Source organism: Microcoleus sp. Z1_A1 (genome assembly GCF_036700305.1).
Taxonomy (GTDB): domain Bacteria; phylum Cyanobacteriota; class Cyanobacteriia; order Cyanobacteriales; family Microcoleaceae; genus Microcoleus.
Genome location: NZ_JAUBOR010000034.1, coordinates 1 through 55,016 on the forward strand (window position 1 = coordinate 1; position 55,016 = coordinate 55,016).

The following is a 55,016-nucleotide window of genomic DNA, read 5'->3' on the forward strand; positions in this document are numbered from 1 at the left end:
GCGCGTGCTCGTCAGCAAATAGCCTAACCCCACTGGTTTACTCTTTTGACAATTAATCCACCCTGCTAAATCCCCCTTAAGAAGGGGGACTTTGAGAAGAGTCTTGTCCCCCCATTGTAGGGGCGGTGCCCCCGTGCCCGCCCGCCCTCTTTAGGGGGGATCGGATTCTATGCAGCATCATAAAAAAATGGTATTATTTTCAAAACTTCACCAGATATATACTTTAAGGACTCTTAACCCATGACCGTTGATGAAGCAATCGCGATCGCAGAAACTCTCCTCGATGGCGAAGGCTTAAACGACGTGCAAGAGCTCATCTTCAGACAATGCTGGGAAGGCAGACATTCCTATGAGGAAATTTCTCAACTCTCTCAATATAATGATGAATACATAAAAGCGCTGGCGGCTAAACTCTGGAAACAACTCTCAGAGGCTTTTGATGAAAAAGTAAAAAAAAGTAATTTACGCTCTGTTTTTAAGCGATACTTGCGGCGACATCACGTGACATTACATCGAACTCAAGTGATTGGGGTTAATCTCAGCGGTGCTAACTTAAGCGGAGCAAGATTATTGCTCACAAACTTAAGTGAAGCCGATTTTTATCAGACTGATTTAAACAAATCAATTGTAACTGAGGATAATGCAAAGTCGGATGAAAAAATTATCAAGGCTGAAGACGCACATAACCAGGGAATTTTATCTAACCTAGAAGAACAAATTTATCACTGGAACGATCTGCGCTTTCACTGTGAAGAACAAGTAAAAATAGCCGAAGCACTCGATCGCACAAACGCCCTCTTCTTCCCCAACTCCAAAGCCCGCCTCACAACACCCGCAGGCCGACAAAACCAAGAACCAGATTTCCTCATATTTCACCAAGGCAAATGGGGAATTCTGGAAATATGGCATCCCGACACAGAAAAAGATGAAACGCGCGATCGCCTGTTTGCATCTCACGGTATCAGCATCATCCACTATTGCGACGCTAACAGATGCACAGAAGAACCCGATCGCATTGTCCAAGAGTTTTTAGACATATTGAGTCAGGGATAGGGCGATCGCATTTAGTTAAGGCGTATTTCTGTATCGATCGGCGATCGAACACGTCTTATAGGAGCCTTAAACTTCTTCATCAAGATTAGACAAAATATCTTCCAAATCCCTAGCACCATGCAAAACGCGGAGAACCTCCACCTGATCGTCTTGAAGCCGGTAAAAAATTAGATAATCTTGAAAATCCTTAATTCGCCACTGACGAATCTCCCCCATCCCAGAAGAGACCAATCGCACGACTTTTCCCATTCCCGGTATCGTCGCTAATTGGGCAAAAGTGGCTTCGGCTAACTCCAGAAATCGCTCCGCAGCACGAGCATTTCCATTGAGCAGAATATAGTTTGCCTGTTGTCTGAGATCCTGCGTGGCACGATTTTTGACAATTAATCGATCGCTCATACTGGTTGTGAATCGCCACCCAAAACCGATGCCCGCAAATTCTGCCAGTACGCAGCCGTAACGGGTTCTCCATCCGAGTCTAAACCCTCTTGCAGTAAACCTTCTAGTTTGGCTTGTGCCCGTTTCCGCTGGCGATCTTGCTGCACCAAATCTAGAAAATACTCTACCGCACTGGCATAAGCCCCTGCCTGAATTTGAGCCTCAATATAGGTTTGCAGCTCTTCTGGTATGGCAAGAATAACGTTCATCGTCAACACAGATTTAGGATATCTATCATTGTATCGATCGGCGATCGGGCAGCACCATAAAAATTAAAATTAGCAGCTTGAACATCGGTATAAAGTTACACACCCGATCGCGTTGTCCAACAGTTTTTAGACATCTTGATTCAGGGATAGGGCGAGTGTTTTTTTCATAATGGCGATCGCATAGGGCCCAGAAACCGGGTTTTTTACAAAAATACCTCGTTGTCACCAACAGATTAGGTGAAAAACCCGGTTTCTTTGTCGGAGTGCGTCAGTCCATAAGGGCGATCGAACTTTGTAACAAAGTAGATTTGCTCTTGACAAATTACTCGATTTGTGATATGCAGGAGTGGTGGAAATTTTTAAGGGCGATGGGGATCTACTTCTGCAAAACCGGCGATCGCGATCGATCCTAACTCATTCCCCAGCAGCCTCAGCCGACGCAGCGAATCTATCCGCTACAGCTTTGCCAATTAGCGCCACCTGACTCAGAGGCAAAAACTGAATTTTTTTGACAATATCGTTAATTTCTGGGGCTTGCGAGACTGGATTGCCATCCAAAAAGCTGAGAAACTCTTCCAGAGTATAGCCGGCTCTCGCTGCGAGCTTACCCAAGTTTTCAGTATCAGGAACAGTATCGCCCCTTTCCCAAAGCTGAACAGCGGTAGCAGAAACGCCCAAAAGCTTACCAAATGCTCGCTGACTCATTGCTCCGCGCGCCGTTTTGATAATTTCACTAAGTTTTTGTCTATTTTGGATGCTCACGACTTAAAAGCTATGCGATCGTATCTACCAGTCTACTTACGAAGTGATGCATCAACTATATTTCCCAGACGACTCAGCCGCCGCCGCGAGCCTATCCATCACGGCTCTACCAATGACTGCTAACTCACTAATGGGTATACATTGAATTTTCTTAAGCAGATCGTTAGTATCTACGGGTTCCTGTACCGGCTTGCCTTCGAGGTGAGCCATGAGCTCTTCCATCGTAAACCCTGCTCTTGTCGCAATCTGAGTCAAATTTTTCGTATCTGGAAGTACCTGCCCCTTTTCCCAATACAAGACAGAAGCCACAGAAACTCCCAACAGCTTGCCAAAAGCAGTCAGACTCATCGAGCCCCGCGCTAATTTAACAACCTCACTCAGTTTTTTCTTAGCTTCTGCGTCCACGGTATCAGCCACCAGATAACCACAATTCCCAGTTTACAGAACATCAACCATACTTCCCAGAAGCTACAGCAGCAGCAGCCAGTCGCTCCATACCAGCTCGAACAATCACTGCTAAGTCACTCAGTGGCATACATTGAATTTTTTTAAGGAGCTCGTTGGTATTGACAGGTTCCGGCATTGGTTTGCCTTCGAGATGAGCCATGAGCTCTTCCATCGTAAAGCCCGCTCTTGCCGCAATCTGAGTCAAATTTTTCGTATCCGGGAGTACCTGGCCCTTTTCCCAATACTGAACAGCAGACCCAGAGACTCCCAATAGCCTACCAAAAGCGCTAAAACTCAGGTCGCCACGGGCTAGCTTCACAACTTCGCTCAGTTTCTTCCTAGCTTCTGTGTCCACAGTATTAGTCACCAGATCAACACAACTCCTAGTTTACTTATCTACCAAAAAATCTGTCTTTCTTGCTTGACAGCAAAAAGTTTACCAGTTAGAGTGTAAATACTTTTGAAATCATAATTGTATTTGTAGCCAATCAGGGGCAGTAAAAATGACTCGCAAGACACGCAATACACGTCAAAGCCTTACAGCCTCCGGTTGGCTAAAACCCCAGCGCTGGCAAATCTCCAAAATGGAAGCAGCCGAAGCCCTGAGAATTCCTGTCAACCGCATAGTCAAAGTTTACCCCAAACAACATCAAGTAATAGTCGTTTACCTCAACAAGAAAGGACAAAAATGCAGTTCTTTTTTCAGCTACAGACTATTTGCCAGATGGCAGCAGGAGGCGATCGCAGCAATTGCCAGTTGTCGAAACCAGCAAATCCTAGCACCCCTAGAAGTCATTGTACAATACGACCTCGAACATTTCAAATATCCAGTGGCGATCGCCGATGCAATTTGGGAAGCCCTCCTCAACCACATCCGTCAAGTCATCAGGGAACAAAGGCTCAGCCTAGCTTGCGCCTAGTCCCCCATTAACCCCCACCTATGTCGATCTTGGTTAATGCTTGGGAAAATCGATTCCTGAGATGGATATTCCTTGCATCTTCTGTACATATCGTCCTTGAGCCGCTACACACTCTGCCATTTTTTGAGCCTGTATAGGTTGACTCCTGGGATCTGGTGAGGTGCCTCTATACTCCCATACACCACCACGACCACTATTTATTACTTTTCCATTTTTTTCTAAGATTAACTCTTCTCCGGTAGCATCAATATAGAATTTCCCCTTTTGAAAAGACACGCTGCTAATTGTGATATCTTCCACTCCCTTGTAAGGATTTGCAGGGCCCTTGACAATCTTAATACAGATTCTATTGTTTTTATGTGCAATTTCTCTCCGGGAATTATTGAACATGGTTCCTTGAGAGTAGTAAGTTCCTGTGGGTAGAATTGTATAATCTTGTTGATTACTTTGAGCAGATGACAAGGATGAAATTGAGAGAATAATAGAACTAGCAATTAGTGTTTCGAGTACCCTAAATTTCACTTCCTATTAAACTCCATTAAAAAATTTTCCGATTCAACACGATCATAAATTATTTCTAAACTCCTCTAGGGTGACATTTGCTTGGCGAAGATTTCCAGCTAGTGTCCCAGAATCTAATTCATCATGGATTGGCACAGTACAACTATCTATTTGCTCTACAACCCGAACCCGTTTGAGAAAAACGTGACTGCCATTTTGCGACCTATCTCTCCTGAATCCCAAACGCTCTAAAGACCCGATAGCTTGTCTACCTGAAATTCTTGGCAATTGAGACCAAGGTATATCTGAATGGGAATTTTGCGACAGATTTTGAAGCTGAACGTTTAGATATTCAATAGTATTTTCTAATGTTTGAGTGTTCTCTTGGGCTGCACTGAGATCCCTTTCTAACTGCCTCTTTCGATCTTCTAAGAACTGAGTTTTGCTTTTAGATGAATATAATTCGCTGTTTAACTGGACTTTTTCTTTTTCTAACCGATCAATTTCTTCCACATAAAATTTTTCCCAATCTCTTGACTGTTCCTTAGTCCGATCTAATTCTGTCCTAGCTCCTTCTAGTGCGGCGGTCAGTTCATTAATATTAGGTATTTTTTCTAACTGTTGCTTTAGCTGACGAGATTGCTGTTGTATTAAATCTCGATCACGCTTCAAATCAGCTATTGTCTGATTGAGCGCTTCACTCCGCTGCTTTGCTTCAGATTCTCGCTGAGACGTTTCTTGCCACTCTTGCCATAGTAATTGCAAGTCCTCTTCTAAAGTTTGAGCAGTTTCTTGCTGTTGCTGTTCTTTAAGAGCCAGTTCGCTTTCATAAGATGCAATTTGATTTTCCAGTTCTCTCTTATTTTGCTCCTGTTCTTGCCGATAAGATTCCAGTTCAGCAACAACTCTCTCTCGCTGGTCAGCTAATTCGATAGTTTGCTGGTTTTTCTCTTCTAATTGCAGCTTAATCAGCTGCTTTGCTTCAGATTCTCGTTGAGACGTTTCTTGCAACTTTTGCCGTAGTAATTGCAATTCTTCTAAAGTTTGAGCAGTTTCTTGCTGTTGCTGTTCTTTAAGAGCCAGTTCGCTTTCATAAGATGCAATTTGATTTTCCAGTTCTCTCTTATTTTGCTCCTGTTCTTGCCGATAAGATTGCAGTTCAGCAAGACCTCTCTCTCGCTGGTCAATTAATTCGATAGTTTGCTGGTTTTTCTCTTCTAATTGCAGCTTAATCTGTTGAATTTCCCGCTGTAATTGTTCCCGTTGTTGCTGTGCATGGTGCTGCTCATTCCGTTTGGCATATAAAATCACCTCAATAATTATCCACGCGATCAAACCGCTCACCAAAAATAAAGCGACTGTCGATGTGTAAAGAGTCCGGGAACCTGTTACTTTAAATGGCTCTTTAATCCAATTATTATAATCTTCAATAAATGTCGGCGGTACTCCCCGGACATAGTACACACGACCGATTATTTCTCCTGAGTTAACTTTACCAGTAGGGATGGGTTTACTATCACCAGGTTTAGCATATTGCCGCTCTACTTGCAGCGGAGGTGGACTTTGTAGTAAGTCGTATGGATGATTTGACAAAGTTGCTAATGAAATTTCCTTTGTCCACTGCTGAGAAGATTTTGATTGATAAAGAATTTGCTCGGATAGGCAATCTTTGGTAGATATTTTGCAATCAGTAACAATCAGCCCAAATAATCCATAGTTGCTGTCTAAAGTTCGCTGCAATTCTCCTATGCTTCCTTGTAATAAGGTATAGGATAGTTTTACTGGCAGAGTATGAGATAACATATTGAAATCAACTGTTTGCACACGAAAGATTGTGCCATGCCAATAGTTGTTATAATGTTCCCAGTTTCTCAAAGTCCCCAGACCAAAAGAAAAGGTCGCGAGCAGGGTAAATCGCCCCAAACTCTTAATCAGCGTAGTCGCGTTGATCCGGGGAAGTTTTTGCTTCATAATGTGCTTCATAAGGTCAACAGCCAAATGAATCTGAGTGAGAATATATCTAATATAACTTCAGCTACAGACTATTTGCGCGTTGGCAACAAGAGGCGATCGCAGCCATAAAAACCCGCCGAAACCAGCAAACCTTACAACCACTAGAAGAAGTTGTACAATACGACCTCGAACATTTCAACTATCCGATCGCGTTGGCGTAGCCAGCCGTAGGCATCGCCAACCAAATTTGGGACACCCTACTCAACCACATCTACCACCTCATCAGAGAACAAAGGCACACCCCAAGATGTGCCCCCATCACTCCATCAATTAGTAGAAGCAGCCAACTCAGCCAAACGTTCCTGCTGATCCTGAGAAATGCAAGTTTGAATAATCCCCTCAATATCCCCTTCCAAAACACTATTGAGCGAGAAATTTTCCCCCAAACGGTGGTCAGTAGCCCGATTGTCCTTATAGTTGTAGGTGCGAATCTTCTCCGATCGCGAACCAGTACCAACCTGAGCCAAACGCCGCGACTTCACCTCATCCTGCTGCTCCCGCAACTTCATCTCATAGAGCTTAGCCCGCAAAATCTGCATCGCCCGCTCCTTATTCTGCAACTGACTGCGCTCCTCAGTACAGAAAATCCGAATTCCCGTCGGCTTGTGAAACAAATCCGCCGCAGTTTCCACCTTGTTCACGTTTTGACCGCCAGCGCCGCCCGATCGAGCCGTGCTCATCTCAATATCCTTCGGATCGATGTGAATCTCCACATCATCAACCTCCGGCATCACAGCCACCGTCGCCGTCGAAGTATGCACCCGGCCGCCAGCCTCAGTCACAGGCACTCGCTGCACCCGGTGTACTCCAGCCTCAAACTTCAGCTTGCTGTAAACGCTGTCGCCTGTAACTTCCAGAATCACCTCTTTAAAGCCGCCCATTTCCGCCAGCGACTCGCTCACCAACTTCACCTGCCAGCCTTGAGTTTGAGCGTAGCGCGAATACAGCCGCAGCAAATCTCCCGCCCAAATACTAGCCTCATCTCCGCCAGTACCCGCCCGAATTTCCAGCATAATATTCTTGTCATCGTTCGGGTCGCGGGGGAGCAGCAAAACCTTCAAACGACTTTCCAAATTCTCCAGCTTCGCCTCAAGTTCCTGAACTTCCAGCCCAGCCATTTCTTGCATATCTCGATCGCCCGCGGCTTCCTTGAGAACCTGTCGCGCGCCCACCAAATCTTCCTGAGTGGTTTTCCACAGAGCAAAAGTATCGACCACTTCCTCCAAGGACGATCGAGCTTTCGCTACCCGTTGAAACTCTTGATTGTCCCTAGCCACATCCGGGTCAGCCATGCGGCGAGTCAACTCATTAAAAGTTTGCTCTACCGACTTCAATTTATCCAGCAAATAAGATTCAGCCATTGTCAGTTGTCCTTTGTCAATCGATTTTAGATTTTAGATTTTAGATTTTAGATTTTAGATTTGAAGAACAGTCGGGATAGAATCTCGATAGAACTCAACTGCCTGCATAGCGAAGTCTTCAATCTAAACTCTCCTATCCGAGGGCGGATCGATTTTAGATTTTAGATTTTAGATTTTAGATTTTAGAAATCAAGAGCAGTTCGGATAGAATGTCGATCGAACTCTACGCGATAGAACTCAACTGCCTGCATAGCGAAGTCTTCAATCTAAAATCTAAAATCCGAGGGCGGTAAGTTGCCAGTAAAAAGAACTACTCTCAACAAACTGCGGACAAATGACAATCCGGCTACTTCTTCTTTTTGCCTTTACCAGCAGCCTTAGAAGCATCTGCTTTCGGATCTTCCATTTTCAGCGGTCCAGAGGAAGCATCTGCCTTCGGCATTTCTACCTCGGTCATGCCGTATTTCCGCATAAAGCGCTCCACACGACCTTCAGTATCAATAATCTTCTGAGTGCCAGTATAGAAAGGATGATTTCCCGACCAGACATCAACTTGAAGCTTTGGTCTAGTTGAACCCACAGTCATCACAAGTTCCCCGTTGCAATAAACCTGAGATTCGGGATACCACTCAGGGTGAATGCCTTCTTTTGCCATTGTTTTTTACTCTCTAATTTTTGACTTTACAACCATTTTAGCTGCCGCAGGACTTGTACACCAACAACAGCAAGAATTTTGCCTTATATCTGTTGGAACCAGGAATCAGGAATCGGAAATAAACTTCAAAAAAAGGCAGATAAAATCTGGATAGATAATTTTTGCCTTTTCTTTCTTCCTTCTTCCTTCTTCCTTCTTCCGTCAATCCGAACTTCCGTTACATCCGTTACATCCGTTAAAAAATCCGTTGCCGAACTTCCATTACATCCGTTACATCCGTTACACAATCCGCTGCCGAACCTCGATTACCGCTTCGAGTATTGAGGAGCTTTGCGAGCTTTCCGCAAACCGTACTTTTTCCGTTCTTTGGCCCGCGGGTCGCGAGTCAAATAGCCCTCAGTCTTCAGAGGCTTGCGGTTGTCCGGGTCTAATTGACAAAGTGCTCTAGCGACACCCAAGCGAATCGAGTCAGCCTGACCTGTCAAGCCACCGCCTTCGACTTTTACCAAAATGTCGTACTCATTTTCCAGACCCAAAGTTTCCAGAGGAGCCTTAGCCAGAGCCAAATAAGTAGGATTGAATTGCAGGTACAAATCCCCCTCTTTACCATTGACAGTCAGTATGCCAGTGCCGGGAACCAAGCGCACCCGCGCTACGGAACACTTGCGGCGGCCGGTACCCCAGTACACAGCGCGACCCGATGTATCTGTTGCTTGCATTACTCATTTCCTCCCGGAATCGTGTGAACAATTAATTCTTCTGGTTTTTGAGCTTGGTGCGGGTGGTTGGGGCCAGCGTACACCTTGAGTTTAGTAAACAGTTGTCTGCCCAGAGAAGTGTGAGGCAGCATTCCTCGTATAGCTTCTTCGACAATTCTTTCGGGTAAACGTGCTTGCAATTTGGCAAAAGTTTCTGTTTTCATCCCGCCCGGTCTTCCAGAATGGCGGCGGTAGATTTTCTGGGTGCGTTTTTTGCCAGTAACAGCGATTTTGTCGGCATTGATGACAATTACGAAGTCGCCGGTATCCATAGAAGGAGTGTAAGTCGGTTTGTGTTTCCCCCGGAGGTACATGGCAACTTCAGTTGCCAGACGGCCCAGTCGCTGGTCGGCGGCATCGACCACGTACCACTTGTGCTCTAGGGAGTCTTGAGTAGGGACGTAAGTTTTGTTCATTGTTTGTTGTTAGTTGTCTATTAACTGTTAACTGTTGTTAGTTGTCAGTTGTCAGTTGTCAGTTGTCAGTTTTTAATTGTTAGTTGTCCTTAGTTTTTTATTAGTAGTTACCTAATGACTAATGACTAATGACTAATGACTAATGACTAATGACTAATTTTGGCTGAGTGTCGTACCAGACCTCTGGGGGAAAGGGAAATTCTGAATAGCCAACCCGCAGCAGGCACAAACCTTGAGCGGGAGCGGCATATTTTACCATTTCTCGGCGTTCGTTGACCCAGATATCGGTGAAATTGTCGATCGGCCTTTCCCCGCGACCCACCTGCACCAGCAACCCCACCAGCAGCCGCATCATCCCGTACAGAAACCCGCTCGCCTGAACCTCTATATAGATAAGAGGCCCAGAACGCTGACACTCGGCCGCTTGCACGTCCACCCAGGAATGGGGGCGGGCAGAACCCGCGCGGTGGAAAGCAGCCAGGTGATGCCGCCCGATGAGCGGTGTCAAAGCTGTTTGAATCAAAGATTCATCCACAGGGGCGTGATAGCAGTGCCAAGCAAAAGGACGCACAAACAAATTAGGGGTCGGGTCTGTATAAAGGGTGTAGCGATAGCGCCGCCAACTGGCTGAGAACCGAGCGTGCCAGGTAGGTTCCACCTTTGCCGAAGCTCGAATTAAAATATCTTTTGCCAGTCGAGAGTTGAGAACGCTTGCCCAGCGGTGAGCCGGAATTGGGCCGTGGGCATCAAAATGCGCTACTTGAGCAGCGGCGTGAACTCCCGCATCGGTTCTCCCAGCAGCGTGCAGCGTTACCGGGCGTTCCAGAACAGTCGATATTGCTGTTTCAATTTCTTCTTGTACTGTACGCTGGTTCGGCTGTCGCTGCCAACCGTGAAAGTTAGTGCCGAGGTATTGGATTACTAGAGCAACGCGCTGTATCGATTGGGGATTTTCGATTGGGGATTTTGGATTGTCAGTCATAAATCACAAATCTCCAACCCAAAATTGAATTAAACCAGTTCAACGATCGCCATTTCGGAATTGTCTCCTTGACGGGGGACAGTTCGCACTACGCGGGTGTAGCCGCCGTTGCGCGAGCCGTACCGTTCTTGGGCAGCCTCAAACAGGGCGTGTACTAACTGTTTATCGTAGATATAGCCCATAGCTTGGCGGCGAGAGGCTAAGGAGCCATCTTTGGCCAGGGTAATCATCCTGTCCGCCTCTGAGCGCAGCGCTTTGGCGCGGGCGAGAGTGGTAGTGATTTTACCGTGGCGGATTAATTCGGTGGTCAGCGAGCGCAGTAGGGCGCGGCGCTGGTCAGCCGGTTTGCTGAGTTGGGGAACGCGACAGCGGTGACGCATGGCAGTTGGTAATTGGTAATTGGTAATTGGGTGCCGGGATAGTCCGCGATCTAGGGGGGTGATTTCTTTAACTTAAAAACTCACCTACTTAAAATTCAGAACTTTTTTACCCGTTACCCGTTGATTAACTTTTAGCTGATTTTTCCTGTGGCAAGGTAATGCCCAAGCGTTTTTGTAAAGCTTCAATCACTTCTTCAGCAGACTTCTGCCCGAAGTTCTTGATCTCGAGCAAGTCTTCTTGGGTATAATCCAATAAGTCTGCGACTGAGTTGATCTGAGCCCGCTTGAGACAGTTGTAAGCCCGGACGGACAACTGCAATTCTTCGATCGGAATTTGGCTAGTAGGATCGGCTTCACCTGGATACTCTGGTTTGAGAGAATCTTGGGTGATGTCTTTGAGAGGTGAAAATAAATCTACCAGGATGTTGGCAGATTGACTCAAAGCTTCTTGAGGAGTCACGCTGCCATCAGTCCAGATTTCCATAATCAGCCGGTCTTTCTCGACAGTACCGCCTACCCTAGCATCTTCAACGCTGTAGTTGACTCTGCGAATCGGCATAAAGATGGCGTCAATTTGGAGAAAATCCAAAGCCGACCCATCATCGCGACTGCGGTCTACTGCTCGGTATCCGATGCCTTTTTCAATTCTGAATTCCATTTCCAGAACTGAGCCTGGGGAGAGAGTTGCAATGTACTGGGAACGATCGATCAATTCCACCTCAGAGGGCAAATCGAATCTATCGGCCGTTACTGTGACAGGCCCCTCAATCCGCAACCTGCCGATTTGGGGCTGCTGAGAATGAGTTTTGAGGACGACCTCTTTCATGTTCAGGAGAATTTCTAGAACATCCTCACGTACCCCTTCGATCGTGGCAAACTCGTGATTGACGCCCGCGATTCGGACTGAAGTTACTGCTGTTCCTTCCAAGTTTGACAGCAGAACTCGCCGAAGCGCATTCCCAACAGTTGTTCCTTGACCGCGATCGAGCGGTTCCAGGACAAATTTTCCGTACTGACTGCGGTCTTTGTCAGTGTTAGACTCTATACATTCAATTTGAAACTGCGCCACGGAGTGACCTCCCTTTTCCACTTTGGATTTTTGATTTTGGATTTTAGATTGCAGAGCATACCCCTGAACGGATTTCGGATTTTGGATGGACGGGGCAACAGTTAGAACCATTAGTTTTTGACTTTAAGCAGTTAGCCATTATCCAAAATCTAAAATCTAAAATCTCAAATCGTTTTAGACTCTACGCCGCTTGGGAGGGCGACAGCCGTTGTGAGGAATTGGGGTAACATCTCTAATCAGGGTGATTTCCAGTCCCGCCCCTTGCAGCGCCCGGATTGCAGTTTCTCTACCTGCTCCAGGCCCGCTCACCATTACTTCTATTTGGCGCATTCCTTGGTCGTTGGCTCTGCGGGCAGCACTTTCTGCTGCTGTTTGAGCGGCAAAGGGAGTTCCCTTTTTAGCTCCTTTAAAACCGCTGGAACCTGCAGATGCCCAGGATATCACTTCGCCGTTGAGGTCGGTAATAGTTACAATCGTGTTGTTAAAGGTAGACTGGATGTAGCCTACCCCATTGGGTACATTCCGTTTCTGCTTTTTTGCACCAGATTTCTTGCCTGTTTGTGGTCGCGCCATATTAGTCTCTTTAACGTTTCTCTCAACTAATGTCCCGAAGCGCTAGGAGCCAGCAGCCCCCAGCGTATTTTTCCCAAAAAGATGTTACTTCTTGGAAGGTGCCTTTTTCTTGCCCGCAACTGTTCGGCGGACGCCACGACGGGTTCTGGCGTTGGTACGGGTTCGTTGTCCCCGCACCGGCAGACCCAAACGGTGACGCCGACCGCGATAAGTTCCGATGTCCATCAGGCGCTTGATGTTCATTGACTCCCAGCGCCGGAGGTCTCCTTCGATTTGGTATGTTGTTTCTACATGAGCCCGCAGAGCTGTCACGTCGGCCTCTGTTAAATCCTTGACGCGAGTGTCAGGATTTACGCCTGTTGCAGCGATAATTTTTTGGGCTCGCGACAAGCCTATTCCGTAAATGTATGTCAGACCTATTTCGACGCGCTTATCGCGTGGAAGGTCTACCCCGGCAATCCGTGCCACACTTTTTCTCTCCCTAGTTTTCCTGTTTGGCTACAATGTTCAATTAGGATGCACCTGCGTGCAGTGCCCAATCTTCTTTTTTTCTAACCTTGGCGTTGTTTGTGTTTCGGGTTAGTGCATATCACCATCACTCGACCGCGACGGCGGATGACGCGACATTTCTCACAAATTTTTTTGACAGATGCTCGAACTTTCATCTTTCTTCCTGCCTGGAGAACCCCGCTCTAGCGGAGAACAGGCACGCTGGGACTGCCCGTAGAGCGGTGGGAGGAGAGGCTGGGCAAGGTGTAGACCTCTCCTCGATTAAATTGTATAAAGTGCGGGTTGTTTCATGAAGGAGCCCGCTTGCACCCACTCCCATTGCTGGGTAAAGTTCGCCTGCGCCAGAGTGGTGGCGAGCGATGTTTTTACGGTGTAACAATGACTTAACCCGATACACCGGTAGGTTGTTGACGCCCTTCTCGGCAACACTACAAACGTAGCATTATAGCATAAATTTGAAGCTTTTTACCAAATTCTCTCTAAATTAAACTTAGAATTAGTTTTTAGAAAGTTTTATCTAAGCCTATTTTTTCCGAAGGCGATATGTAATCCTGCCTTTGGTCAAGTCATAGGGAGTCAATTCGACTTTGACGCGATCGCCAGGCAGAATTTTGATGTAGTTGCGGCGGATCTTGCCGGAAATGTGAGCCAGCACGTTAAACCCATTATCTAGGTCAACGCGAAACATCGCATTGGGCAGGGATTCCGTCACTGTCCCTTCCATTTCAATTAAATCTTGCTTAGACAATTTGGTATTTACCTCAACTCTACATTTGATTAACTAGGAGTGTCCCGGCGTGAGCCTCAAAACCTATTTACTGGTAGGAGTCCAACGGGAACGGGGGGCAATAATTAGGGCGCCTCGATCGACTTTAATACTCAACCAACCGCTTGTTTTAGCTTTACTTGAGTAAAGTTGTGGCAATTAGTATCGAGTTCAATCCGGTCTCTAGCAACCCTCACAAAACCTGATAGCACAAAAAGCTCCTAGTTAACATATCTTAGCAAAAGCTTGTGAGTAACAAGCTGTATTGAGAGGGTTCAAGAGTCGATCGAGAGAGATTGTTGCAGTTCTGCGGTGACTAATTCCATTGCTCGATCGCCATCAACCGCAACTAACTGTTGACGGCCGCTGTAAAAATCAATCAAAGGCTCAGTTTGCTCGCGATAAACTTGCAACCGACGGCGGATCGTCTCCTCATTGTCATCCTGCCGGCCCCGCGACAGCAGGCGAGACACCAAAATGTCGTCAGGAACGTCGAGATTAACAGCTTTGAGACCACATTTTGGGTTCGATGTACTCCCCTCGGCACCGCTAAGCTCGTGCAGCAGTTTGTCTAAAAAAGTTGCCTGGGTAACAGTGCGGGGAAAGCCGTCGAGAATCCAGCCCGCATTAGCGTCCGGTTCATTCAAGCGTTCCTGCACGATATCCATCAGCAATTGGTCGGGAACCAACTCACCCCTGTCCATGTAGGCTTGCGCCTTTAGACCCAAGGCAGTTTTCGCCACCACGCAGGCGCGCAGGATTTCGCCGGTAGAAATGTGGGGTATTTTCCAGAGAGCGCCTAATATCTGAGCCTGAGTTCCCTTTCCCGCCCCTGGAGGCCCCATGAAAATAAATTGCATTACGATTACTTCACCATTCCTTCATATCTCTGGGAGATGACGTAAGTTTGAATTTGCTTAGCAGTTTCGATCGCGACACCTACTAGAATCAGTAGGGAAGTTGCGCCAAAACCTCTAAAAGTTTGCACTCCGATCGCGCTTTCTACAGCAGTTGGTACAATGGCCACCAGACCGAGAAAAATCGCTCCCAAGAAAGTCAAACGGTTCAAAACCTTCTCCACATAATCACTCGTTTTCTGACCCGGACGAATTCCCGGAATGCTAGCGCCCATTTTTTTCAAGTTCTGAGACATATCTACGGGGTTGACAATCAACGAAGCGTAGAAATAGCTGAAGAATAGAATCAAAGTCAGATAAAACAGCGCGTAAGCCCAAGGGGCTGGGCCGTTCGGACTCAAAACATTAGCAACTTGAACCAAAAACGGGTTATTGAGAGACTGAGCGAGGAAAGAAGGCACAATCAACACCGAAGATGCAAAAATAATCGGCATCACTCCGCCTTGATTCAAGCGCAGGGGCAGATAACTCCGGCTCTCCCGATAAACTTTGCGGCCGACTTGGCGCCGGGCAGAGATAATCGGAATGCGGCGAGTACCTTCCTGAACAAAAACAATCCCGACAATCGTCACCAAAAAGACCAGCAGTAGAACGACTACGCGGCCGACAACTTGCGTGTCCCCACTTTGAGCCAATTCAAAAGTTTGTCCCAAAGAGCGTGGCAATACCGACACAATATTGATAAAAATCAACAACGAAGCTCCGTTCCCGATACCTCGTTCCGTCACCACTTCCGATATCCACATCACAAACATTGAGCCGGCTGTCAGAGCCAAAGCAGTTTCTGCTATGAATAAAGGCGCTGGAGATTGAGCAAAAGGGCTGACCCAAATCGCAATGCCAATACTTTGCAGAATTGCCCAGCCCAATGAAACGTAGCGAGTAATTTGAGAAATCTTGCGCCGCCCCGCTTCCCCTTCATTTTTTTGCAAGTCTTCTAAGCTTGGCAGAGCCGCAGTTAGAAGTTGCACAATAATTGAAGCATTAATGTAGGGCAAAATCCCCAACGCGAAAATCCCCAAAGCAGACAAGCCGCCTCCTGAGAACAAATCCAGAAAGCCAATTAAAGGGCTATTTTGGACGTTTTGGGCAAAGGCGACTCGATCGATGCCGGGGACTGGCAAGTGGACACCCAGGCGTACTAAAATCAGTAAGCCAACGGTTACGAGGATGCGGCCTCGCAAACCAGCAGCTTGAGCCATCTGCATGAACGTCTCTTGTGCAGTTGGCGCTTTCTCTCTACTAACGTCCATAGTTACGATTTTGGATTTTAGATTTGGGATTTTCGACTAAATCATTTTCTGATAGCAAGCTTGAGGATTTGAGATTTGGACAGACTCTCAAACCTCAAATCTTCACGCAACTAATTCGCAACTTCCGCCTGCAGCTTCAATTTTGGTGCGAGCACCTGCGGTAAAAGCCGAGGCGCGCACTTGCAAAGGTACATTCAGTTCGCCATCTCCTAAGATTTTCAGCGGCCCGTCGTCTGTGGTGACAATTTTTGCTTGGATCAGAGAGGTGAGAGTAACTTCGGTGTTTGCTGGCAGCGATGCTAATTTACTTACATTAATGGTAGTGTACTCTTTCCGGTTCACTAGAGGGAAGCTTTTCAACTTGGGGAGACGGCGGTAGAGAGGATTTTGACCTCCTTCAAAACCGGGTCTAGTGCCGCTACCGGCTCTAGATTTTTGACCGCGCATCCCTTTGCCGGAGCTCGCGCCTTGACCGGCAGAAATACCTCTGCCCAAGCGTCGGGGGCGCTTTTGGGAGCCTGCTTTGGGTCGGGCGTCTTGCAATCTCATAGTTTTAGTAATTGGTAATTGGTAATTGGTATTTAGAGAGGGGGTACGCAGTAGTTTTGAGTGCGTGAGTTTTGAGTTGCGGATTTTTTTATTTTCACCGCAAGCACTTAACACTCAAAACTTACAGTTTCCCATTCTCGCGTGCCCTAACCGTAGAGATTTTCTACTGGAATTCCGCGCTCTTGAGCAACTTCGGACAAGGTGCGGAGGGTGGAGAGGGCATTGACTGCGGCTCGGGCGTTGTTTAAGGGATTTCCAGAACCTAGCTGTTTGGCTAAGATGTTGCGGACTCCTGCTAGTTCGAGAACAGTTCGCACTGCTCCCCCTGCAATTACCCCGGTTCCTGGAGCGGCCGGCCGCATCATCACTTTAGCTCCGCCACCGTCACCGTTGATGGGGTGAGGGATGGAGTTAGATTTGGTGAGGGGGACTTCAATTAGGTGCTTTTTGCCGTCAGCGACGCCTTTTTTAACGGCACCGATTACGTCGCTAGCTTTGCCGACTCCTACTCCTACTTGACCGCGTTCGTTGCCGATAATGACTATGGCGCGGAAGCTGAGTTTTTTACCACCTTTGACTACTTTGGTAACGCGCCGAATCTGAACAACCCGTTCTTGCCATTCGGATTCTTTTTCGCGCCCTTTGTTGTTGCTGCTGCTTTTTTTCTTGTTGCGCTGTTCTTTTTGTTCTGCCATAGTTTTGTTCTTTGGGAATTGGGGATTAGTAACTGGTAGTTGGAAATGAGAAATTAACAATTAGGAATTAAGAATTTTGTTGTATATTCTTTTTTCCTTCTTCCTTCTTCCTTCTTCCTTCTTCCTTCTTCCTAAAAGTCTAACCCCGCTTCGCGAGCTGCTTCTGCGAGGGCTTTGACACGACCGTGATAGAGGTTGCCCCCGCGATCGAATACGACTTTGACTATGCCAGCGCTGGAACAGCGTTTGGCAATCAACTGACCGACTTGCACGCTCGCGGAACAGTTGCCGCCAGAACTGAGAGTTGACTTCAATTCGGGATCGAGGGTTGACGCGGAGGCCAAAGTGTGCTGGGCGGTGTCGTCGATGACTTGAGCGTAGATGTGCTGATCTGAGCGAAATACCGCTAGTCTGGGACGTTCGGCGGTGCCGAACACCTTGCGCCGAACACGGCGGTGTCTGCGCTGGACTGATTCTTTGCGAGTAAGCTTCATTGTTACTTCTTACCTGTTTTGCCTGTTTTACCAGCTTTGCGCCGGACAACTTCGCCGCTGTAGCGAATGCCTTTGCCCTTGTAGACTTCGGGCGGACGCACCGCGCGGATGCGGGCTGCTGTATTGCCTACGAGTTCTTTGTCAATGCCGGAGACAATGACGTTGGTGTTGCCTTCAACTGCCATTGTGATGCCTTCTGGAGGGGGCATTTCAACGGGTTTGCTGTAACCGACGTTTAAAATCAGGTTCCGTCCTTGAACCTGTGCCCGATAACCTGTGCCGATAATTTCGAGACGCCGCTGAAAACCTTCTGATACACCTTCGACCATGTTGGCGACGAGGGTGCGGCACAAGCCGTGCAGTTGTCTGGCGACGCGAGATTCGTCTCGGCGGGTAACGAGTAAAGTCTCGCCTTCAATTCCCATGAGGATTTCGGCTGGGATAACTCGGGAAAGTTCACCTTTAGGGCCTTTGACGGCTACTTTTTGACCGTCTAGGGTGACGGTGACTTTCGTGGGGATGCTAATCGGACGCTTGCCAATTCGCGACATAGTTTTTTGGTCCTTTGTTTTTAGTTATTAGTCCTTGATTATTAGTGCTTAGTTATTAGTCCTTAGTGATTGATTTTTGAGTCTGTTGCCAACGACCAGTGACTAATGACTAATGACTAATGACTACCAAACATAACAAAGCACTTCACCGCCCAAACCTTGGCGTCGAGCTTCTCTATCCGTCATAATGCCGCTGGAGGTGGAAATAATGGCAATGCCAATTCCGCCTAATACTCTGGGCAATTCTTTACGGTTCGAGTAAACGCGCAGTCCTGGTTTGCTGACTCGCTTAAGTGCCGTGATAATGGGCTTGCGAGTTTTACCTTTGTACTTTAGAGAAAGCACTAAATGTCGCTTGACCCCTTCTGCTTCTGCTTCTTCAAATTCGCCGATGAAGCCTTCACTTTTGAGGACTTGGGCGATGCTGCGGGTCATTTTTGTAGCTGGAATTTGCGTTGTTTGGTGGCGCGCCATGCAAGAATTGCGAATGCGCGTCAACATATCTGCTATGGTATCGTTAGCTGCCATCTTTTGCTTCTTACTCTAGTGCTTAGTTGTCCCGGAACGGCATTCCCATTTCTTTAAGCAAGGCGCGTCCTTCTTCGTCGGTGTTTGCTGTGGTGATAATTGAAATGTCCATGCCTCGAATTTGATCGATGCGGTCATATTCTATTTCTGGAAAAATTAGCTGTTCTCTCAGACCCAAGCTGTAGTTGCCGCGCCCGTCGAAGCTTTTGGGGCTGATGCCGCGGAAGTCGCGGATGCGGGGAAGTGCGAGGTTGATCAGCCGATCGAGAAAATCGTACATCCGATCGCCGCGCAGCGTCACCATAACGCCGACGGGTACTCCTTTGCGGATTTTGAAGCCTGCGATCGCTTTTTTCGCCCGCGTCACCACTGGTTTTTGACCGGTGATGATGCCAATTTCGTTGATCGACGAATCCAGTGCCTTAGCGTTTTGAGATGCTTCTCCCAAACCGCGGTTCACTGTGACTTTGACGAGTTTAGGAACCTGATGGATATTAGTATATTTAAACTGATCCATCAGTGTGGGAACGATTTTTCCTTGATAAAGAACTTTGAGTTTGTCCGGCATAGTTTTTGTGTTTCGTTAACTGTCCCTGGGCTTGGTCAGGGAATTATTAGTTGTCAGTTGACTGTTGTCAGTTGTCCGTTGACTGTTGTCCGTTGACTGTTGTCAGGAAAGCATTTGTCTAATGACTAATGACTAAAGACTAATGACTAATTATCGATGATTTCTCCAGTTTTTTTGAGCTGTCGCAGTTTCCGACCGTCTTCGCTAAATGTATAGCAAACGCGGCTAGCTATTTTTTCTTTTTCGGAATAGTGCATGACATTGGAGCTGTGAATGGGAGCCTCAAACGTGAGTATTTTCCCGGACTCTCCCTCTTGCTGGGGCTTGACGTGCTTTGTTCTGATGTTTACACCTTTAACAATTACTTTGCTGACTTTAGGATATGTCTTTAAGATTTCTCCGACTTTTCCTTTCTCTTTGCCAGTAATTATTTGCACGGTGTCGCCTGCTTTGACGTGCATTCTGTAGCGCTGCGGCTCGCTAGTTGGTTTACCCTTTTTTCCGTACATTTTAAAGTACCTCCGGGGCTAAGGAAACGATTTTAGTAAAGTTTTTGTCGCGCAGTTCGCGGGCGACGGGGCCGAAGACGCGAGTGCCTTTGGGGTTGCCGTCTACGTTGATAATAACGGCGGCGTTATCGTCAAAACGAATGCTCATGCCACTGTCGCGGCGCAAACCTTTGCGGGTTCTGACAATGACAGCCCGAACGACATCTGATTTTTTGACGGCCATATTGGGGATGGCGTCTTTGACGACGGCAATGATGACATCGCCGACTCCGCCGTAGCGACGGTTGCCGCCTCCCAATACGCGGATGCACATCAGTTTGCGGGCTCCGCTATTGTCGGCGACATTGAGGTATGTCTGGGGTTGAATCATGGTGATTGTTGACTGTTAACTGTTGACTGTTAACTGTTGACTGTTAACTGTTGACTGTTGACGGCTAATTGATTAATCAAGTACCGATCGGGCGAGCGCGAGATCGCAATTAACTCTTAGCCGTTTTTTGTCCCAAAAATCTCAGCAACCGTCCAACGTTTGGTTTTGCTCAGTGGGCGAGTTTCAGTGATGCGGACGCGATCGCCGGATTTGCACTGATTTTCTTCGTCGTGAGCTTTGTACCGCTTGGTGCGGACTACGATTTTGCCGTATTTGGTGTGGGAGGAGCGGTTTTCGATTGCTACCACGACGGTTTTATCCATCTTGTCGCTGACTACTACGCCAACTCGTTCTTTAATTGCCATAGCTACCTATTTTTGTTGTGCAATTGACTTGTTTTTAGCTACTGTGCGAGCCGAGGCTAGGCTGCTGCTCACTCTGGGCTGACTTCTGGGCTGGGAGCAGAATCTGCTGTTTCTTTAGCTGGGGCTGATTTTGCTGCAGCTTCTTTCTCAGCAAGGATTTGGCGCTCGCGTTCAACTGTCATCAATTGAGCTAGCCGGTGTTTGGCGTGCTTGAACAGGTGAGGCTTTTCCATGCGGCCGGTAGCTTGCTGGAGCCGCAATTCCATTAGTTGGCGCTTGACGGCTAAAATTTGCTCTGCTACTGCAGCATCGCTTAATTCTCTAGCTTCTTTAATCTTGGTCAAAGACATAATTGTGTGCTTTATCGTTAGCGAGCGGTATGACAGAAGACAGAATTGTCTCGCTTGGCTGAAGGTCGAAGGAAAGAAAAGTTATGAAAGCCAGATTTTAAAATGCTGTAGCCGTTTAAAATGCTGATTAATACAGACCTAATTCTACCTTCGCTCTTCGCTATGACTGGTCTTCTTCGCGAGTGATGAACTTGGTTTTAATTGGTAATTTGAAAGATGCCAAACGCATTGCTTCGCGGGCAGTTTCTTCACTTACGCCGCCAATTTCAAACATTACCCGGCCCGGTTTGACCACGGCAACCCAAAACTCTGGTGAGCCTTTACCAGAACCCATCCGGGTTTCTGCTGCGCGCTGGGTGACTGGTTTGTCGGGAAAAATGCGAATCCAGATTTTGCCACCCCGACGGATATAGCGGGTCATGGCGCGCCGTCCGGCTTCTATTTGGCGGGAAGTGATCCAGGCGGGTTCGACGGCTTGGAGCGCGAAGTCGCCAAAGCTAACTGTGTTGCCGCGGGTGGCAACACCGCTCATTCGCCCGCGCTGTTGTTTGCGAAATTTGGTTCTTTTAGGGCTTAACATGGCGAAAGGGAGTTGGGTAATTGGTAATTGGTAATTGGTAATTGGTGATTGCTAATTGCTAATTGGTTTGGAACAACTGACAATTAACAAGTGACAACTAACAGTTAACAATTAGCTAGCCTTCGTTCGATCGATCTTCAAAGTTCTGGCGGCGGCGCTTTTGTTTGGTACGGGGCACTGCGGCATTTGGTGCTGCCTCTTGTTCCTGTCCGGGAATAATTTCACCTTTGAAAACCCAAACTTTAATGCCCAGAATACCGTAGATGGTTTGAGCAGTGCAGTAAGAGTAGTCGATGTCGGCCCGCAGCGTGTGCAAGGGGACTCTTCCTTCGCGCGTCCATTCGGTACGGGCAATTTCTGCACCGTTGAGGCGTCCGCTGACTTGAATTTTGATGCCTTGGATGCCGACTTTTTGGGCGCGGGTGATTGCTTGGCGGACTACTCGGCGGAAGGATACGCGCCGTTCTAGTTGCTGAGCGATGTATTCTGCGATCAATGTGGCATCGGCATCTACTCGCTGAACTTCGACGACGTTGATGCGGATTTGGCGGTTGCTACCGAGTTGCTGCTGCAAACCGACGCGCAAGGTTTCGATGCCTGCTCCGCCGCGGCCTACGACAACGCCTGGTCTGGCTGTGAACACTTCTAGGTCGATTTGATCGGCTTTCCGCTCAATTTTGACCGATGAAATACCGGCATTGCTGAGGGTTTTACGAACGTACTTGCGAATTTTATAGTCTTCTTGCAAGAGTTCTGGATAGTTTTTGGGATCGGCAAACCAGCGAGAGCGGTGCTCTTGGGTAATGCCGAGGCGAAAACCAATTGGATGTATTTTTTGGCCCATAATAGTTGATGAGTTAATTGGTAATTGGTAATTGGTAATTGGTAATTGGTAATTGGTGATTACCCATTTTTTTCAACTTTAAGCTGTTTATTACCTCTTACGTTTTTCCCTGGTTTAGTTTTCTACGAGCGGAGCTACTACTACGGTAATGTGACAGGTTGGCTTGCGGATTTGGTAGGCGCGACCTTGAGCGCGGGGTCTAAAGCGTTTGAGGACTGGGCCTTGGTCTGCGTAAGCTTGAGACACTACTAGCTTGGATTTATCCAATCCTGCGTTGTGTTCGGCGTTTGCTACTGCCGATCGCAAAACTTTGACGATTGGTTCGCAGGCGCGGTAGGGCATGAATTCGAGTAAAATCAGCGCTTCTTGGTAGCTTTTGCCGCGAATTTGGTCGAGGACTCGGCGCACTTTGAAGGGGGATGTCCGGATGTAACGGGCGATCGCCTTAATTTCGGATGTGGTATCTATAACCATTTCGATTTGGGTAATTGGTAATTGGTAATTGGGAAAAAGGTAATTGGTAATTGGGAAAAAGTTTGTCCGATTACCTATTACCTGTCACCTAATTCGGCTATCTTTTTGCCTTTTTATCACCACTTTTCGCGTGACCTCTAAAGGTGCGAGTGGGGGAAAATTCTCCGAGTTTGTGACCTACCATTTGGTCGGTGAGGTAGACGGGTACGTGCTGTCTGCCGTTGTGAACGGCGATCGTGTGACCTACCATTTGGGGCAGGATTGTGGAAGAGCGCGACCAAGTTTTAATTACTTGTTTTTGGCCGGCGGCGTTGAGTTTTTCGATTTTTGTCATCAGATGATCTGCGACAAAGGGGCCTTTTTTTAGCGATCGAGACATGATTTTTTTAGTAATTCAGGAGTCATTAGTCAGCTTTCAGCAGTCATTGGTCATCAGTCCTCAGTCATTAGTTAGCAGTTAATAACTAAGCACTGAAGACTGCTGACTGATGACTAGCTTTGTCTGCCGCCCTTGCCGCGTTTGGAAGCTTTGCGGCGGCGCCGGACTATTAAAGCGTCGCTGCGCTTGTTTTTGCGTCGAGTTTTTGCACCCAATGCTGGTTTACCCCAAGGAGTGACAGGCCCCGGACGTCCGATGGGAGCTCTGCCTTCGCCACCGCCGTGCGGGTGGTCTACCGGGTTCATGACGCTACCGCGAACGGTGGGTCTGCGACCTTTCCAGCGGGTGCGGCCTGCTTTGCCGAGGCTGATGTTTCTGGCGTCGGTGTTGCCGACTTGACCGATGGTGGCGTAGCAGTCGGCGCGGACTTTGCGCTGTTCGCCGGATGGCAGTTTGAGGGTGACGTAGCTACCTTCTTTTGCCATTAGCTGAGCGCTGGAGCCGGCGGAGCGAACGATTTGTCCGCCTTTTCCGGGTACTAGCTCGACGTTGTGGATGCTTGTACCGAGGGGAATGTTCTTCAGGGGGAGGGCGTTACCGATTTCGATCGGCGCGTCTGGGCCTGAGACAATTACTGTACCGACGTTTAAGTTGAGCGGGTGCAGGATGTACCGTTTTTCGCCGTCTTTGTAGAACAGGAGGGCGATGCGGGCGTTGCGATTGGGGTCATATTCGATCGCCTTGACGGTAGCGGGAATGCTGTGTTTGTCGCGGCGGAAGTCGATGTCTCTATACAGCCGTTTGTGACCGCCTCCCCGGTGGCGACAGGTGATGACGCCTCGGTTGTTGCGGCCTTGTTTGGTGTGCTTGTTGCTGGTTAGAGACTTTTCTGGCTCTGATCTGGTAATTTCAGCAAAGTCCGAGACGGTTTGTTCTCGGGTGCTGGAGGTATAAGGTCGGTAAGAACGGATGCCCATAATCGATCTATTTTAGATTTTGGATTTTGGATTTTGGATTTGACGTTTATCGATTTTAGATTTTAGGTTGAAGATTGGCGATATTTGGTTAACTTACGAGTTTTCTGGTTCGAGAATTTCCACCAGTTAACCGCAATTTAAAATCTAAAATCTAAAATCTAAAATCCAAAATCGTCTAGACTTCTGGGAATAGGAGTTTGCGGATCGAGTCTCCGTCGGTCAGAGTTACGGTTGCTCGCTTGTAACAAGGTTTAAAGCCGACGAATTTGCCAACTCGACGCTTTTTGCGCGGCGGGTTTTGGGTGTTGACGCCGATGACTTTGACCTTAAATAGTTCTTCGATTGCAGCTTTGATTTGAGGCTTCGTCGCTTTGGGAGCTACGTCGAATGTGAATTGATTTAATTCCATCATTCGGGTAGCTTTCTCGGTGAGAATCGGACGCTGGATCAAATCTGCGTAGTCGCGGGGGTCGATTTTACTCACCGTAAATCTCCTGAATTTTAGCTATGGCTGTAGATGTGACGATAATTTTGTCAGCCGCGAGAACGTCGTAAACATTCAGGGAGGTTGCCAAGATGACGTTTACTAATTCGATGTTGCGTCCGGATAAGTAGACGTTTGGTTGCGGTTCTGGCAAGATTAACAGAACTTTTGTATCGGGTTCGATGCCCCAGCGGGCGATCGCACTCAGCAATTCTTTGCTTTTCGGTCTCGGAAATTGCTCTGCAAATTCTTCAACCACAATGATGTCTTCGGTGCGACTTTGGAATGCTGTCCGCAAAGCGAGACGGCGTTCCTTTTTGTTCATTTTGACTTCAAAGTCTCTCGGTTTTGGCCCGAAGATGACACCGCCGCCCCGCCACAGCGGAGAACGGATTGAACCTGCTCTGGCTCGGCCGGTGCCTTTTTGACGCCAGGGTTTGCGGCCACCGCCTCTGACTTCCGATCGAGTTTTGGTGCAAGCATTTCCTTGACGGGCATTATTCAGTTGCCGCGTCAATGCTCTGTGAACGATGTGAGACGCATTTTCTTCTTTGGCTACGCGCAGTTCTAAAGTTGTTTCCCCAACTTCTTCGCCTTGCCAATTTCGCACTACACAATTAACCATATCTTTTGTCCTTTGTCTGTTGTTAGTTGTCTGTTGTTAGTTGTCTGTTGTCTGTTGTCTGTCGTCTGTTGTCTGTTTTCAGGTCTTAGTTTTGGGTTCTTAGTTTTCAGCTTTTAGTTCTTAGTTATTGCTTGCTACTAACGACCAACCACTATCTACTGACTGCTGACTACTGACTAATGACTACTGACTAACGTCCTACTTTTTTCTCAGGCACAACATTGACTAAGGCGCCAGCTTTGCCGGGAACTGCTCCCTTAATTAGCAGCAAATTCTGCTCTGTATCCACCCGGACAATTGTTAGTTTGCGGACGGTGACTTGAACGTTGCCCATACGTCCTGCCATTCTTTTCCCAGGATAAACGCGACCGGGAGTAGTTCCAGGTCCGATCGATCCAGGCTCGCGGTGGTTCTTGGAACCGTGAGACATGGGGCCTCGTTTAAAGTTGTGGCGCTTTTGAAAACCTGCAAAACCTTTACCGATGCTGGTACCGATGACATCTACTATTTGTCCCGGTGTAAAGGTATCTGCTTTTAGTTGTTGACCTAATTCAAAGGAACTGGTGTCTTCCAAGCGGTATTCCTGCAAGTGGCGCAATGGATTCGCCCCCGACTTGGCAAGGTGTCCTAGTTCTGGCTTGTTGAGAGCCTTTGGTTTGACTTCGTTGTATCCAACTTGAACGGCACCGTAGCCGTCAGTTTGTTTGGTTTTGATTTGAGTTACTGTACAAGGCCCTGCTTGTATGACGGTGACGGGGATGGCTCTCCCTTGGTCGTCAAACACTTGAGTCATGCCTAGTTTAGTGCCAAGAATGCCTACAGACACGGATTTTCTTCCTTTTATTTACGCAAGAGGTTTCGGATTGCGAAATTTACGTCAATCCGCTTGCTCTTGTGCAGAAACATTTATTTCAGTGTTCCTGCAATTAACTGTTATCAACCAACAGCCTTCCTCGGTGTTTAAAATTTGAGTTTTAAATTTGGGAGCGAGCTTGTGGAAGTCTTGCAAGGGTTGAGATTCGCGGCTTTTTACCTGCTATATCTCCGAGTTTTGTCTCGGTCTTGCTTGTTTGCGCCAGGACTTGAGCAGCAAACCACTCAGTATCCTTTACGGCGACAATTCACAATAGTACATGAAGTGTTTGCCGTTTGTCAAGGCCGCGATGAGAATTTTTCGCCTCAACTTTAGGATTTATAATATTTCCAGCTCGCAAGCAGCGATCGACCAAATTTTGATACAGCAGGAAACACAATTTATGGGACTGATTACGACAGGATCTGATCTGATTCGGGATTTGGAAAAGTCGGGGTCGCTGGCCCTGTACGTTCCTTTAGAAGGAGGATTTGAGGGGCGCTACCTCCGCAGGCTGAGGGCTGCGGGCTACGGTGCGTACACGATTTCGGCGCGGGGTTTGGGTGATTTGGCGATGTATTTAACGGGGGTTCACGGCGTGCGGCCACCGCATTTGGGCAAGAAAACTACTGGCAATGAAGGGGCTGTGGGTTATACGTACTACGTGCCGCCGATGTTGAAAACTCAATTAGACAATTTGCCACCTAAAGCAAAAGGACTGGTGCTGTGGATTATTGAAGGGCAGATTTTGTCGAGTCAGGAGATTGAGTATTTGACTGTTTTGCCGACGTTAGAACCGCGAGTTAAAATAGCAGTTGAGATGGGGGGCGATCGAGCTTTTAGCTGGAAGCCACTTAAAGATGCTTTAGTTGCAGCTTAAATTCCGGTATTTGCGATCGCAAATCAACTAAAAAACGCAGCGAGCAACTAAAGCTCAACAGCTTCTGCTCGCTGGTTTTGATATTTTTGGAACTTAATTAACAGGAAAAATCTTATGCTTCAGAACCGCGATTATACCATCATTATTGACAAAAGCGGCAGTATGTACACAAAAGACCAGATGGGCGGTAAAAGTCGGTGGGCGCTCATGCAAGAATCGACGATCGCATTGGCGAATAAATGCGAAGAACTCGATCCTGATGGCATAACAGTTTATGTGTTTTCCGGTCGCTTCAAGCGCTACGACAACGTAACATCAGCTAAAGTCGTGCAAATTTTCCAAGAAAACGAACCTTCGGGAACTACGAATTTAGCGGCTGTTCTGCAAGACGCCTTGAACAGTTATTTTCAGCGCAAAGCATCCGGTAAGACTAAGCAAAATGGGGAAACAATATTAGTAGTGACGGACGGCGAACCGGACGATCGCAAAGAAGTGATGAAAACGATTATAGAGGCTTCCCGGAAGCTCGATCGAGATGAAGAGTTGGCGATTTCTTTCATTCAAGTAGGAAATGCGCCGGAAGCTACTAAGTTTCTCAAAATATTGGATGACGAACTGCAAAGCGCCGGGGCTAAATTTGATATCGTTGATACTGTCACGATGGATGATATTGAAGGAATGACCCTGACAGAGGTATTGCTGAATGCAATAACTGATTGAGGAGGCGGGCGAAGTTCACGCGATTATATTTGGGCTAGTTAGCCCAGCAGCATTTTTTAGGGGGGTTTAAGTTATGGAATCTATCGAACGCCTGTTAGGTGAACTTAAGGCAGAGTATCAAGCATCTCAAAAAAATGCTGAGTTGAAAACTCAGGCGCCGGTGCAAGCACAAGCGCCGGCAAATCCAACATTTAAAACATCAGATATAAATTTGTATGCTAGTCCTTTGGACAAGGATTTAGCTCAAATTAAGGCTGAGTACGAAGCGCAAAATAAAGCTCAAGAAGTGGCTTCACAGCAACCCCTTAAGGCTGAGCACGAAGCACAAAATCAAGCTCAGGAAGTAGCTTCACTGGAACCGCAGCCAGCAGAAAAAGTCGCGGTGCCGGAGTTGGACGTACAAACGCACAGACAGAAAGTTAGGCAAGCTCAGGTTTGGCTGAAAAAGTTGGATAAGAATTCCGATGAGGGATATTGGTTCGATCAGTTTGCTTTTAAGTATTCTTCGAGGATAGATGCGGCGATCGACTATTTGCAAGTGGTGAATGAGTTTGATTGATTGAACTACACCGTATTCATAATTTGTCAGGCCGTTTTTTGGTTAATTGCCATCTCTATTTGTTGTAAAGACACGGCAGTGCTGTGTCTTTGCAAAGGGTAAAATAAATATCATATCCTGTCTGATCGAGCGATTAAAAGGGCGGGTTTTTGAGATTGTCAATTATTGGCAGATATTTTTGGTGAACCCGCCCCTACCGTATTAGGGACCGGAAATAATATCCTGTGTATCACACGGGATTTAGGATACGGCACTGCCGTATCCCTACAAATTGCCAGCAAATAAATATCATTTATAGGGACACAGCACAGTTATTTCCTGTGGCTGCGACAACCACGGGAAGGATTGATCCTATACTAATTTTTTGGCAACAGATGTAGGATGCAACAAAAACAAAGCCGCCTTTTTTGCTGTATCTTCAGATAGCTGAATTTGTTTTAACTCAACAATACCTTCACTGATAAAAGTATCTCTCAAAGCAGCTTTTTCTCCGCTGTTAAAACTCGTTTCGTAAAACACTTCTCTAATGCCCGCCGCAATGACTAATTTCAAACAATAGATGCAGGGTTCTAAAGTGACGTAAATACTTGCCCCAGCAGTAGATATACCGTGTTTAGCAGCTTTGGCGATCGCATTTGCTTCCGCGTGAACCGCCCTTGATGGCAAAGTTTTGCTGGCGTCGCAACTACTCAAACCAGGATAGCAGAAGCCTTGAGTAGTACAGTGTGCCGAACCAGACGGCGAACCGTTGTAACCCGTTGCTAAAACTTGCCTGTTTTTAGTTATCACTGCGCCTACAGGAAAAGCCAAACAAGTCGATCGAGTAGCAGCCAATTTTGCTAACATTAAGAAGTATTCGTCCCAACTCGGTCTTTCTTCTTCTAGATTCATTTTCTATCCTGAATGTATTGGTTGCTGGTTTTCAGACACTCGGCCGCCTTTTGCAATTCTATTCCCAAATAACCAATATGATCGGGTTGGATGGCAGGGGAAGCCGCACAAATTTCTCGCACTAACTTGAGAGGGTTTTTTCCAGAATAACAGGTGACAACTTCGCCACTGCCGGGGGTGGTTTGCGTGACAACTATTTGATTGTCGGCTACTTCAACTAAAAAATTGCCTGCTGCATCGAAAAAGTCTCGATCTTCGCAGATTTTAGCATATTGGGTTTGAATTAGTCGATCGGCATTTTCAAAGGTATCGTCATACAAGTGAGCCGATTGACTCAGCGTTACCAACGGGCCCATCGTCAAATTATAATCGGAACGCCTCGCAATTTCATCTCGAATGTGCTGCTGCAAAGCCCGCAAACCCATGGCATTAGCCGGCCAAGCCGCAAACATATCGTTACTGCGGAGAGTTGCGGTTAGCGATATTTCACCGTCTACAACTCGCACCCAAATGTGATTTAAACAAGGGCTGCCGCTGTGCTGGTGGTCTGAGGAACCGTCAGCCCTTCTGTTAACATTTCCGCCTGCATCCCACAGACTAATTACAGCACTTGCCGCGTCAATTTCCTTAATTAGTTTGGTAATAACTTCTTCAATTTGATCTCGTCCAAACCACGACCGCATCCGCTGTGCGTAGGTATATTTAATGCCTTCGTTATACGGGGCATCTTCCAGCATTTGCGGTTTGTACTGTTCGAGGAAATCGCGGTCGATTGGTAAGTAATTCGGTTCGGGAAAATAGAACTCCGCAGGTTCATCTGTAATCACTGCCATTAAGTCGATTAATTCTTGCCACTGTCCGTCGTAACCAGTCGGCCGCAAGGTGCCGGTGGTCTTAATTCGGTGAATGATTTTTACCCATGTTTCGGCGATAGTTTTGCCTTCGATTCTGTGTCCGTATTTCTGGCCGGGGAGTACGGTGGGGACGATTTCGACTAGCGGAAAAGTTACGGGTTCTCCCCAGGGTTCAACAGATTCTTTTTCAGAAAAACACTTGACAAAAGTCACTGTTTCTGCTATGTTTTTTGCTTCTTTCCATTCTATTGAATGACGCAATAGTTCTAAGGCTTCTGCTGCTATTTCAATATCAATGTAGCCAAATATTGAAGATTTAATTAGCCAGCAATCTCTACCTGTATCGCTTTTGCCTGCTTCAAAGCCGTTACGAAAAAAGTCGATTAGGCACGCTGCGGCACCGGAGTTGCGGTCTTCTTTGGTAGCGTTGAGAATTACTAAAAAGCGGACGTGGGGATTGCACAGCAAGTTTCTAATTAAGAAGTTGATGCCGCGAGTAGGAGAGTATAGTTGTCCGATGACAGCAAATTCATTGGGTTGTAATTTTTTGCCGTTAGCGCTGCCCTTGGAAAGGATCGCACTTTTTACTGTCCAGCCGCTGACAATGGCTGTTTGCCCCGTTCCGCAAATTAATTGATTTGGTTTGTATAGGGGTTTGTACTCAAATTTATTGACGAGATTTGTGGCTGTCATGGCTTACCGTTTTTTGCACCGCGTACTACTATATCAATACTGCAGAATCTTTGATAATTTTGTTTGAACAAATTCCTCAAGCCAACAATTCACTCACAGCTACGCTAAAACCTGCAAGCACACTTTGAGTGTTAACAACTTCATCGGCATTAAACAACCGCCAGCGTTGCCCTGCATTGACAAATATTAATCTAGCTTCAGGAAACAGCAACCAAACTTCTAAACATCCCGATTCCAAATATTCCTGAGCTTTGGCAAATAACTCTTCGCCACTATCTTCGGGAGAAGCAACTTCCGCTATCAAAGGAAAACTTTGGGAAAAGGCTGTAAAATTGCCTGATTGTGGCAGCAGTTCAGGAGTAATGTAAGCAACATCGGGACGGCGACCCTGTTTGCTAGTGCGGCAAAGGACTTCTGTAACAACTTCTCCTCCCTGTCCGCTGGAATGTTTGTAATTTCTCCAGGATGTAGATAATTTAGCTTGAGCGAGACCGTGCTTGAATGTCATTCCTGTTTTCTCAACTAAGTTGCCGTCAACCCATTCCATTCTATCAGGAGGCTTGACTAAAAACTTTTCGAGAGATATGACTTTTTTAGTCTCAGATTGTGGCGGAATTTCTGCTACATTTTCTAATTTTTGCGGTAGTTCTTGGTCTGAGTTTTGGTCGCCACTGTTTGGTATAATTATAGTAGCTGTCATGCTATAAACATCTCTTTAACGATTATAATTTTACAAGCGATCGCTCTCGATCGCATTCGATGACATGATTGAACTTGGTAGATTTTGTCTTTTCAACTTAGCCCGACAATTTATATATCATAGCAATTCAGAAAGGTGACTTTCATGATTCTCTCAAACCGTTTTTCTGAAGCCCTCACCTATGGGGCCGAATTGCACGCTACCCAAGTTCGCAAAGGTTCCGGCGTTCCCTACATTGCCCATTTGTTGGGCACTGCTAGTATAGCTTTAGAATATGGGGCAAATGAAGATGAGGCGATCGCAGCTTTGCTTCACTCCGGCGATCGAAGATCAAGGCGGCGCCACCACCCGCGAAGCCATCCGCCACCGCTTTGGCGATACCGTCAATCGATTTTAGATTTTAGATTTTAGATTTTAGATTGAAGAATTGACTTGCGCGAGATAAATACGTTCGGCAAGTTTCATCAGATACAGGTTTTTTATTTCTGGACGGATGAATCACGTGGCGGGTATCCTGGATGCTTTCGGTAACAGCGATTGTAGACGGCTGTACCGACAGTGACGAGACGCCGAAACCCCCTTGGGGACAGCGAAAACAAGCTTATATCGATCGCATTTCTACAGCTTCTGCCTCAGTCAGATTAGTCTCGGCTGCTGATAAACTTTATAATGCTCGATCGATCCTGAAAGATTCCCGTCAATTAGGAGATACTGTTTGGGAACGCTTCAAAGGTGGCAAAGATGGTTCTCTCTGGTATTATCGTTCTTTAGTAGAAGCATTCCGCAAAGCTGAGTTAACGCCTATAGTGGAAGAATTAGACCGCACAGTTTTAGAATTAGAACAGTTTTCTGAAGGCTGAACACTGAAGGTAAAAATCACTAATTATCAATTACCAATTACAGTCACAAAATGGCAAATGTTCGCTTAGAAAATATTACCCGACGCTACCAAAACGTCACCGCGATCGAAAACATCAGCTTCAAAATCCCGGACGGGGAATTTTGGGTATTAGTCGGGCCCTCCGGCTGCGGAAAATCCACAATTATGCGGACAATTGCAGGTTTAGAAACCGCCACTTCCGGTAATCTTTACATCGGAGATAATTTAGTTAACAACATTCCGGCCAGACAGCGGGACGTTGCAATGGTGTTTCAAAATTACGCGCTTTATCCGCACATGACTGTCGCAGAAAACCTGGCATTTGGATTGCGGATGCGGAATGTTGACCCGACTAAAATTCAAGAACGAGTCGAAACAGTAGCCCGATCGCTCTCGATCGACCACCTCCTCAAGCGTAAGCCCAAACAGCTATCAGGCGGACAGCAGCAGCGGGTAGCACTGGGAAGGGCGATCGCCCGCGAACCGAAAGTATTTCTTTTAGATGAACCGCTTTCTAACCTCGACGCTCAACTGCGAGATGACACTAGAGCAGAACTCAAACAACTGCATCAACGGCTGGGAATTACCACAATTTACGTCACCCACGACCAAGTGGAAGCGATGACTTTAGCTGATAAGATTGTAGTCTTAAATGGGGGAAAAATTCAACAAATTGGAGACCCGCAAAGCATTTACGCCAAACCAGCTAACCGCATGGTTGCGACATTTTTAGGCAATCCCGCCATGAACATTTTGCCGGCAATTTATACTAACGACTCCTTTCAAGTAGGAGATCAATCTTTAGCCTGTCCGCCCTCGATTCAGAAAAAATTGCAGGCGAGAGAAGGACAAGGATTTGATTTGGGCATCCGTCCAGAAAATATAGAAATCTTTAGGCCACAAACAGTAGAAGAAGATGATTTGAAAAGCGATGTTTGGGCCTTAGAAAAAGTCCCCCTCGATCTAGAGGTAAAAGTAGTTGAACCTCTGGGGCGAGAAACTTTAATTCGGGCGAGTTTGCCGTTGTTGAGTGCTGAAACTACTGTACAGTTACAAATACCTGCAAGTGTTCGCTTGCGATCGGGCGATCGGCTAAAGGTACAGCTTGACTTCGATCGACTATTTATATTTGACCCTTCCACCGGTGAAGCGCTGTATCCTTAACGGGCTTGAACATGACTTACGCACGGGTAATCAGCCACCGGGGTTTTTTTAGTCGCCGTGCCTAAGTCCTCTTCAATCTAAAATCTAAAATCTAAAATCTAAAATAGACTGAGCCTTCCAGTGGGAAAGTCTCGATTCGTAGTTACAAAAATTTACACTTGACATTTATTAATTTACGCAGTAATGATACGATTAGTATTGGCACAACGGTAAAACCTCCCCCCAAAAGTTGATATTTCCTGAATCGGGGCGATCGCGACCCACAACGCCAGCATCTTCGCGCTAAAAAGCGGCTTTGCGCCCCGACTTGGGAGCAACTAGCGAACCAAAAACTCAGAAAAACGTTCTAGCGGCATTTTTAGATGAATCCCGACAACCTGCCTCAAATGCTGCAAACAGGATTTCACCTAACTTTAGGTGCAACTTCCTTTTTAATTGAGACATTGCAAGATCCCTTGAAGCGAGAAGAAAATCTGGACAAACTGAAGTCAGATTTTGGTCAGCTAGCCGATGATCTGCTGGAAAAAGGAGAAATGACTGAGCGAGAAGCCCGGAATTTTGTAGATACTATTTTCTCTCAACCGGGCGATCGGGAGAATGCAGACAGTGAATCTGTCTCGCCCAAGCAATCAGATGCAGCGAATGATGCTCCTCCCGAGTCGGTTGTACAGTCTAACGTAAAGCTAGAGATTCAAGAATTAACTGCACACATGGCAGCGCTAAGGGCCGAGTTGGAAAATTTGCGCGCCGAAAATTCCCAGTATTAAAGAATCAAGAGTCTTTAACACAGCCGGAGTTTACTTGCCAACTTAATTTAACAGAACCAAACTTTAGTCATTGTCCCATTTTTCAGAACCGATCAGGTCGGCGATGCGATCGCGCAGCAAGAAGTCGCATTTTTCTAATTCGCACTCTACACAAGCCCATTCCCGAGGCGGAATGAATTGGCAAAGCGTGTAGATCGGCTGTTGGCGGCTCAGCACGCCCTCGTGGACAAGGTGACGCGCTTCATCTTGGATCACATCTAAAGAGTATTGGATTTGGGGAATAGTGGAGTGAATCATAATGCGCCCTCAATGTTTTACTAAAAAATTTTATGGCCCTGGTAATAATATAGTCCAAACTTAGGAATATGGAAGTTAAATTTTGTCCGTATACAGCTATACAATTCACTGCCGTCCATTTAAAAAAATTATAGGAACGATCGGTAAGTGATGGGATCAGTCTTGGGATTTTCAGACGCAGCACATTTTCCTCAGTAGCAAGCGGATCTGCTGGAAAGCTCTATTGAGAACTTAGGAACCCGCCTCCAATTCCCGGTTTCTGGATACTTCGCCACCAAAGGCAGAATTTCTCGCGAGAAACCGGGTTGATAAATTTAACTCCTCACGCAGCAAGCAGCAAAGGAAAGATTCAGAATTCCCGCAAGCAACTCAATCATTACCAGTGGCGTCAATGCCGAATAGCACTTCTAGAACGAGAGATTGCGCTGTGGGCATCTGGCCAAAACAAAATACATAAGGAAGACTCGGAGGCAAGTGTGGCAAAAATTGCTCTAAAACGTAGGGACTGCCGTAAATTAACACAGCTTGCAGTTCTCCCGTTTTTAATAATTTCTTAAACCAATCTTGAGCTGCTTGGGTCAAACCAGCACTGCCTCGGAAGCAATTGCCGCGAATGAAAATTTGCAGCAGTGTCGGAGAAAAATGCTCTGCACCTGTATTTTCAGCGATCGCCCCTGTGCGATCGTCAATCAGTTGCAATTCGTAACCAAACTGTTCGGGAAGGGCGATCGCCGGAGTGTGGTTGCCCAAAAACTCGCACCCCAAAACATCATCTACAACAATCAAATTCCGCAAAAGCTGGTTTTCTGCGGGTTTTGCAACCTGCAAAGGTAGATTGCCGCCAAATTTCAAAGAATCTCGCAAAATATCGGCAGCAGTTGCCCTGGCATCAGGAGTTGCCAGCCAACTTAAGTCGATCGACTCGATCGAGTCGATCGATTGTAGATTCTTGCTCCCCCCCTTAGCAAGGGGGGGTTGGGGGGGGTCAGAAATCGGCAAACCCACCTTTATTTTCGCTTTCCAAATTCGCTTGACAGATTCATGGATTTGTGATATGGGAATCCGCCCTTGAGTGACAGCTTCGCAGACAGCCAGAATCGCCCCTTCCGGGTCAAGCGGCATCAGCAAAACATCAGCACCAGCCTCAGCAGCCAAAACAGCAGCTTCATTAGCGCCGTACTTATTGGCGATCGCACCCATCACCAAAGCATCCGTCACAATCAAACCTTCAAATCCCAACTCTTCTCGCAGCTTCCCGATCAAAATTTTGCGAGAAAGAGTAGCAGGAAACTCGGCATCCCAAGCCGGAATCAGCAAGTGAGCACTCATCACAGCATCGACCCCAGCAGCCATCGCCTCAACAAAAGAAGGCAACTCAACCTCAGTCAATCTCGCTGGCGAATGCGGCAAAACCGGCAATTCCAAGTGAGAATCAACCGCGGTGTCCCCGTGGCCGGGAAAATGCTTAGCTGTAGTCAAAACCGGGTGCGGGCCTGCGCCGCGAATAAAAGCAGCGGCTAATTTCCCGACAATTTCCGGTGTCTCGCCAAAAGCGCGGACGTTAATCACAGGATTGTCGGGATTGTTGTTAACATCAACCACTGGTGCGAGAATCCAATTGAGACCGATCGCCCTAGCTTCGATCGCAGTGACAGCGCCCATTTGTTCAGCATATCGATCGGCTTTACCTGCATCCTGCCGGGCCACTTCAGCAATCGCCATCGGCGGCCCGAACCAAGTCGCCCCCGCGAACCGCTGGCCGACACCTTCTTCAATATCAGCCGCCAGCAACAGCGGAAACTTAGCCCAAGACTGCAATTGGTGCGATCGAACTGCCAACTCCGCAGCACTTCCCCCGACCAAAATCACCCCACCGACGCCCAAATTTTCCAGATAATAGCGGAGTTTGCTGGCAGTTGGTTCCCATTCCCGATAGCGAATTTGGTGGTCGAACAAGCAGCCAGAAGCGCGCACCACGAACATCTGGGCGACCAGTTCGGGCAAGGAAAGATTGTCAATCATTCGATTTTAGATTTTAGATTTTAGATTTTAGATTTTAGATTTGGGAATCGGGAATTGGGAATCGGGAATCGGCAAAACAGGGAATTGAGAATTTTCCCTATCTCCTTCTCTTCCCCTCTTCCTTCTTCCTTCTCGCTTCAATCGGGACTTTCATCCTCAGCGAATTCTTCATCGGGATCTAAAGTATCCGGTTTGCGATCGGCAGAAAGCTGATTCAGCAGTATCAACATTTTATCGCCCCGTTCCAAAGAACGGTCTTCCAGAAAAATCACTTCCGGCGTCCGGCGCAGTTGCAATCGTTGGCCCAACTGGTTGCGGACGTAGCTAGTAGCAGATTTCAAACCTTCCATAGTTTCAGCCTTCGCCTCATCAGTACCGTAGATGCTGACAAAAATTTTTGTATGCTGAAGGTCTCCCGAAACAATTACATCGGTAACGCTAACCATACCGGCACCTACCCGATCGTCCTTGATTCCATTCAGCAACATCAGGCTGACTTCCCGTTTAACCATTGAAGCTACACGCTCAATGCGACGACTTGTAGCCATAGCACCTACTCCTCTACTTTCCTAATCAGCCGTTTTTATCCCGATTGACAATTGTAGCGCGATCGGTCAGGGGTTTTACGGGCGATCGTCCAAGTTAGGGGTGAGATACAGCTTAGAGGAAAAAAAATGTTTGATTGCCTATAGGTGAATATATAGCAGCTAATATAGAGAGGTAGAGTGAGAGACAGCTTAGAGGAAAAAAAATGTTTGATTGGATTGTCAAAACCGTAGCCGATGCTTCAGGGGTAACTAACCAGCTAAAGATAGCTGAATGGGCAAGATTGAACAGGACTAACCCTTTCGATATGGGAGCCAAAAACTACCAACGATGTATTCATGACTTAGGGTTAGGCGGAAAATATTATGAACTTGAATATAACGAAGATGGAACCCTAAAATATCAATAATTTCGCCGTAATTCCCTTGATTACACTTCATAATTATCCATTCTATTATCATCCCTAATCAATCAATCAAACAGAAACATTTTTTGTTAAAATTACTTTATCGCCGCGTTTTTTTAGGGAATAAAACTCATGGAAAAAGAATTTACAATCGGTCAAAAAGTCCGAGTTGTGGCGATGCCACCTTACGTCAAAACAGCCGAACCGATGCCGATGCTGCGGCCAGCGAATTTAATTGCGATCGGCGCTGAAGGCGTTGTGATCGATCGGCGTCCCGGCAATTATTGGGGCATTCGCTTTGAAAAAGGTGCTTTTCTGTTAGACAGTCAGTACATTGAAGCGGCAGAAACAATTGTAGAAGGTAATGGGTAATGGAGAAGGGGGAATGGGGAAAATTAATCTGATAGAGCAATCCTCGCATCATTTGTGAATTTCTTACGGACTCCCAGGGGGTTCGGGGAGGGTTGGGATGGGGTAAACAAATCACGAGTCCTGCAAGGATTGCTATAAAATCCGTTAGTATCAGAATTATTCATCTCTCTCTTCTCTTCCTCTGCGCCCTCTGCGGTCTCTGCGGTTAAATCATTCCGAGCCCTTTTCCTTGTTCCCTCAACATCCCTCCCTTAAATCCGTTAAATCTCATTGCTTGCTCGTTGCCGAAGTTCCTTCTTCAACAAGCCAGCTTAGCCTCAAAAGCCAAAGAATTAACAGGAAACTCCCCCAAAACTTCCTCTAAAATCGGAGAGGTGAAGTTACAAGGTTGAGGCTTGCCCAAATGATAACCTTGAGCGTAATCTACCCCAAGTTCATTGAGTTTATCCATAATTGTTTGATTTTCAACATATTCGGCAATAGTTTTAATTCCCATAACGTGAGCGATTTTGGTAATAGCTTCCACCATTGCGACATCAATAGGATTATCGACAATATGCTTAATAAAATTGCCGTCTATTTTGAGATAATCAACCGGCAAACTTTTCAGGTAAGCAAACGAAGACATCCCGCTGCCGAAGTCGTCCAAGGCAAACTGGCAGCCTAGTTCCTTGAGCTGCAAAATCAAGCTGGCTGCCTTGCTGAGATTGCCGATCGCCACGGTTTCGGTAATCTCAAAACAAATTATTTGCGGCGGTATTTGATGGATAGAAAACTGTTCCTGAATAAACTCGATAAACTTTTCTTCGTTGAGGCTGTCCCCAGAAAGGTTGATTGAATAAAGGTTGGGATATTGGCCAAATGAGGATTGCAGATCAGACAAAAGAGAGCAAGCAGGGAAGGTAACTATTTTATCGCTGCCTACCCCGGGGTTTTGAACTAATAAATTTGCCGTGAAAATTTTAGATAAATTGCTAAATAACGTGCTAATTACCCAGCGGTCGATCGCGTGCATCAAGTTGTAGCGTTCTGCCGCCGGAATAAACGCCATCGGCGACACCAACTCACCAGTTTCCAACTGGAGGCGCAGGAGGATTTCGCAGTGGGTTCCGGTGGTGGGAGAGTTGAGCAAAGGTACGATCGGCTGAGAGTACAAGCAAAAGCGATTCTCTTCTAAAGCTTGATGAATTTGCACCACCCACTCGGTTTCGCCGTGCTGTTTGATTAATTCTCGATCGCCGGCTTGATAAACCTGTACCCGGTTGCGACCTTTATTTTTAGCAGCGTAGCAGGCCATATCGGCGGCGCTCAAAATCGCAGATGTCGAGGCTGTTTTGGGATTGATTGCTACCAAACCGATACTGACGCCGATCGAAAAAGTTTTGTCCTGCCACGCAAAGCGGAAGCCCTGAATGCTTCGCAGCAGCGTTTCCGCAACATTCAATCCTCGTTCGACGGGACGATTGTACAGGAGTACGGCAAATTCATCGCCGCCGAGACGCGCCAAAATATCGGTTTTGTGGATATTGCTTTTAAATAGCTGGCTGACTTGGCGCAGCAGTTCGTCCCCAGCAGCATGACCGCAGGTGTCGTTAACTATTTTGAAGCGATCGAGATCCAGGTAAAGCATCACGTGTTCTTGGCCGTAACCTTGAGCGCCGTGTAGGGCGTGCTCTAGCTGGTACTCAAATTCCCGGCGGTTGACTAATTGCGTCAGGGGGTCATGAGTTGCCTGCCAGGTGAGTTGCCGCGCTTGAGTTCGCACTTGGGTGACATCTCGGAACACAACAACGGCCCCGACAATTTCGCCGCTGCTAGCGTGGATGGGGGCGACGCAGTGGTCGATCGCAAATTCGGTGTTGTTGTGGGCAATCAGCAAATTGTTGCGCCCTTGGTCAACAATCCGACCTTCGCACAAAGCGATTTCGGCGATATTTTCGATCGGCAGCCTGGTAGTTTCGTCAACTATTCTCAGCACGCTGGCGAGGGGCAAACCTTTAGCTGCCGAGGTAGACCAACCCGTGAGTGTTTCGGCAACTGGATTCAGGGTGGAAATACAGCCGTCGGCGTCAGTAGTGATGACGGCATCGCCGATCGATTGTAGTGTTACCTGAGCGAGTTCTTTTTCTTCAAAAAATGCTTGTTCCATGCGCTTGCGATCGGTAATATCTCGCTGCACGGACACCCAGTTGGTAACGTTCCCGGAGGTATCGGCAATGGGTACGCTGTTGAGTTCCACCCAATAAGTTGAACCGTCTTTGCGGTAGTTAATCAATTCTAGGCGTAGGGGTTCTCGGCGAGAGAAACCCAGGCGAATTTTAGCGACTTGGGTGGGGTCGCTTTCTGGGCCGCGCAAGCAACTGGGGGTTTGTCCGATGATTTCTTGGGGTAGGTAGCCCGTCATTTGGGTAAAAGCTTCGTTGGCATAGATGATGGTGGGGTCGGAGATATCGCTGTCTCCGGCATCCATAATCACGATTGCGTCGTTAGCGTTCACTACAGCAGATTCTAAAAGGTGGAGTCTGGCCTCGGCCCTAACGCGGATAGCAATTTCGCTTTCTAGTCTGGCGTTAGTCAAGCTGAGGGATGCGATCGCTTTTTCCAATTCCCTAGTTCTTTCTGCCACTGAATCGTGCAGAACATCGATCGCCCCGGACATTTCCATGGGGTCAAGTACGCGCAGTATGTTGGTTTGAGTAACTATTCCCAGGAGTTCTCCGCATTCTCCCGTTACTACCAACCTGCGGACTAAACGCTGGTGCATTTCCTGATGAGCTACCCACAGCGAGTCTTCTTGCTTGAGGCTAAATAAGGGGGTACTCATCACTGTTTGGGCGATCGTTTGCGACAAATCTATATCTAAAGCTTGAAATTCCACAATATCCCGTTCTGTGACTATACCTACTGGAATAGGGAACGGTGAATCCCTCGATAATTCTGTTGATTCAGTAATTACTACGCAGCTAACGCGGTGCTGCGCCATCAACTCAGCTAAACTCCTAACTGACGCGGAGCGAGGTGCTTGAATGACTTGTGCGGTCATTACTTCTTTCACGCAGCGCATTTTTAAGATATTTGCCGGTTTGAGCATGGCTTGGCGGATGCTTTCCGGCGTAATTACTCCTAAGAGTTGACCTTCACTATCCAATATTGGCAGATGCTTAATTCTTCGTTGCCCCAGCAGAATTAGGGCGCTGAAAATGTCTTGACTCTCGGATTTTGTCAGAGTTGCTGTCGGCTGCCTCATCACTTGTGCGATGGTGACACCTTTTAAGTTTTTGCCCGAGGCAATCAAATCGACAAGATCCCTTTCTGTGAAGATTCCTTGCAATTGAGAATGTGGAGCACAAGGCGAGGATAATTTTAAGAGTGATTTTTCCACGACAAAGACGCAGATACCTGTGGCGTCTCTGAATGCACTTGATGTGGGCGGATTTACGATTTCTGTTAGTGGCTGATAGATATCGGTTGGTGGAATGACTGCGTTTAGAGAGCAACTTGGGCGCCGTTGGCCCATCAGGGTAATTACTTCTGCTAGTGGGGTATCGGGCGCCACTGTCAAGGGGTAGCGGTCTATTACTTGAGCTAAGGTGGGCAGATACTTGGATGAATCGTTTTTGAGCATATTTAATTGAGTTTTGCGATCGCGTGGACTCTGCGACATTCCAAAAAAGTGCTGATTTCCAAGCACTAGGTGGATTTTTACGGCGCTGGTGAGACCTAATTAAAATTTATTGTTAAAAATGCAGCAGAGCTTGGGCTGGGGATCGGGCCAGTGACTGCTTTTCTTCTACCTATAAAGTTAGAAGCTTATCTTTATTTTAAGTTAAATTTTCTATCCCGTGACACATTTATTAAAAATAATGTATTTGTTGTGAACTTTTTGCGATAAGATTATCGGCTAAAATCATCCATAGCATTGCGAATCATCTCCCTCTTCAGAAAGACGCATCTGTTGGCTGTATTAGCTAACCTAGAAAAGGTTACTACAAAAAGGCACTGTATTAAGTTCGGCAGTGTTAAGTTTTGCAAAATTAAGTTTGGCAAGCTGGTCGAGACCATGTATGCGTTGTTGAGGGCAATCGATATCACAGCCAATGTGTGAATTAGATCGCAAGTTGCGAAAACAACCATGGTACGATTGTAGATATCAAGACAAGAAGTTGAATACAGAGTCTGTGAGGAAAAGAGATTATGAAACGCAATCTATTCGCCGCTACTTTTTTAATTGCTCCCCTAGTGTTGGCAGGCCCGGCTCGCGCTGAAAATCCCGTTCACGTCGAACAGTTATTGTCAACCGGGCAATGTTTTAAGTGCGACTTGTCGGGAGCCGATTTAACGGGAGCTCATTTAATTGGTGCTGATTTGAGAGAAGCAAATTTACGAGGAGCAAACCTATCTCAGGCAAACCTCGAAGGTGCTGACTTGACGGGTGCTGACTTGACGGGTGCTAACTTAACTAAAGTTTTCCTGACTAATGCTAGTTTAAATGACGCAGACCTCGATCGGGCAAATCTGACCGCGGCTATCATTAACACCGCTGACGTATCCGGCGCATCAATGGAAGATATGACCATCATTGATGCAAAAATCTACAATACCCAAATCGGCGTCGGCGGCAGCTACGACCAGTAAACTCGTTAAAAGAATGGAAAACACCAATTTTGAGGTTAAAAACCCGGTTTCTCCCCAGAAACCGGGTTTTTAGTCTTTTTGTAGACTGCCCCGAAGCCTCACATTTTCTATCGTATTTCAAGCTAACAATCTGACCACGAATTTCTTCATGTGGTACCCGCCACGTGATTTATCCGTGGAATCAATCCAAAATCTAAAATCGAAAATCACTTATTGCCCCCCGCATTTATCTCGCGCAAGTCAATCTAAAATCTAAAATCTAAAATCGCGCAATCGATTGACGCACCCTACCACTACCACTAAAAACCCAAATCAACCGCTATTCGGTGCGCGCAAGCAAACCCAGAAAACGCCACCGCATTTAAACCCTGTCCGGGAAACGTACTGTCGCCCACACAATACAAACCAGGCATAGAAGTTCGATTAAACGGCATTCCCAGCAAACCCATTAGCTTCTGTCGCGGAATCGGGCCGTAAGTTCCGTCTTCGCGCCCCAAAAAGCGACGGTGAGAACGCGCTGTCCCCACTTCCATATAATCCAAACCGGCATCTAAACCGGGAAAAATCTTTTCTAATCTTTCAATAATTCTCCCTGCGGCCTCTTCTTTTTTATCCTCATATTCCTGCTGCGAAAGTCCTTCCCACTCTTCCATCCAGCTCGAAGTAAAAGCGTGAACGATGTGATATCCTGCGGGAGCTAAATCCGGGTCGAGCACGGTCGGAATTGACACCAAAACAGTTCCCTCCGGCGCTTCCATTTGGTTCCAATCTTCTAACAAAATGTGGTGGCAGGCACTACCCGCAGGGATTACGCTTGCTTCCACTCCCAAATGCAAACTCAAGAAACTGGGGGCTTTTTGATAGCGTTGCTGCCATTTCTTCTCGCTAGCTGGCATCTCTTCTGCGGGAAGCAATTTCTCAAAAGTATCCCAGCGCGTGGCGTTAGAAACTATGCGCTTGGCGCGGTAAACTTCGCCGGTTGCGAGCTCGACTCCGACAGCGCGACCGTTTTCTGTGATAATTTTTTTCGCTTTAGCTTTGTATTGAATTTTCCCGCCACATTTTTCTAATCCTTCGACTAATTTTTGGGCAATTTGACCGACTCCGCCTTTGGGATAATTGATGCCACCGTAATGCCTGTCGGAAAATACCATTCCGGCATTAATCATTGGCGTCAAGTCTGCGGGTACTACAGACCAGTAGTAGCATTCCATGTCGATAAATTTCAGCAAAGTAGGGTCTTTTATGTAGCGCCGCGCAATGTCGCCAGTATTTTGAGGCAGATATTTTACTAATCCCAAACAGGCTAAAGGATTCTGAAAAAAGACTCGAACGAGATATCCGGGTTCTTCTAGGGATAGCAATTCCATGCCGTTGAGGCAGTTGAAGACGCTCCAGCATTCGCCGTAAAATTTGTGGATTCCTTCGCGTTCGTGAGGGAACCTGTCTGTTAATTCTTGCAAGTATTTATCATAAGCCTGGGGAACTTCAAGTTCCAAGCCACTGGGTAAGTGATAGTGAAGCTGTACGGGGTCGGGAATGGTTTCTAAGGTGACGTTGACTGCTTTCAGGGCGCGGGTGAGGAGGTTGGTGGTGCCGCGCTGTCCGAAACCAAAAATCATGGAGGCGCCGACATCGAATCTGTAGCCTTCTCGATCGAAATATCCAGCGCTACCCCCCGGAATTGTATAGCTTTCGAGCACTAAAACTTTGGCTTTCTTAGCTGCTAGCTGGGTGGCTGTCACGAGTCCGCCAATGCCGGAACCGATGACAATTACATCAAACTCTTGCTCTGTTGGGCGGGAGTTGGGAGAAAATAACTGGGATTGGGTAGGAGCTGACATTCGGTTAAAAATCTTAATAATTCTATGATTTTACAGTCGATCGCTCCAGAAGCAAGAAGTTCGGCAACGGATTATGTAGCGGATGTAGCGGATGTCAAGAAGACCGAAGTTCGGCAATGCCCGATGCCCTGTTTGGCCGATGCCCTGTTTGGCCGATGCCCTGTTTGGCCGATGCCCCAGCTTTTAAAAAAAAATGCGGGAACAGTCTACCATTGCCGACTGCCCCCGTCTGCCGATCCTTTGAGAGGAGAACACTAAAAATCAATATAGCCTTGTTGCTAATTAATGTCAATACTATTAGAAAAATATTTCAATAAGCGGATGGAGGTCGATCGGCGAATGGGTTCTAACTCAATCTCTGGCTTGTATGCGCCCTCAAGGATGTGATAAGTTGCACAGAGCGATCGATCGCCCGTTGGGGAAGCCCGCCCCTACGGGGGCTACGCCAACGAAGCAGATCGATCGCACCGCATAAAATCCCTCAAACCTAGCAATCTCCCCAATTTCCTCATGTCCCTGCAACTGCGCGTTTACGTTCCTCCACATCCGTTAATTAAACACTGGCTGGCTGTTGCCCGCGACGCCGCCACCCCATCGGTACTTTTTCGTTCTGCGATGACAGAATTGGGAAGGTGGCTGGCTTACGAGGCGATTCGAGAATGGCTGCCGACAGTGGAAACAACGGTGCAAACGCCTTTGGCAGAATGTCCGGCGACTTTTATCAACCCAGAAGCTCCGTTAGTTGTGGTACCGATTTTGCGGGCGGGTTTGTCACTGCTCGAAGGAATTCAGACGGTTGTGCCGCTGGCTTCGGTTTACCACCTCGGCATGGCAAGAAATGAGGAGACGCTGGAACCGACTTGTTATTTGAACAAATTGCCGGCGCAGTTTAACCCGGAAACGCGGGTGATAATTAGCGAGCCGATGCTGGCGACTGGCGGGACGATTATAGCGACTATGCAGGAATTGACTGCACGGGGAATTGATCCGAGCTTGATTCGGATTATCTCTGTGGTGGCTGCTCCTCCGGCTTTGAAGAGGCTGAGTGCAGAGTACCCAAGTTTGATGATTTACACGGCAACGATCGACGAAATAGTCAACGAACAGGGCTTTATTGTACCTGGTTTGGGAGATGCGGGCGATCGAACTTACGGCACATGAACCAGCCAGTCAGTCAATTTTAGATTTTAGATTTTAGATTTTAGATTGACTCGACAGATAAGTCTGGGGGCTTGTAGGCCTTTTTGGGGGGGGGTGAGTGGTTCCAGGAACCAGTTGCTGAAATATCGGGGGAAAAAGATGAAAATCAAGCATCCAGGATACCCGCCACGTGATTCATTCCAACGCGCAAACTCAGGATCCAGAAATAAAAAACCTGTATCCGATGAAACTTGCCGAACGTATTTATCCGTGGGGTCAATCCTTCAATCCTTCAATTCTAAAATCTAAAATCTAAAATCTAAAATCGATTGACCCTGGTTTGGTAAAAGCAGGCACCGAGAGAGTTAGAATCAAAAGTACAAGTCAAAAATAAATAGCGTTTAGCACTCATTGCCCGTGAAACTTGATTCTGTTCCGCCAAGCTTGTCTGCTTCTGACTCAGTAAACCTCAATTATGATTTGCCACAACAGGTACAACTACAAATAAAAGAGGTTACTGAGATTTGTGCTGCTTTAACCCCGGAGCCCGCTGAACTCTCAGTGACTGTAAATCCCGATATTTGTCAGGAACAAAAGAAACTGAAGCCCAAGCACTGGGCAATTTTTGCTTCGACTTTTGCAACTATTTTTTTAGCTGAAATTGGAGACAAAACTCAGATCGCGATTTTGCTGATGACGGCTGAATCTCGAAATCCTTGGATCGTGTTTGCGGGTGCGGGTTCGGCTTTGATAGCAACCAGTTTGCTGGGGGTGTTGCTGGGAAGGTGGCTGGCTAGTCGGATTGCTCCGAGAACTTTGGAGAGAGCAGCCGGAGTGATTTTACTGGCGATTTCGGCGGTTCTGCTGTGGGAAGTGCTGGGTTAATTGTCTGCCTTGTCGGTAAGTCGTAGATTTTTACAATAGCTAACTAAGAACTAAAAAAACATGGACTGGCAACTTTTGGGAATCAGTTTTATTACAGTGTTTTTGTCAGAATTGGGAGACAAAAGTCAATTAGCTGCGATCGCCCTGGGCAGTAGTTGTAACTCGCCGCGGGCTGTATTTTTTGGTACGGCGTCGGCGCTGCTGTTGGCCAGTTTTATCGGCGTGGCCATTGGCTTCAGCACGGCAGAGGTGTTGCCGGAACGACTGGTAAAGGGACTCGCGGCGATCGGATTTGCGGTAATGGGTTTGCGCCTGCTGTGGCCAAAAGCAGATTTACCGGAAGCATCGGAGTAGGGCAGTCGATTTTAGATTTTAGATTTTAGATTTTAGATTTTAGATTTACTCTACAGATGAATCTGGGAGTTTAAACAAGAGTCTAAAATTTTGCTTTCTCCACGGGAGGAGTTCGCAAGTATCCGTTTTTGCGCTGGTTCAGGAAACTTGACCGTATAGTTGTATAAAATCAGTTAGCATCGGAGATTATTCATATATCTCCGATCTTCATCTGCGTGAATTAGCGTCAATACATTGTCATCTGCGGCCCAAGAAATTCTCTTGTTTTGAACCGCAGATAAGGGCAGATAAACACAGATTAACGCCGATGAATATCAAATCCGGTGTTTACGATCGCGTTAAAATTTAAAAAAAATTAGCGGGGGGCGTGAATTCACGCCCCCCGCTGCGGGTTGAGTCTTTTTTCTCCACTCAACCTCTGAGCAGGGTGTCGATTAAACTTGGTTTTGGTAGCACCAGCCCAGCAGCGTACCGGCGACAGCCAACTTCAGCGCTTCCAATGCAAAATAGCCTTGGTGCAGTAGATTCATCCCGGCGGGGACTTCTGCTGCGGAATCGAACAGATTTAGCTGCAGTCCCAAGGCGCTCATTTGGGGTGTCAGGGCGTAGGTGTCAATCAGGGCGATCGTCAGAAGTACCAATGATAATAAAATTGCTGTGCGGCTGCGCTTGCCGAAGTCACCGACTAAATTGCTCAAAACCATCAAACCCGTTGCCACCACGCCTGAACAGATTAACTCAACGCGGTTGAATCCCCAGAACATTAAATTGCCGGCTGTTGCAAACTCCGGTGATGTCGTCATGCCAGATACGTAGAGACTGGGCATAATTACTAGATCCAAAATCAGGCTAACGCTGAGCCAGAAAATTAGGGCAACCATGACAATTGCTTGCCAGCGCGGTTTGATTGATTCCACTCTTGATGTTGTAATAGCTGTCATATAATTAGACCCTCTAAAAATTTTCTTCTGCCTTTTCTAGAGTTTAACTAACTTTTTTCTCAAATCGTGTTAAGTATTTTTAAATTAATGGTAACTTTTGTGTAACAGACGCTGAAGAATTGTTAAGCTCACTTATGTTTGTCATCACCTCGGTTAATTAATACTAATTCCGAAAAAGTACGGAATAAATTAATAATTACTCACAGGACTTATGCACTGCGACCAAAGACATCTGTTTTTGAACCTGATTAAAGGTCATAACGTATTTTTTTCATAAAAAAACCGGGTTTTTGCGTCCAGAAATAACTCCTAATTTAAGTGTATATGCCTAAACTTCAATTATCCTCTTGGTTGCCCCGTCTCCCCCCTCAAGTCTGGATTCTTGCCTGGGGCAGATTCCTCTCCCAAAGCGGCACCGGTTTTACTTTATTTTACGCGCCGATATTTTTTGTCGATCGCGTCGGTTTATCTGCTACTGCTGTTGGGATTGGTTTGGGTAGCGGTTCAGTTTCGGGAATATTCGGCAGAATTTTGGGCGGTTCTTTTTGCGATTCCAAATTTTGGGGAAGGCGGCGAACTTTATTGCTGGCGACAATTATTTCGGCGGCGGCTTCTTTTGTACTGGCGGGGACTAATGATTTCGCTGGCTTAATTGCGGGCAATTTACTGATGGGTTTTGGGGTGGGTTTGTATTGGCCTCCAACCGAGACGATGGTGGCGGATTTAACCGAGGGCGAACAGCGACAGGAGGCTTTTGCTTTGACGCGGCTGGCTGATAATTTGGGTTTGCAAGTTGGGATTATTTTGGGTGGTTTGTTAATTTCTATAACGGGGAATTATCGATCGCTCTTTATTATTGATGGTATCTCGTTTTTAGTGCTGTTTGCAGTAGTTGCGATCGCGATCGCCGAAACCTACAAACCAGCTAATCCAGGGGATAGAGGCAAAAAGAATCGGGAAAATGGCTGGATGGTGGCGCTGAGCGATCGAAGTCTTCTAGTTTATGCTTTAGTAAATACCCTGTTCACATTATATATTTCCCAAATCCAAACCACAATGCCGCTGTACTTTAGCAAGTTTGTCGCGGTGGGGACATCGGGAAAAGGCTTTTCTACAGGTACAATTACGGTTTTGTTTGCTTTTAGCACGTTTTTAACTGTGGCTTTGCAACTGCCGGTTGTTAAAGCTTTGAAGCGGTTTTCCCATCCGAAAGCTTTGATGATTTCTGCGCTGCTATGGGGAATGGGATTTATCGCGATCGGCTTGACGGGAATGGCTGCCACTGGCAATCTATTATTAGCTGTTTTAGGCTTGAGCTTTTTGTCGATGGCGACTGTTGCTTATACGCCTTTTGCTTCTGCTTTGGTGGTGGATTTAGCGCCGGAGTCTTTGCGGGGCGTGTATTTGGCGGTTAGTTCTCAGTGTTGGGCGATCGGCTATTTAATCGGGCCGCCGCTGGGCGGTTTGGCTTTGGATGGAGGTAAAGGGGCGGCGGATAATTTTTGGTTGGGTTTGGCTTTGAGTGTGGGCGCGGCTATTTTTATTTTGCAAAAGCTCGATCGAATGTTGAAAAATAGCAGTCATTAGTTATTAGTAATTAGTCATTAGTCAGCAGTCATTAGTTATTAGTCATTAGTCATTTGTTGCTGCTATAGCAATCCTACATGAGTCGTAAATTTTTTACCCCACCCCAACCCTCCCCTTAGTAAGGGGAGGGAGTAAGAAATTTACAAATGATTTAGGATGGCTATACCAATGCCCAATGCCCAATGCCCAATGCCCAATGCCCAATGCCCAATAACCAATAACTAATTTATTTTCGTCGATCGCCCAATTTGCGGTAAACTTCTCTCAAATCAACTTGATGGTGAGCCAAAGCAACCAAAGCGTGATAAAATAAATCCGCAACTTCCCCAGCAATCCCCTCTTTATCGTCATCTTTGCAAGCCATCACAACTTCCGCCGACTCTTCGCCAATTTTCTTGAGAATCTTGTTGTCGCCGCCCTCGAACAATTTGCAAGTATAAGAACTTTCGTTAGGATTGTCTCGCCGATCGCAAATTACCGCAAATAATTGAGATAACATATCCCCTGGCGGCGGTTGAATTTCCCCATCAACTTGGTGAAAACAACTTCTTTCTCCCGTGTGACAAGCAATATCTCCGACTTGTTCGACAGTGACTAGCAAAGCATCGCTATCGCAGTCGTAACGCAGCCCTTTGACATTTTGAATGTGTCCCGAAGTCGCGCCTTTGGGCCACAATTGGGCGCGCGATCGACTCCAAAACCAAGTTTGCCCGGTAGAGAGCGTTTTTTGCAGGGACTCCCGATTCATCCAGGCCATCATTAACACTGTACCGTCCAAATAATCTTGGACGATCGCAGGCACTAAACCGCGATCGTCGTAACGAATCTTTTCAATTGGGATCGATCGGCTCAAACTCGATAAATCAGTAGTAGACATAATTTTATTTCAACTTGGTAATATAGATTAACGCTTTCCTGTCGGAGATTGTTTTTTTATTAACCGCAGAGAACGCAGATGACGCAGAGGAAGAGAGAAGATTGAGCAAGGGATGGCTAAATTGTCAAGAACTATTTTACAAAAAATTACATTTTAGGGCGCTCGGTGCTAGTGCGACAAAGCCTAAAAAACCCAAGCTAGTATTGCTACTGATTGGTTTGTACCCTAAAATCTACTAGAATAGTTTCCTTGAATCGACCTAACCTTTATGTTGAACTGGCTATAAAATTATTCTACCAACAACAGACGTTCACTAAGGAGAAAACATTGGTTTCCACAACCTTGAAAACTACCAAATCAGAAGAAATTTTCGCTGCAGCCCAGAAGTTGATGCCAGGTGGCGTCAGTTCCCCCGTCCGCGCCTTCAAATCCGTGGGCGGACAGCCCATCGTCTTTGACAGGGTAAAAGGAGCCTACATTTGGGATGTTGACGAAAACCAATACATTGACTATGTAGGCACTTGGGGCCCCGCCATCTGTGGCCACGCCCACCCGGAAGTCATCAAAGCCTTGCACGAATCTTTAGAAAAAGGTACGAGTTTCGGCGCACCATCGCTGTTGGAAAACGTACTCGCCGAAATGGTCATCGATGCCGTTCCCAGCATTGAAATGGTGCGATTTGTCAACTCCGGCACCGAAGCCTGTATGGCCGTTTTGCGCCTGATGCGAGCTTTCACCGGACGCGATAAACTGATTAAATTTGAAGGTTGCTATCACGGGCACGCCGATATGTTCTTGGTAAAAGCCGGTTCCGGTGTCGCAACTCTGGGCCTTCCCGACTCTCCGGGCGTCCCGAAATCCACTACTGCCAATACCCTCAACGCTCCCTACAATGATTTAGAAGCAGTCAAAGCTTTATTTGCCGAAAATCCCGGCGAGATAGCAGGCGTAATTCTCGAACCAGTGGTGGGGAATGCCGGTTTTATTACCCCGGATGCAGGTTTTCTCGAAGGTTTGCGGGAAATTACTAAAGATAACGGTGCTTTGTTGGTTTTTGATGAAGTAATGACTGGTTTCCGCATCGCCTACGGTGGAGCTCAGGAAAGATTCGGTGTCACCCCGGATTTGACTACTTTGGGTAAAGTTATCGGTGGCGGTTTGCCGGTGGGAGCTTACGGGGGAAGGCGGGATATTATGGGGATGGTGGCTCCTGCTGGCCCGATGTATCAAGCGGGTACGCTTTCGGGAAATCCTTTGGCGATGACTGCTGGGATTAAGACTTTGGAATTGCTGCAAAAACCCGGCACTTACGAACAGTTGGATAAGATTACTAAAAAACTGTCTGACGGATTGCTAAAAATTGCTAAGGAAACCGGGCACGCGGCTTGGGGCGGGCAAATTAGCGGGATGTTTGGCTTGTTTTTTGCGGCTGGCCCGGTTCACAATTATGAGGATGCGAAGAAGTCGGATTTGACAAAGTTCAGCCGCTTTCACCGGGGAATGTTGGAGCACGGAATTTATCTGGCTCCTTCGCAGTTTGAGGCGGGATTTACTTCTTTGGCTCATACTGAGGAAGATATCGATCGAACTTTGGCTGCAGCGCGTGAAGTGATGGCCAGTATTTAACGTGTGTAGTAAGGATTTTCATCCTTAAAACTCAGGAATAAATAATTAAAGTCCTTGCTGTTTGTTGGCAGTAAGGACTTTAATTTTTAACTGCTTTATCAAATAAAGTCCTGAATCATACAGACTATTCAGGACTACCTTTTAATCAGGCTTACAGGCTTTTTTAGTAAATTTTCACGGGGTAATTCATGTTTAAGGGTGTGAGGGAATTACAAATTAGTAATTATAGGAACTCTCTACTTTGCGGTAGCAATCCCTAACTTAGCTCCCTTAATTCGGCGTAATCGATCCATAACTTCCACAACATTTCCGTGATTGACGCTTTTATCTGCATTCAACACAATTAAGGAGTTCTGATTTGACCCCATTACCTGTCGCACTGTACTCTCAATCTGGTCTAAGTTGACTAACTTTTTATCAACCATTAATTTTCCATTAGCATCAATGGTGACGGTAATTTTAGCAGGCGAGTCCTGAACTTGAGAGGTTGATGCTTTCGGTAAATTTACGGGTAGACCCTCGGATTTGGATAAAGACAGAGAGGAAACAATTAAAAACGTTAATATGGCGAAGACCACATCAATCATTGGCACGATGTTAATCTGGGCAATAGTCTCAGGTTCATCGGGTAGGCGCATAATTAGATTCTCTTGGTAGTTTTTCGTAGCGGTGACGGTACATTAACTCTAGCTGGCCTCCAGCTTCCTGAATAAAAGCTATCTGCTGTAAGTAAAACCCGCGAAACATATTGGCAAATAAGAGTGTAAAGATTGCCACAACTAACCCTATTGCCGTAGAAACGAGGGCTTCGCTAATCCCAGAAGTAACGCCTGCGGCATTGGTGCCCGTGGCATTCCCCAGTTTGAGAGAACTAAAGGTGGTAATTAACCCCAAAACTGTTCCGAGCAACCCAAATAGTGGGGAAAGGCTGATAATGGTGTCAAATATTGTATTGAATCGCTTCAGGATGGGGATTTCTGCCTGAGCACCACTCTCTAAGGCCAAACGAAATTCTTCGATGTTGGGGGAGTCTAATTCTAAAGCTTCTAAAAAAATCCGGGCTAGGGGCAAATCGCTGTTTACTTGTAACTTTTTGATGGCGGAATCGGGGTTTTGACTGTAAAGCTGTAGCACTTCTCGCACGACTCGCCGCTGCCGCCGATTTACCCTAAACCAAAAGGCAAGACGCTCTATGATCAGCGCGACTGCTGCGATTGAGGAGGCCAATAGCGGCCAAGCAACAATGCCTGCGGCGCGAAAAATGTAAATGAAAGCATCCATTGATTTGTACTCTCGCTAGCTCTGTTGAATGATCGCAAGCTGCCTAATGGTGCAATTAGCCCGATCGAAGGTTGGTAGAGTTTCTGCGTCAAGTCGGCACAAGTGATTCAGGCTGCGAATTGTTTCACTCAAGGGCGATCGCACTACCTGTATGTGACTATCTTCGTCTGTACCCAAAATGCTCCTACTGCGATCCCGATCGAGATCGCGACAGATTGTTCTGCCAGTGCTTCTTTGCTAAATATTTGCGTTAGGACTTGACAATAATCTTCAATAATTTAAAAGATTCTCAACTAGGTTTCCACAAAGTTCAGGGTTTGTCAAGTCATGCGCCACACTTTTAGATAATAATTATCGAACTGATAGCAAAAAAAAATAAGTTTTACTAATTAATTGATTTTTATGAAAAGCTTGAGAATGTGGAATTTTGTTGGTAGATTAGGGGCTAGAGTATTGCATTTAAGGCGTTGTGGAACCTGGCCCTGCCAGAATCAGAACATTGACACCGCCCATAAGAGCAAAGTAGACGCCCCCAAAGAAAATGCTGATTGGTAGCCTCTAGCCCCTATCTCAAAATTAAATAATGAAAATTAATTGCAAGAGTCTTGAACAGGGTGACAGTCTTCTTATAGGATGGGTAGGTTCATCAGTGATAGCAAGCTCAACCCGCAGTTGGTAGCTTGTTTCGGGTGATGTCGGGGAGCCAGCGAGGATGTTGCCATCCATAAAGGAGAGTGAGAAGGCATGAGTTTTTCAAATATTTCGGCGACGCAAAGACAACAACAAGAAGAAGCTCTCAAAAAAGTTCTGGCGATCAGTCTGTTAGCCTCAACCTTACTGCACGGTGTCGCGCTGCCGTTGAGCCTCAAGTTGGTCAAACCTGCTGAATTTGAAGAGGATGCAATTGAAATTGTTGTGCTTGATGAGCCCACAGTAGAGGAAACCAAGCCAGAGCCGACTATTCCAGAAAAGGCATCTCCCCCGCCTGAGACGTTCAAACCAGAACCGCCACCAGAGCCAACTCCTGCAGAGGAGCCACCGGTAGCCGCAACGCCACCGCCGATTCCAGAGGAGCAGCCAGTAGCGGCAACGCCACCGCCGATTCCAGAGGAGCCACCGGTAGCGGCAACGCCACCGCCGATTCCAGAGGAGCCACCGGTAGCGGTAACGCCACCGCCGATTCCAGAGGAGCCACCGGTAGCGGTAACGCCACCGCCGATTCCAGAGGAGCCGCCAGTAGCGGTAACGCCACCGCCGATTCCAGAGGAGCCGCCAGTAGCGGCAACGCCACCACCAACTCCTATCGAGCCTTCCCCCGCACCTCAAGAGGATTTCAATTCCCCAAAAACTCCTCAAACCCCGATCGCCCAGGAACCCGAAACCCCCTCGCCCGATCCTCCAAAAAGCGAACCACCCGTTAGCGACTCCCGCCCCAAGGGTGCTGCAAGTTCCACAGACTTTACAAAAGATGCTGGAAATCCCAACTCCTCAGACAGCCCTGAAAACCAGCCGCCTGCTTCGGCGGGTAGCGGGGAACCTTCCTCAGAGCCATTAAATCCTTCTTCCGGGCCCATACAGCGATCGCCCGGGGCTGGCCCGCCAGTCACAGCTACTAGGCCAGGAGGCGGTAGTAACTCTGGAAATGCGATCGGGGATCTCACAAACCCCTCCTCCCCTGATAGCCCCGGAGGAAGTGCGTCGAACTCACCATCCGGTGCCCGCGAAAATGGCAACATACCTTCTGATGAGCCATTTGCGGCTGGTTCGGGGCGATCGCCCCGATCGCCTGCGGCTGGCTCACCAGTCACAGCTACTAGGCCAGGAGGTGGCGGAAATTCGGGAAGTGCGATCGGGGATGTAGGAAACCTCCCCTCCTCTGGTAGCCCTGCAGGAAGTGCATCGAACTCATCACCCGGT

General features: G+C 47.0%; 68 protein-coding genes and 1 pseudogene (1 of these 69 running past the window's edge). 19 read left to right on the top strand and 50 right to left on the bottom strand.

The genetic code is table 11. The features are described from left to right. The first annotated feature begins 240 nt into the window (after positions 1-240). Positions 241-1,053, top strand: coding sequence for a pentapeptide repeat-containing protein (locus QT973_RS20210; protein WP_333392055.1), 813 nt, complete (start codon positions 241-243; stop codon positions 1,051-1,053). Between the two features lie 66 nt (positions 1,054-1,119). Here the strand turns inward: QT973_RS20210 and QT973_RS20215 are convergent, their stop codons facing one another. The 5 genes from QT973_RS20215 to QT973_RS20235 form a co-directional block, all read right to left on the bottom strand. Continuing rightward, positions 1,120-1,452 (bottom strand): type II toxin-antitoxin system RelE/ParE family toxin, encoded by a 333-nt coding sequence (locus tag QT973_RS20215; RefSeq protein WP_333057805.1) that lies wholly within the window; start codon positions 1,450-1,452, stop codon positions 1,120-1,122. Then, positions 1,449-1,700, bottom strand: a complete 252-nt coding sequence (locus QT973_RS20220) for a hypothetical protein (protein ID WP_333057804.1) — start codon at positions 1,698-1,700, stop codon at positions 1,449-1,451. The genes QT973_RS20215 and QT973_RS20220 overlap by 4 nt, the downstream gene beginning before the upstream one ends. 414 nt (positions 1,701-2,114) lie before the next feature. Further along, positions 2,115-2,405: a helix-turn-helix transcriptional regulator gene (locus tag QT973_RS20225; RefSeq protein WP_333057803.1), complete on the bottom strand. Its 291-nt coding sequence runs from the start codon at positions 2,403-2,405 to the stop codon at positions 2,115-2,117. A gap of 108 nt (positions 2,406-2,513) precedes the next feature. Continuing rightward, positions 2,514-2,879, bottom strand: a complete 366-nt coding sequence (locus QT973_RS20230; RefSeq protein WP_333057802.1) for a helix-turn-helix domain-containing protein — start codon at positions 2,877-2,879, stop codon at positions 2,514-2,516. Between the two features lie 31 nt (positions 2,880-2,910). Further along, complete coding sequence (locus QT973_RS20235; RefSeq protein WP_333057801.1) at positions 2,911-3,276, bottom strand: helix-turn-helix transcriptional regulator; 366 nt, start codon at positions 3,274-3,276, stop codon at positions 2,911-2,913. A gap of 136 nt (positions 3,277-3,412) precedes the next feature. Between QT973_RS20235 and QT973_RS20240 the strand changes: the two genes are divergently transcribed. Continuing rightward, entirely contained in the window at positions 3,413-3,829 is a 417-nt protein-coding gene (locus tag QT973_RS20240) for a hypothetical protein (RefSeq protein ID WP_333057800.1), read from the top strand. Between the two features lie 33 nt (positions 3,830-3,862). Here QT973_RS20240 and QT973_RS20245 read toward each other — a convergent pair whose 3' ends face one another. From QT973_RS20245 to rplC, 33 genes are all read right to left on the bottom strand, one after another. Continuing rightward, positions 3,863-4,291 (bottom strand): hypothetical protein, encoded by a 429-nt coding sequence (locus QT973_RS20245; protein ID WP_333057799.1) that lies wholly within the window; start codon positions 4,289-4,291, stop codon positions 3,863-3,865. A 102-nt stretch (positions 4,292-4,393) separates the two neighbouring features. Continuing rightward, positions 4,394-6,205, bottom strand: a complete 1,812-nt coding sequence (locus QT973_RS20250; protein WP_333392057.1) for a type II toxin-antitoxin system HicA family toxin — start codon at positions 6,203-6,205, stop codon at positions 4,394-4,396. Between the two features lie 404 nt (positions 6,206-6,609). Beyond that, entirely contained in the window at positions 6,610-7,704 is a 1,095-nt protein-coding gene (gene prfA / locus QT973_RS20255; RefSeq protein ID WP_333057797.1) for a peptide chain release factor 1, read from the bottom strand. 346 nt (positions 7,705-8,050) lie between these two features. After that, positions 8,051-8,359, bottom strand: a complete 309-nt coding sequence (gene rpmE, locus QT973_RS20260) for a 50S ribosomal protein L31 (protein WP_333101798.1) — start codon at positions 8,357-8,359, stop codon at positions 8,051-8,053. A gap of 305 nt (positions 8,360-8,664) precedes the next feature. After that, entirely contained in the window at positions 8,665-9,078 is a 414-nt protein-coding gene (gene rpsI, locus QT973_RS20265) for a 30S ribosomal protein S9 (RefSeq protein ID WP_194067224.1), read from the bottom strand. Next, positions 9,078-9,533, bottom strand: coding sequence for a 50S ribosomal protein L13 (gene rplM, locus QT973_RS20270; protein WP_015178725.1), 456 nt, complete (start codon positions 9,531-9,533; stop codon positions 9,078-9,080). Before rplM ends, rpsI begins: the two co-directional genes overlap by 1 nt. A gap of 139 nt (positions 9,534-9,672) precedes the next feature. Beyond that, the gene (gene truA / locus QT973_RS20275; protein WP_333057795.1) at positions 9,673-10,515 is read right to left on the bottom strand and encodes a tRNA pseudouridine(38-40) synthase TruA; all 843 of its coding nucleotides are present in this window, start codon (positions 10,513-10,515) and stop codon (positions 9,673-9,675) included. A 29-nt stretch (positions 10,516-10,544) separates the two neighbouring features. Next, entirely contained in the window at positions 10,545-10,895 is a 351-nt protein-coding gene (gene rplQ, locus QT973_RS20280; RefSeq protein ID WP_006634978.1) for a 50S ribosomal protein L17, read from the bottom strand. A gap of 124 nt (positions 10,896-11,019) precedes the next feature. Next, a complete protein-coding gene (locus tag QT973_RS20285) occupies positions 11,020-11,964 on the bottom strand; it encodes a DNA-directed RNA polymerase subunit alpha (protein ID WP_333057810.1) in 945 nt (314 codons plus the stop codon). A 174-nt stretch (positions 11,965-12,138) separates the two neighbouring features. Then, positions 12,139-12,537, bottom strand: a complete 399-nt coding sequence (gene rpsK, locus QT973_RS20290; protein ID WP_332978136.1) for a 30S ribosomal protein S11 — start codon at positions 12,535-12,537, stop codon at positions 12,139-12,141. A gap of 84 nt (positions 12,538-12,621) precedes the next feature. Then, positions 12,622-13,005, bottom strand: a complete 384-nt coding sequence (gene rpsM, locus QT973_RS20295) for a 30S ribosomal protein S13 (RefSeq protein WP_006634981.1) — start codon at positions 13,003-13,005, stop codon at positions 12,622-12,624. Positions 13,006-13,088: 83 nt separating this feature from the next. Beyond that, the gene (gene rpmJ / locus QT973_RS20300; RefSeq protein WP_015178722.1) at positions 13,089-13,202 is read right to left on the bottom strand and encodes a 50S ribosomal protein L36; all 114 of its coding nucleotides are present in this window, start codon (positions 13,200-13,202) and stop codon (positions 13,089-13,091) included. Between the two features lie 368 nt (positions 13,203-13,570). After that, positions 13,571-13,795: a translation initiation factor IF-1 gene (gene infA, locus QT973_RS20305; RefSeq protein WP_006276978.1), complete on the bottom strand. Its 225-nt coding sequence runs from the start codon at positions 13,793-13,795 to the stop codon at positions 13,571-13,573. A 293-nt stretch (positions 13,796-14,088) separates the two neighbouring features. Next, positions 14,089-14,673 (bottom strand): adenylate kinase, encoded by a 585-nt coding sequence (locus tag QT973_RS20310; RefSeq protein WP_333209323.1) that lies wholly within the window; start codon positions 14,671-14,673, stop codon positions 14,089-14,091. A 5-nt stretch (positions 14,674-14,678) separates the two neighbouring features. Further along, positions 14,679-15,983, bottom strand: a complete 1,305-nt coding sequence (gene secY / locus QT973_RS20315; RefSeq protein WP_333057793.1) for a preprotein translocase subunit SecY — start codon at positions 15,981-15,983, stop codon at positions 14,679-14,681. Positions 15,984-16,085: 102 nt separating this feature from the next. Next, positions 16,086-16,532: a 50S ribosomal protein L15 gene (rplO, locus tag QT973_RS20320; RefSeq protein ID WP_006634984.1), complete on the bottom strand. Its 447-nt coding sequence runs from the start codon at positions 16,530-16,532 to the stop codon at positions 16,086-16,088. A gap of 146 nt (positions 16,533-16,678) precedes the next feature. Beyond that, on the bottom strand, positions 16,679-17,227 hold the full coding sequence (rpsE, locus tag QT973_RS20325; RefSeq protein ID WP_190745441.1) for a 30S ribosomal protein S5: 549 nt from the start codon (positions 17,225-17,227) through the stop codon (positions 16,679-16,681). Positions 17,228-17,358: 131 nt separating this feature from the next. After that, positions 17,359-17,721, bottom strand: coding sequence for a 50S ribosomal protein L18 (rplR, locus tag QT973_RS20330; protein ID WP_333057792.1), 363 nt, complete (start codon positions 17,719-17,721; stop codon positions 17,359-17,361). Between the two features lie 2 nt (positions 17,722-17,723). Further along, a complete protein-coding gene (rplF, locus tag QT973_RS20335) occupies positions 17,724-18,272 on the bottom strand; it encodes a 50S ribosomal protein L6 (protein ID WP_333057791.1) in 549 nt (182 codons plus the stop codon). A 123-nt stretch (positions 18,273-18,395) separates the two neighbouring features. Beyond that, complete coding sequence (rpsH, locus tag QT973_RS20340) at positions 18,396-18,800, bottom strand: 30S ribosomal protein S8 (RefSeq protein ID WP_190657976.1); 405 nt, start codon at positions 18,798-18,800, stop codon at positions 18,396-18,398. A gap of 22 nt (positions 18,801-18,822) precedes the next feature. Next, positions 18,823-19,368 (bottom strand): 50S ribosomal protein L5, encoded by a 546-nt coding sequence (gene rplE, locus QT973_RS20345; RefSeq protein WP_006634989.1) that lies wholly within the window; start codon positions 19,366-19,368, stop codon positions 18,823-18,825. A gap of 146 nt (positions 19,369-19,514) precedes the next feature. Next, positions 19,515-19,877 carry a 50S ribosomal protein L24 gene (rplX, locus tag QT973_RS20350; RefSeq protein WP_333057790.1) on the bottom strand — a complete coding sequence of 121 codons (363 nt, stop codon included), beginning with the start codon at positions 19,875-19,877 and terminating at the stop codon, positions 19,515-19,517. A 1-nt stretch (position 19,878) separates the two neighbouring features. Then, positions 19,879-20,247: a 50S ribosomal protein L14 gene (rplN, locus tag QT973_RS20355; RefSeq protein ID WP_006634991.1), complete on the bottom strand. Its 369-nt coding sequence runs from the start codon at positions 20,245-20,247 to the stop codon at positions 19,879-19,881. A 116-nt stretch (positions 20,248-20,363) separates the two neighbouring features. Then, positions 20,364-20,612 (bottom strand): 30S ribosomal protein S17, encoded by a 249-nt coding sequence (gene rpsQ / locus QT973_RS20360; protein ID WP_006634992.1) that lies wholly within the window; start codon positions 20,610-20,612, stop codon positions 20,364-20,366. A gap of 68 nt (positions 20,613-20,680) precedes the next feature. After that, entirely contained in the window at positions 20,681-20,962 is a 282-nt protein-coding gene (gene rpmC, locus QT973_RS20365) for a 50S ribosomal protein L29 (protein WP_333057789.1), read from the bottom strand. A gap of 160 nt (positions 20,963-21,122) precedes the next feature. Continuing rightward, positions 21,123-21,542 carry a 50S ribosomal protein L16 gene (gene rplP / locus QT973_RS20370; protein WP_333057788.1) on the bottom strand — a complete coding sequence of 140 codons (420 nt, stop codon included), beginning with the start codon at positions 21,540-21,542 and terminating at the stop codon, positions 21,123-21,125. A gap of 115 nt (positions 21,543-21,657) precedes the next feature. After that, positions 21,658-22,386, bottom strand: a complete 729-nt coding sequence (gene rpsC / locus QT973_RS20375; RefSeq protein ID WP_006634995.1) for a 30S ribosomal protein S3 — start codon at positions 22,384-22,386, stop codon at positions 21,658-21,660. A gap of 114 nt (positions 22,387-22,500) precedes the next feature. Then, positions 22,501-22,860, bottom strand: coding sequence for a 50S ribosomal protein L22 (rplV, locus tag QT973_RS20380; RefSeq protein ID WP_006634996.1), 360 nt, complete (start codon positions 22,858-22,860; stop codon positions 22,501-22,503). A gap of 97 nt (positions 22,861-22,957) precedes the next feature. Beyond that, entirely contained in the window at positions 22,958-23,239 is a 282-nt protein-coding gene (gene rpsS, locus QT973_RS20385) for a 30S ribosomal protein S19 (RefSeq protein ID WP_041623488.1), read from the bottom strand. Positions 23,240-23,352: 113 nt separating this feature from the next. After that, entirely contained in the window at positions 23,353-24,216 is an 864-nt protein-coding gene (gene rplB, locus QT973_RS20390; RefSeq protein ID WP_333057787.1) for a 50S ribosomal protein L2, read from the bottom strand. A 175-nt stretch (positions 24,217-24,391) separates the two neighbouring features. Continuing rightward, positions 24,392-24,700 (bottom strand): 50S ribosomal protein L23, encoded by a 309-nt coding sequence (locus QT973_RS20395; protein WP_006634999.1) that lies wholly within the window; start codon positions 24,698-24,700, stop codon positions 24,392-24,394. Then, positions 24,693-25,325, bottom strand: a complete 633-nt coding sequence (gene rplD / locus QT973_RS20400) for a 50S ribosomal protein L4 (protein WP_190657994.1) — start codon at positions 25,323-25,325, stop codon at positions 24,693-24,695. The genes QT973_RS20395 and rplD overlap by 8 nt, the downstream gene beginning before the upstream one ends. 190 nt (positions 25,326-25,515) lie before the next feature. Continuing rightward, positions 25,516-26,151, bottom strand: coding sequence for a 50S ribosomal protein L3 (gene rplC / locus QT973_RS20405; RefSeq protein ID WP_190657996.1), 636 nt, complete (start codon positions 26,149-26,151; stop codon positions 25,516-25,518). Between the two features lie 430 nt (positions 26,152-26,581). Between rplC and QT973_RS20410 the strand changes: the two genes are divergently transcribed. The 3 genes from QT973_RS20410 (at position 26,582) to QT973_RS20420 (ending at position 28,337) form a co-directional block, all read left to right on the top strand. Then, positions 26,582-27,058 (top strand): NAD(P)H-quinone oxidoreductase subunit N, encoded by a 477-nt coding sequence (locus QT973_RS20410; RefSeq protein ID WP_332978150.1) that lies wholly within the window; start codon positions 26,582-26,584, stop codon positions 27,056-27,058. 114 nt (positions 27,059-27,172) lie between these two features. After that, on the top strand, positions 27,173-27,778 hold the full coding sequence (locus QT973_RS20415; RefSeq protein ID WP_333057785.1) for a VWA domain-containing protein: 606 nt from the start codon (positions 27,173-27,175) through the stop codon (positions 27,776-27,778). A 73-nt stretch (positions 27,779-27,851) separates the two neighbouring features. After that, positions 27,852-28,337, top strand: coding sequence for a salt stress protein, Slr1339 family (locus QT973_RS20420; RefSeq protein WP_333209328.1), 486 nt, complete (start codon positions 27,852-27,854; stop codon positions 28,335-28,337). 351 nt (positions 28,338-28,688) lie between these two features. Here QT973_RS20420 and QT973_RS20425 read toward each other — a convergent pair whose 3' ends face one another. The 3 genes from QT973_RS20425 to QT973_RS20435 form a co-directional block, all read right to left on the bottom strand. Next, positions 28,689-29,228 carry a dCMP deaminase family protein gene (locus QT973_RS20425; RefSeq protein WP_333160370.1) on the bottom strand — a complete coding sequence of 180 codons (540 nt, stop codon included), beginning with the start codon at positions 29,226-29,228 and terminating at the stop codon, positions 28,689-28,691. Then, entirely contained in the window at positions 29,225-30,775 is a 1,551-nt protein-coding gene (locus tag QT973_RS20430; protein ID WP_333233596.1) for a thymidylate synthase, read from the bottom strand. The genes QT973_RS20425 and QT973_RS20430 overlap by 4 nt, the downstream gene beginning before the upstream one ends. Before the next feature lie 76 nt (positions 30,776-30,851). After that, positions 30,852-31,475, bottom strand: a complete 624-nt coding sequence (locus QT973_RS20435) for a Uma2 family endonuclease (RefSeq protein WP_333057781.1) — start codon at positions 31,473-31,475, stop codon at positions 30,852-30,854. Positions 31,476-31,619: 144 nt separating this feature from the next. Between QT973_RS20435 and QT973_RS20440 the strand changes: the two are divergent. The 4 genes and pseudogenes from QT973_RS20440 to QT973_RS20455 form a co-directional block, all read left to right on the top strand. Then, positions 31,620-31,857, top strand: a pseudogene (locus QT973_RS20440) (HD domain-containing protein); the annotation flags it as partial. A 136-nt stretch (positions 31,858-31,993) separates the two neighbouring features. Next, entirely contained in the window at positions 31,994-32,335 is a 342-nt protein-coding gene (locus tag QT973_RS20445) for a hypothetical protein (protein WP_445243067.1), read from the top strand. A gap of 50 nt (positions 32,336-32,385) precedes the next feature. Then, positions 32,386-33,519 carry an ABC transporter ATP-binding protein gene (locus tag QT973_RS20450; protein WP_333209331.1) on the top strand — a complete coding sequence of 378 codons (1,134 nt, stop codon included), beginning with the start codon at positions 32,386-32,388 and terminating at the stop codon, positions 33,517-33,519. A gap of 362 nt (positions 33,520-33,881) precedes the next feature. Continuing rightward, positions 33,882-34,286, top strand: a complete 405-nt coding sequence (locus QT973_RS20455) for a hypothetical protein (RefSeq protein ID WP_333057779.1) — start codon at positions 33,882-33,884, stop codon at positions 34,284-34,286. A gap of 63 nt (positions 34,287-34,349) precedes the next feature. Here QT973_RS20455 and QT973_RS20460 read toward each other — a convergent pair whose 3' ends face one another. The 3 genes from QT973_RS20460 to rbfA form a co-directional block, all read right to left on the bottom strand. Beyond that, positions 34,350-34,583, bottom strand: a complete 234-nt coding sequence (locus tag QT973_RS20460; RefSeq protein WP_333057778.1) for a DUF4327 family protein — start codon at positions 34,581-34,583, stop codon at positions 34,350-34,352. A gap of 369 nt (positions 34,584-34,952) precedes the next feature. Then, positions 34,953-36,605 (bottom strand): glycoside hydrolase family 3 N-terminal domain-containing protein, encoded by a 1,653-nt coding sequence (locus QT973_RS20465; protein WP_333392060.1) that lies wholly within the window; start codon positions 36,603-36,605, stop codon positions 34,953-34,955. Positions 36,606-36,742: 137 nt separating this feature from the next. Beyond that, positions 36,743-37,153 (bottom strand): 30S ribosome-binding factor RbfA, encoded by a 411-nt coding sequence (gene rbfA / locus QT973_RS20470; RefSeq protein ID WP_333057776.1) that lies wholly within the window; start codon positions 37,151-37,153, stop codon positions 36,743-36,745. A gap of 203 nt (positions 37,154-37,356) precedes the next feature. Between rbfA and QT973_RS20475 the strand changes: the two genes are divergently transcribed. Together QT973_RS20475 and sipA are read left to right on the top strand one after the other, a co-directional pair. Continuing rightward, entirely contained in the window at positions 37,357-37,560 is a 204-nt protein-coding gene (locus tag QT973_RS20475; RefSeq protein ID WP_333209334.1) for a hypothetical protein, read from the top strand. Between the two features lie 129 nt (positions 37,561-37,689). Beyond that, positions 37,690-37,929 carry a regulatory protein SipA gene (gene sipA, locus QT973_RS20480; protein ID WP_333058291.1) on the top strand — a complete coding sequence of 80 codons (240 nt, stop codon included), beginning with the start codon at positions 37,690-37,692 and terminating at the stop codon, positions 37,927-37,929. A gap of 298 nt (positions 37,930-38,227) precedes the next feature. On the opposite strand, the gene QT973_RS20485 is transcribed toward sipA, so the two are convergent. Then, positions 38,228-41,593, bottom strand: coding sequence for an EAL domain-containing protein (locus QT973_RS20485; RefSeq protein ID WP_333392062.1), 3,366 nt, complete (start codon positions 41,591-41,593; stop codon positions 38,228-38,230). A gap of 530 nt (positions 41,594-42,123) precedes the next feature. On the opposite strand from QT973_RS20485, the gene QT973_RS20490 reads away from it, so the two are divergent. Then, the gene (locus QT973_RS20490; protein ID WP_333058289.1) at positions 42,124-42,564 is read left to right on the top strand and encodes a pentapeptide repeat-containing protein; all 441 of its coding nucleotides are present in this window, start codon (positions 42,124-42,126) and stop codon (positions 42,562-42,564) included. Positions 42,565-42,863: 299 nt separating this feature from the next. Here the strand turns inward: QT973_RS20490 and crtH are convergent, their stop codons facing one another. After that, positions 42,864-44,408, bottom strand: coding sequence for a carotenoid isomerase (crtH, locus tag QT973_RS20495; RefSeq protein WP_333209339.1), 1,545 nt, complete (start codon positions 44,406-44,408; stop codon positions 42,864-42,866). A gap of 24 nt (positions 44,409-44,432) precedes the next feature. Here crtH and QT973_RS20500 point away from each other — a divergent pair, with 24 nt between their 5' ends. From QT973_RS20500 to QT973_RS20515, 4 genes are all read left to right on the top strand, one after another. After that, complete coding sequence (locus tag QT973_RS20500; protein WP_333209341.1) at positions 44,433-44,666, top strand: hypothetical protein; 234 nt, start codon at positions 44,433-44,435, stop codon at positions 44,664-44,666. A 252-nt stretch (positions 44,667-44,918) separates the two neighbouring features. Continuing rightward, the gene (gene upp / locus QT973_RS20505) at positions 44,919-45,569 is read left to right on the top strand and encodes a uracil phosphoribosyltransferase (RefSeq protein WP_333058287.1); all 651 of its coding nucleotides are present in this window, start codon (positions 44,919-44,921) and stop codon (positions 45,567-45,569) included. Positions 45,570-45,965: 396 nt separating this feature from the next. Then, a complete protein-coding gene (locus QT973_RS20510; protein WP_333245931.1) occupies positions 45,966-46,433 on the top strand; it encodes a TMEM165/GDT1 family protein in 468 nt (155 codons plus the stop codon). 60 nt (positions 46,434-46,493) lie between these two features. Continuing rightward, positions 46,494-46,787, top strand: coding sequence for a TMEM165/GDT1 family protein (locus tag QT973_RS20515; RefSeq protein ID WP_333058285.1), 294 nt, complete (start codon positions 46,494-46,496; stop codon positions 46,785-46,787). 434 nt (positions 46,788-47,221) lie between these two features. Here QT973_RS20515 and QT973_RS20520 read toward each other — a convergent pair whose 3' ends face one another. Next, the gene (locus QT973_RS20520; RefSeq protein ID WP_333392064.1) at positions 47,222-47,728 is read right to left on the bottom strand and encodes a hypothetical protein; all 507 of its coding nucleotides are present in this window, start codon (positions 47,726-47,728) and stop codon (positions 47,222-47,224) included. A 324-nt stretch (positions 47,729-48,052) separates the two neighbouring features. Between QT973_RS20520 and QT973_RS20525 the strand changes: the two genes are divergently transcribed. Further along, positions 48,053-49,315, top strand: a complete 1,263-nt coding sequence (locus tag QT973_RS20525) for an MFS transporter (RefSeq protein ID WP_333392066.1) — start codon at positions 48,053-48,055, stop codon at positions 49,313-49,315. 226 nt (positions 49,316-49,541) lie between these two features. On the opposite strand, the gene hisIE is transcribed toward QT973_RS20525, so the two are convergent. Beyond that, positions 49,542-50,192, bottom strand: coding sequence for a bifunctional phosphoribosyl-AMP cyclohydrolase/phosphoribosyl-ATP diphosphatase HisIE (hisIE, locus tag QT973_RS20530; RefSeq protein ID WP_333058282.1), 651 nt, complete (start codon positions 50,190-50,192; stop codon positions 49,542-49,544). A 327-nt stretch (positions 50,193-50,519) separates the two neighbouring features. Between hisIE and hemL the strand changes: the two genes are divergently transcribed. After that, complete coding sequence (gene hemL, locus QT973_RS20535) at positions 50,520-51,818, top strand: glutamate-1-semialdehyde 2,1-aminomutase (protein WP_333058281.1); 1,299 nt, start codon at positions 50,520-50,522, stop codon at positions 51,816-51,818. 236 nt (positions 51,819-52,054) lie between these two features. Here hemL and QT973_RS20540 read toward each other — a convergent pair whose 3' ends face one another. Next, positions 52,055-52,456: a biopolymer transporter ExbD gene (locus QT973_RS20540; protein WP_333058280.1), complete on the bottom strand. Its 402-nt coding sequence runs from the start codon at positions 52,454-52,456 to the stop codon at positions 52,055-52,057. Further along, positions 52,440-53,099, bottom strand: coding sequence for a MotA/TolQ/ExbB proton channel family protein (locus tag QT973_RS20545; protein WP_333392068.1), 660 nt, complete (start codon positions 53,097-53,099; stop codon positions 52,440-52,442). The genes QT973_RS20540 and QT973_RS20545 overlap by 17 nt, the downstream gene beginning before the upstream one ends. Positions 53,100-53,843: 744 nt before the next feature. Here QT973_RS20545 and QT973_RS20550 point away from each other — a divergent pair. Continuing rightward, a protein-coding gene (locus QT973_RS20550; protein ID WP_333392069.1) for a TonB family protein crosses the window boundary here: on the top strand, positions 53,844-55,016 show its 5' portion. 375 nt of this gene lie beyond the right edge of the window; the window shows 1,173 of its 1,548 coding nt (coding positions 1-1,173); the start codon lies at positions 53,844-53,846; its stop codon lies off the right edge, out of view.

Excerpts from the sequence above, each read along its gene's own strand:
- rpmC (WP_333057789.1), bottom strand. The coding sequence starts at position 20,962 with ATGTCTTTGACCAAGATTAAAGAAGCTAGAGAATTAAGCGATGCTGCA.
- QT973_RS20310 (WP_333209323.1), bottom strand. The coding sequence starts at position 14,673 with ATGCAATTTATTTTCATGGGGCCTCCAGGGGCGGGAAAGGGAACTCAG.
- QT973_RS20460 (WP_333057778.1), bottom strand. The coding sequence starts at position 34,583 with ATGATTCACTCCACTATTCCCCAAATCCAATACTCTTTAGATGTGATC.
- truA (WP_333057795.1), bottom strand. The coding sequence starts at position 10,515 with ATGACTGACAATCCAAAATCCCCAATCGAAAATCCCCAATCGATACAG.
- rplN (WP_006634991.1), bottom strand. The coding sequence starts at position 20,247 with ATGATTCAACCCCAGACATACCTCAATGTCGCCGACAATAGCGGAGCC.
- rpsQ (WP_006634992.1), bottom strand. The coding sequence starts at position 20,612 with ATGGCAATTAAAGAACGAGTTGGCGTAGTAGTCAGCGACAAGATGGAT.
- rplM (WP_015178725.1), bottom strand. The coding sequence starts at position 9,533 with ATGAACAAAACTTACGTCCCTACTCAAGACTCCCTAGAGCACAAGTGG.
- QT973_RS20450 (WP_333209331.1), top strand. The coding sequence starts at position 32,386 with ATGGCAAATGTTCGCTTAGAAAATATTACCCGACGCTACCAAAACGTC.
- QT973_RS20430 (WP_333233596.1), bottom strand. The coding sequence starts at position 30,775 with ATGACAGCCACAAATCTCGTCAATAAATTTGAGTACAAACCCCTATAC.
- QT973_RS20515 (WP_333058285.1), top strand. The coding sequence starts at position 46,494 with ATGGACTGGCAACTTTTGGGAATCAGTTTTATTACAGTGTTTTTGTCA.
- QT973_RS20475 (WP_333209334.1), top strand. The coding sequence starts at position 37,357 with ATGTTTGATTGGATTGTCAAAACCGTAGCCGATGCTTCAGGGGTAACT.
- rplR (WP_333057792.1), bottom strand. The coding sequence starts at position 17,721 with ATGAAGCTTACTCGCAAAGAATCAGTCCAGCGCAGACACCGCCGTGTT.
- rplB (WP_333057787.1), bottom strand. The coding sequence starts at position 24,216 with ATGGGCATCCGTTCTTACCGACCTTATACCTCCAGCACCCGAGAACAA.
- rpsC (WP_006634995.1), bottom strand. The coding sequence starts at position 22,386 with ATGGGCCAAAAAATACATCCAATTGGTTTTCGCCTCGGCATTACCCAA.
- rplQ (WP_006634978.1), bottom strand. The coding sequence starts at position 10,895 with ATGCGTCACCGCTGTCGCGTTCCCCAACTCAGCAAACCGGCTGACCAG.
- rpsE (WP_190745441.1), bottom strand. The coding sequence starts at position 17,227 with ATGGCAGAACAAAAAGAACAGCGCAACAAGAAAAAAAGCAGCAGCAAC.
- rplE (WP_006634989.1), bottom strand. The coding sequence starts at position 19,368 with ATGCCGGACAAACTCAAAGTTCTTTATCAAGGAAAAATCGTTCCCACA.
- rpsH (WP_190657976.1), bottom strand. The coding sequence starts at position 18,800 with ATGGCAGCTAACGATACCATAGCAGATATGTTGACGCGCATTCGCAAT.
- QT973_RS20485 (WP_333392062.1), bottom strand. The coding sequence starts at position 41,593 with ATGTCGCAGAGTCCACGCGATCGCAAAACTCAATTAAATATGCTCAAA.
- prfA (WP_333057797.1), bottom strand. The coding sequence starts at position 7,704 with ATGGCTGAATCTTATTTGCTGGATAAATTGAAGTCGGTAGAGCAAACT.
- QT973_RS20410 (WP_332978150.1), top strand. The coding sequence starts at position 26,582 with ATGGGACTGATTACGACAGGATCTGATCTGATTCGGGATTTGGAAAAG.
- QT973_RS20525 (WP_333392066.1), top strand. The coding sequence starts at position 48,053 with ATGCCTAAACTTCAATTATCCTCTTGGTTGCCCCGTCTCCCCCCTCAA.
- QT973_RS20445 (WP_445243067.1), top strand. The coding sequence starts at position 31,994 with ATGCTTTCGGTAACAGCGATTGTAGACGGCTGTACCGACAGTGACGAG.
- QT973_RS20540 (WP_333058280.1), bottom strand. The coding sequence starts at position 52,456 with ATGCGCCTACCCGATGAACCTGAGACTATTGCCCAGATTAACATCGTG.
- QT973_RS20425 (WP_333160370.1), bottom strand. The coding sequence starts at position 29,228 with ATGAATCTAGAAGAAGAAAGACCGAGTTGGGACGAATACTTCTTAATG.
- QT973_RS20520 (WP_333392064.1), bottom strand. The coding sequence starts at position 47,728 with ATGACAGCTATTACAACATCAAGAGTGGAATCAATCAAACCGCGCTGG.
- QT973_RS20225 (WP_333057803.1), bottom strand. The coding sequence starts at position 2,405 with ATGAGTCAGCGAGCATTTGGTAAGCTTTTGGGCGTTTCTGCTACCGCT.
- rpmJ (WP_015178722.1), bottom strand. The coding sequence starts at position 13,202 with ATGAAAGTTCGAGCATCTGTCAAAAAAATTTGTGAGAAATGTCGCGTC.
- crtH (WP_333209339.1), bottom strand. The coding sequence starts at position 44,408 with ATGTCAGCTCCTACCCAATCCCAGTTATTTTCTCCCAACTCCCGCCCA.
- rplF (WP_333057791.1), bottom strand. The coding sequence starts at position 18,272 with ATGTCGCGAATTGGCAAGCGTCCGATTAGCATCCCCACGAAAGTCACC.
- QT973_RS20420 (WP_333209328.1), top strand. The coding sequence starts at position 27,852 with ATGGAATCTATCGAACGCCTGTTAGGTGAACTTAAGGCAGAGTATCAA.
- QT973_RS20435 (WP_333057781.1), bottom strand. The coding sequence starts at position 31,475 with ATGACAGCTACTATAATTATACCAAACAGTGGCGACCAAAACTCAGAC.
- rpsI (WP_194067224.1), bottom strand. The coding sequence starts at position 9,078 with ATGCAAGCAACAGATACATCGGGTCGCGCTGTGTACTGGGGTACCGGC.
- QT973_RS20500 (WP_333209341.1), top strand. The coding sequence starts at position 44,433 with ATGATTTTACAGTCGATCGCTCCAGAAGCAAGAAGTTCGGCAACGGAT.
- QT973_RS20215 (WP_333057805.1), bottom strand. The coding sequence starts at position 1,452 with ATGAGCGATCGATTAATTGTCAAAAATCGTGCCACGCAGGATCTCAGA.
- rbfA (WP_333057776.1), bottom strand. The coding sequence starts at position 37,153 with ATGGCTACAAGTCGTCGCATTGAGCGTGTAGCTTCAATGGTTAAACGG.
- rplV (WP_006634996.1), bottom strand. The coding sequence starts at position 22,860 with ATGGTTATAGATACCACATCCGAAATTAAGGCGATCGCCCGTTACATC.
- rpsS (WP_041623488.1), bottom strand. The coding sequence starts at position 23,239 with ATGTCTCGATCGCTAAAAAAAGGCCCCTTTGTCGCAGATCATCTGATG.
- rpmE (WP_333101798.1), bottom strand. The coding sequence starts at position 8,359 with ATGGCAAAAGAAGGCATTCACCCTGAGTGGTATCCCGAATCTCAGGTT.
- QT973_RS20545 (WP_333392068.1), bottom strand. The coding sequence starts at position 53,099 with ATGGATGCTTTCATTTACATTTTTCGCGCCGCAGGCATTGTTGCTTGG.
- sipA (WP_333058291.1), top strand. The coding sequence starts at position 37,690 with ATGGAAAAAGAATTTACAATCGGTCAAAAAGTCCGAGTTGTGGCGATG.
- upp (WP_333058287.1), top strand. The coding sequence starts at position 44,919 with ATGTCCCTGCAACTGCGCGTTTACGTTCCTCCACATCCGTTAATTAAA.
- rplO (WP_006634984.1), bottom strand. The coding sequence starts at position 16,532 with ATGAGATTGCAAGACGCCCGACCCAAAGCAGGCTCCCAAAAGCGCCCC.
- QT973_RS20415 (WP_333057785.1), top strand. The coding sequence starts at position 27,173 with ATGCTTCAGAACCGCGATTATACCATCATTATTGACAAAAGCGGCAGT.
- QT973_RS20490 (WP_333058289.1), top strand. The coding sequence starts at position 42,124 with ATGAAACGCAATCTATTCGCCGCTACTTTTTTAATTGCTCCCCTAGTG.
- QT973_RS20455 (WP_333057779.1), top strand. The coding sequence starts at position 33,882 with ATGAATCCCGACAACCTGCCTCAAATGCTGCAAACAGGATTTCACCTA.
- secY (WP_333057793.1), bottom strand. The coding sequence starts at position 15,983 with ATGGACGTTAGTAGAGAGAAAGCGCCAACTGCACAAGAGACGTTCATG.
- QT973_RS20240 (WP_333057800.1), top strand. The coding sequence starts at position 3,413 with ATGACTCGCAAGACACGCAATACACGTCAAAGCCTTACAGCCTCCGGT.
- rpsK (WP_332978136.1), bottom strand. The coding sequence starts at position 12,537 with ATGGCGCGACCACAAACAGGCAAGAAATCTGGTGCAAAAAAGCAGAAA.
- rplX (WP_333057790.1), bottom strand. The coding sequence starts at position 19,877 with ATGTACGGAAAAAAGGGTAAACCAACTAGCGAGCCGCAGCGCTACAGA.
- QT973_RS20465 (WP_333392060.1), bottom strand. The coding sequence starts at position 36,605 with ATGATTGACAATCTTTCCTTGCCCGAACTGGTCGCCCAGATGTTCGTG.
- hisIE (WP_333058282.1), bottom strand. The coding sequence starts at position 50,192 with ATGTCTACTACTGATTTATCGAGTTTGAGCCGATCGATCCCAATTGAA.
- QT973_RS20220 (WP_333057804.1), bottom strand. The coding sequence starts at position 1,700 with ATGAACGTTATTCTTGCCATACCAGAAGAGCTGCAAACCTATATTGAG.
- QT973_RS20210 (WP_333392055.1), top strand. The coding sequence starts at position 241 with ATGACCGTTGATGAAGCAATCGCGATCGCAGAAACTCTCCTCGATGGC.
- rplP (WP_333057788.1), bottom strand. The coding sequence starts at position 21,542 with ATGTTAAGCCCTAAAAGAACCAAATTTCGCAAACAACAGCGCGGGCGA.
- rplD (WP_190657994.1), bottom strand. The coding sequence starts at position 25,325 with ATGGTTAATTGTGTAGTGCGAAATTGGCAAGGCGAAGAAGTTGGGGAA.